The sequence below is a fragment of the Streptomyces sp. NPDC002574 genome (genome assembly GCF_042889545.1).
Taxonomy (GTDB): domain Bacteria; phylum Actinomycetota; class Actinomycetes; order Streptomycetales; family Streptomycetaceae; genus Actinacidiphila.
In genome coordinates this window covers 182,004-237,673 of sequence record NZ_JBIARB010000003.1, presented here as the reverse complement: position 1 = coordinate 237,673, position 55,670 = coordinate 182,004, and the positions used below count along the sequence as shown (strand labels likewise).

The 55,670-nt window shown below is 70.2% G+C and carries 54 protein-coding genes (2 of these 54 cut by a window edge); 31 read left to right on the top strand and 23 right to left on the bottom strand.

The genetic code is table 11. From position 1 onward, the window contains the following. Window positions 1-98: the 5' end (the start) of a hypothetical protein gene (locus tag ACFYXS_RS08035; protein ID WP_389245129.1), read on the bottom strand. The gene continues 232 nt to the left of window position 1, outside the view; the window shows 98 of its 330 coding nt (coding positions 1-98); it begins with the start codon at window positions 96-98; its stop codon lies beyond the left edge, outside the window. A gap of 183 nt (window positions 99-281) precedes the next feature. Between ACFYXS_RS08035 and ACFYXS_RS08030 the strand changes: the two genes are divergently transcribed. Further along, window positions 282-653: a GntR family transcriptional regulator gene (locus ACFYXS_RS08030; RefSeq protein WP_389245127.1), complete on the top strand. Its 372-nt coding sequence runs from the start codon at window positions 282-284 to the stop codon at window positions 651-653. Between the two features lie 151 nt (window positions 654-804). After that, window positions 805-2,037: an XRE family transcriptional regulator gene (locus ACFYXS_RS08025; RefSeq protein ID WP_389245125.1), complete on the top strand. Its 1,233-nt coding sequence runs from the start codon at window positions 805-807 to the stop codon at window positions 2,035-2,037. A 122-nt stretch (window positions 2,038-2,159) separates the two neighbouring features. On the opposite strand, the gene ACFYXS_RS08020 is transcribed toward ACFYXS_RS08025, so the two are convergent. From ACFYXS_RS08020 to ACFYXS_RS08010, 3 genes are all read right to left on the bottom strand, one after another. Then, window positions 2,160-2,588, bottom strand: coding sequence for an endonuclease domain-containing protein (locus tag ACFYXS_RS08020; RefSeq protein WP_389245807.1), 429 nt, complete (start codon window positions 2,586-2,588; stop codon window positions 2,160-2,162). 558 nt (window positions 2,589-3,146) lie between these two features. After that, window positions 3,147-4,058 carry an O-methyltransferase gene (locus ACFYXS_RS08015; RefSeq protein WP_389245123.1) on the bottom strand — a complete coding sequence of 304 codons (912 nt, stop codon included), beginning with the start codon at window positions 4,056-4,058 and terminating at the stop codon, window positions 3,147-3,149. Then, complete coding sequence (locus ACFYXS_RS08010; protein ID WP_389245121.1) at window positions 4,058-5,428, bottom strand: ATP-binding protein; 1,371 nt, start codon at window positions 5,426-5,428, stop codon at window positions 4,058-4,060. The genes ACFYXS_RS08015 and ACFYXS_RS08010 overlap by 1 nt, the downstream gene beginning before the upstream one ends. 174 nt (window positions 5,429-5,602) lie before the next feature. Here ACFYXS_RS08010 and ACFYXS_RS08005 point away from each other — a divergent pair, with 174 nt between their 5' ends. Next, complete coding sequence (locus tag ACFYXS_RS08005; protein ID WP_389245119.1) at window positions 5,603-6,898, top strand: DNA cytosine methyltransferase; 1,296 nt, start codon at window positions 5,603-5,605, stop codon at window positions 6,896-6,898. Between the two features lie 1,049 nt (window positions 6,899-7,947). Continuing rightward, window positions 7,948-9,261 (top strand): restriction endonuclease, encoded by a 1,314-nt coding sequence (locus ACFYXS_RS08000; protein WP_389245117.1) that lies wholly within the window; start codon window positions 7,948-7,950, stop codon window positions 9,259-9,261. 554 nt (window positions 9,262-9,815) lie between these two features. On the opposite strand, the gene ACFYXS_RS07995 is transcribed toward ACFYXS_RS08000, so the two are convergent. Together ACFYXS_RS07995 and ACFYXS_RS07990 are read right to left on the bottom strand one after the other, a co-directional pair. Beyond that, window positions 9,816-10,355 carry a hypothetical protein gene (locus ACFYXS_RS07995; RefSeq protein WP_389245115.1) on the bottom strand — a complete coding sequence of 180 codons (540 nt, stop codon included), beginning with the start codon at window positions 10,353-10,355 and terminating at the stop codon, window positions 9,816-9,818. A 171-nt stretch (window positions 10,356-10,526) separates the two neighbouring features. Then, window positions 10,527-11,318, bottom strand: coding sequence for a DUF4239 domain-containing protein (locus tag ACFYXS_RS07990; RefSeq protein WP_389245113.1), 792 nt, complete (start codon window positions 11,316-11,318; stop codon window positions 10,527-10,529). A gap of 207 nt (window positions 11,319-11,525) precedes the next feature. On the opposite strand from ACFYXS_RS07990, the gene ACFYXS_RS07985 reads away from it, so the two are divergent. From ACFYXS_RS07985 to ACFYXS_RS07965, 5 genes are all read left to right on the top strand, one after another. Further along, window positions 11,526-12,392 (top strand): LLM class flavin-dependent oxidoreductase, encoded by an 867-nt coding sequence (locus tag ACFYXS_RS07985; protein ID WP_389245111.1) that lies wholly within the window; start codon window positions 11,526-11,528, stop codon window positions 12,390-12,392. Window positions 12,393-12,458: 66 nt separating this feature from the next. Further along, window positions 12,459-12,689, top strand: coding sequence for a DUF397 domain-containing protein (locus ACFYXS_RS07980; protein WP_389245109.1), 231 nt, complete (start codon window positions 12,459-12,461; stop codon window positions 12,687-12,689). Window positions 12,690-12,753: 64 nt separating this feature from the next. Next, window positions 12,754-13,500, top strand: a complete 747-nt coding sequence (locus ACFYXS_RS07975) for a hypothetical protein (protein WP_389245107.1) — start codon at window positions 12,754-12,756, stop codon at window positions 13,498-13,500. 422 nt (window positions 13,501-13,922) lie between these two features. Next, window positions 13,923-15,302, top strand: a complete 1,380-nt coding sequence (locus ACFYXS_RS07970) for a S8 family serine peptidase (protein WP_389245105.1) — start codon at window positions 13,923-13,925, stop codon at window positions 15,300-15,302. A 379-nt stretch (window positions 15,303-15,681) separates the two neighbouring features. Next, entirely contained in the window at window positions 15,682-16,137 is a 456-nt protein-coding gene (locus ACFYXS_RS07965) for a hypothetical protein (RefSeq protein ID WP_389245103.1), read from the top strand. Window positions 16,138-16,157: 20 nt separating this feature from the next. On the opposite strand, the gene ACFYXS_RS07960 is transcribed toward ACFYXS_RS07965, so the two are convergent. The 3 genes from ACFYXS_RS07960 to ACFYXS_RS07950 are packed head-to-tail and all read right to left on the bottom strand — an operon-like array spanning window position 16,158 to window position 19,010. Further along, window positions 16,158-17,081 carry an NADP-dependent oxidoreductase gene (locus tag ACFYXS_RS07960; RefSeq protein WP_389245101.1) on the bottom strand — a complete coding sequence of 308 codons (924 nt, stop codon included), beginning with the start codon at window positions 17,079-17,081 and terminating at the stop codon, window positions 16,158-16,160. Further along, entirely contained in the window at window positions 17,027-18,349 is a 1,323-nt protein-coding gene (locus tag ACFYXS_RS07955) for an MFS transporter (protein ID WP_389245099.1), read from the bottom strand. Before ACFYXS_RS07955 ends, ACFYXS_RS07960 begins: the two co-directional genes overlap by 55 nt. Window positions 18,350-18,371: 22 nt before the next feature. Then, a complete protein-coding gene (locus ACFYXS_RS07950; protein ID WP_389245096.1) occupies window positions 18,372-19,010 on the bottom strand; it encodes an HD domain-containing protein in 639 nt (212 codons plus the stop codon). 142 nt (window positions 19,011-19,152) lie between these two features. Here ACFYXS_RS07950 and ACFYXS_RS07945 point away from each other — a divergent pair, with 142 nt between their 5' ends. Together ACFYXS_RS07945 and ACFYXS_RS07940 are read left to right on the top strand one after the other, a co-directional pair. Then, window positions 19,153-20,121, top strand: a complete 969-nt coding sequence (locus tag ACFYXS_RS07945) for a GlxA family transcriptional regulator (protein ID WP_389245094.1) — start codon at window positions 19,153-19,155, stop codon at window positions 20,119-20,121. 79 nt (window positions 20,122-20,200) lie between these two features. Then, window positions 20,201-21,478 (top strand): MFS transporter, encoded by a 1,278-nt coding sequence (locus ACFYXS_RS07940; RefSeq protein ID WP_389245092.1) that lies wholly within the window; start codon window positions 20,201-20,203, stop codon window positions 21,476-21,478. Here ACFYXS_RS07940 and ACFYXS_RS07935 read toward each other — a convergent pair. Continuing rightward, window positions 21,441-21,575 (bottom strand): hypothetical protein, encoded by a 135-nt coding sequence (locus ACFYXS_RS07935; protein WP_389245090.1) that lies wholly within the window; start codon window positions 21,573-21,575, stop codon window positions 21,441-21,443. The two genes, ACFYXS_RS07940 and ACFYXS_RS07935, sit on opposite strands and share 38 nt — an antisense overlap. Window positions 21,576-21,766: 191 nt before the next feature. Between ACFYXS_RS07935 and ACFYXS_RS07930 the strand changes: the two genes are divergently transcribed. The 4 genes from ACFYXS_RS07930 to ACFYXS_RS07915 all read left to right on the top strand — a co-directional run bounded on the left by ACFYXS_RS07930 (window position 21,767) and on the right by ACFYXS_RS07915 (window position 25,215). Beyond that, window positions 21,767-22,483: a DUF2470 domain-containing protein gene (locus tag ACFYXS_RS07930; RefSeq protein WP_389245088.1), complete on the top strand. Its 717-nt coding sequence runs from the start codon at window positions 21,767-21,769 to the stop codon at window positions 22,481-22,483. Window positions 22,484-22,583: 100 nt separating this feature from the next. After that, entirely contained in the window at window positions 22,584-23,486 is a 903-nt protein-coding gene (locus tag ACFYXS_RS07925) for a sigma-70 family RNA polymerase sigma factor (RefSeq protein ID WP_389245086.1), read from the top strand. A 37-nt stretch (window positions 23,487-23,523) separates the two neighbouring features. Then, complete coding sequence (locus ACFYXS_RS07920; protein ID WP_389245084.1) at window positions 23,524-24,153, top strand: alpha-ketoglutarate-dependent dioxygenase AlkB; 630 nt, start codon at window positions 23,524-23,526, stop codon at window positions 24,151-24,153. 204 nt (window positions 24,154-24,357) lie between these two features. Next, window positions 24,358-25,215 carry a serine hydrolase gene (locus ACFYXS_RS07915; RefSeq protein WP_389245082.1) on the top strand — a complete coding sequence of 286 codons (858 nt, stop codon included), beginning with the start codon at window positions 24,358-24,360 and terminating at the stop codon, window positions 25,213-25,215. 84 nt (window positions 25,216-25,299) lie between these two features. Here ACFYXS_RS07915 and ACFYXS_RS07910 read toward each other — a convergent pair whose 3' ends face one another. The 3 genes from ACFYXS_RS07910 to ACFYXS_RS07900 form a co-directional block, all read right to left on the bottom strand. Continuing rightward, window positions 25,300-29,019 carry a S8 family serine peptidase gene (locus tag ACFYXS_RS07910; protein WP_389245080.1) on the bottom strand — a complete coding sequence of 1,240 codons (3,720 nt, stop codon included), beginning with the start codon at window positions 29,017-29,019 and terminating at the stop codon, window positions 25,300-25,302. A gap of 282 nt (window positions 29,020-29,301) precedes the next feature. Beyond that, window positions 29,302-30,303 carry a LuxR family transcriptional regulator gene (locus tag ACFYXS_RS07905; RefSeq protein WP_389245078.1) on the bottom strand — a complete coding sequence of 334 codons (1,002 nt, stop codon included), beginning with the start codon at window positions 30,301-30,303 and terminating at the stop codon, window positions 29,302-29,304. A gap of 106 nt (window positions 30,304-30,409) precedes the next feature. Continuing rightward, window positions 30,410-31,420, bottom strand: coding sequence for a hypothetical protein (locus ACFYXS_RS07900; protein ID WP_389245076.1), 1,011 nt, complete (start codon window positions 31,418-31,420; stop codon window positions 30,410-30,412). A gap of 532 nt (window positions 31,421-31,952) precedes the next feature. On the opposite strand from ACFYXS_RS07900, the gene ACFYXS_RS07895 reads away from it, so the two are divergent. After that, on the top strand, window positions 31,953-33,053 hold the full coding sequence (locus ACFYXS_RS07895; RefSeq protein WP_389245074.1) for a S1 family peptidase: 1,101 nt from the start codon (window positions 31,953-31,955) through the stop codon (window positions 33,051-33,053). Window positions 33,054-33,173: 120 nt separating this feature from the next. Then, window positions 33,174-33,689: an FBP domain-containing protein gene (locus tag ACFYXS_RS07890; protein ID WP_389245072.1), complete on the top strand. Its 516-nt coding sequence runs from the start codon at window positions 33,174-33,176 to the stop codon at window positions 33,687-33,689. Window positions 33,690-33,917: 228 nt separating this feature from the next. Here the strand turns inward: ACFYXS_RS07890 and ACFYXS_RS07885 are convergent, their stop codons facing one another. Then, window positions 33,918-34,133, bottom strand: a complete 216-nt coding sequence (locus ACFYXS_RS07885; protein WP_319660010.1) for a DUF6296 family protein — start codon at window positions 34,131-34,133, stop codon at window positions 33,918-33,920. A 157-nt stretch (window positions 34,134-34,290) separates the two neighbouring features. On the opposite strand from ACFYXS_RS07885, the gene ACFYXS_RS07880 reads away from it, so the two are divergent. Both ACFYXS_RS07880 and ACFYXS_RS07875 read left to right on the top strand, forming a co-directional pair. Further along, window positions 34,291-34,722 carry a RidA family protein gene (locus ACFYXS_RS07880; protein WP_389245069.1) on the top strand — a complete coding sequence of 144 codons (432 nt, stop codon included), beginning with the start codon at window positions 34,291-34,293 and terminating at the stop codon, window positions 34,720-34,722. Continuing rightward, window positions 34,719-35,423, top strand: coding sequence for a 4'-phosphopantetheinyl transferase family protein (locus ACFYXS_RS07875; RefSeq protein ID WP_389245067.1), 705 nt, complete (start codon window positions 34,719-34,721; stop codon window positions 35,421-35,423). The genes ACFYXS_RS07880 and ACFYXS_RS07875 overlap by 4 nt, the downstream gene beginning before the upstream one ends. Before the next feature lie 54 nt (window positions 35,424-35,477). Here ACFYXS_RS07875 and ACFYXS_RS07870 read toward each other — a convergent pair whose 3' ends face one another. After that, on the bottom strand, window positions 35,478-36,488 hold the full coding sequence (locus ACFYXS_RS07870; RefSeq protein WP_389245065.1) for an alpha/beta fold hydrolase: 1,011 nt from the start codon (window positions 36,486-36,488) through the stop codon (window positions 35,478-35,480). A 286-nt stretch (window positions 36,489-36,774) separates the two neighbouring features. Here ACFYXS_RS07870 and ACFYXS_RS07865 point away from each other — a divergent pair, with 286 nt between their 5' ends. Together ACFYXS_RS07865 and ACFYXS_RS07860 are read left to right on the top strand one after the other, a co-directional pair. Then, the gene (locus ACFYXS_RS07865) at window positions 36,775-37,836 is read left to right on the top strand and encodes an ATP-grasp domain-containing protein (RefSeq protein ID WP_389245063.1); all 1,062 of its coding nucleotides are present in this window, start codon (window positions 36,775-36,777) and stop codon (window positions 37,834-37,836) included. 130 nt (window positions 37,837-37,966) lie between these two features. Next, window positions 37,967-38,413, top strand: a complete 447-nt coding sequence (locus tag ACFYXS_RS07860; protein ID WP_389245061.1) for an SRPBCC family protein — start codon at window positions 37,967-37,969, stop codon at window positions 38,411-38,413. A 52-nt stretch (window positions 38,414-38,465) separates the two neighbouring features. Here ACFYXS_RS07860 and ACFYXS_RS07855 read toward each other — a convergent pair whose 3' ends face one another. From ACFYXS_RS07855 to ACFYXS_RS07845, 3 genes are all read right to left on the bottom strand, one after another. Continuing rightward, entirely contained in the window at window positions 38,466-39,650 is a 1,185-nt protein-coding gene (locus ACFYXS_RS07855; protein ID WP_389245059.1) for a transglycosylase family protein, read from the bottom strand. A gap of 154 nt (window positions 39,651-39,804) precedes the next feature. Next, window positions 39,805-40,392 carry a pyridoxamine 5'-phosphate oxidase family protein gene (locus tag ACFYXS_RS07850; RefSeq protein WP_389245057.1) on the bottom strand — a complete coding sequence of 196 codons (588 nt, stop codon included), beginning with the start codon at window positions 40,390-40,392 and terminating at the stop codon, window positions 39,805-39,807. 86 nt (window positions 40,393-40,478) lie between these two features. Continuing rightward, window positions 40,479-41,159, bottom strand: a complete 681-nt coding sequence (locus tag ACFYXS_RS07845) for a pentapeptide repeat-containing protein (RefSeq protein ID WP_389245055.1) — start codon at window positions 41,157-41,159, stop codon at window positions 40,479-40,481. 74 nt (window positions 41,160-41,233) lie between these two features. Here ACFYXS_RS07845 and ACFYXS_RS07840 point away from each other — a divergent pair, with 74 nt between their 5' ends. Together ACFYXS_RS07840 and ACFYXS_RS07835 are read left to right on the top strand one after the other, a co-directional pair. Continuing rightward, a complete protein-coding gene (locus ACFYXS_RS07840) occupies window positions 41,234-42,634 on the top strand; it encodes an FtsW/RodA/SpoVE family cell cycle protein (RefSeq protein WP_389245053.1) in 1,401 nt (466 codons plus the stop codon). Beyond that, window positions 42,631-44,097, top strand: coding sequence for a penicillin-binding transpeptidase domain-containing protein (locus ACFYXS_RS07835; protein ID WP_389245051.1), 1,467 nt, complete (start codon window positions 42,631-42,633; stop codon window positions 44,095-44,097). The genes ACFYXS_RS07840 and ACFYXS_RS07835 overlap by 4 nt, the downstream gene beginning before the upstream one ends. Before the next feature lie 15 nt (window positions 44,098-44,112). Here ACFYXS_RS07835 and ACFYXS_RS07830 read toward each other — a convergent pair whose 3' ends face one another. Continuing rightward, entirely contained in the window at window positions 44,113-45,192 is a 1,080-nt protein-coding gene (locus ACFYXS_RS07830; RefSeq protein WP_389245049.1) for a ferritin-like domain-containing protein, read from the bottom strand. A gap of 52 nt (window positions 45,193-45,244) precedes the next feature. Here ACFYXS_RS07830 and ACFYXS_RS07825 point away from each other — a divergent pair, with 52 nt between their 5' ends. The 8 genes from ACFYXS_RS07825 (at window position 45,245) to ACFYXS_RS07790 (ending at window position 52,911) form a co-directional block, all read left to right on the top strand. After that, a complete protein-coding gene (locus ACFYXS_RS07825; RefSeq protein WP_389245047.1) occupies window positions 45,245-46,147 on the top strand; it encodes a diiron oxygenase in 903 nt (300 codons plus the stop codon). A 31-nt stretch (window positions 46,148-46,178) separates the two neighbouring features. Beyond that, on the top strand, window positions 46,179-46,931 hold the full coding sequence (locus ACFYXS_RS07820; protein ID WP_389245045.1) for a TetR/AcrR family transcriptional regulator: 753 nt from the start codon (window positions 46,179-46,181) through the stop codon (window positions 46,929-46,931). 34 nt (window positions 46,932-46,965) lie between these two features. Then, window positions 46,966-47,232: a hypothetical protein gene (locus tag ACFYXS_RS07815; RefSeq protein ID WP_319660024.1), complete on the top strand. Its 267-nt coding sequence runs from the start codon at window positions 46,966-46,968 to the stop codon at window positions 47,230-47,232. A gap of 131 nt (window positions 47,233-47,363) precedes the next feature. Then, on the top strand, window positions 47,364-48,947 hold the full coding sequence (locus tag ACFYXS_RS07810) for a chitinase (protein ID WP_389245042.1): 1,584 nt from the start codon (window positions 47,364-47,366) through the stop codon (window positions 48,945-48,947). A 128-nt stretch (window positions 48,948-49,075) separates the two neighbouring features. Then, entirely contained in the window at window positions 49,076-50,200 is a 1,125-nt protein-coding gene (locus ACFYXS_RS07805) for an NlpC/P60 family protein (RefSeq protein ID WP_389245040.1), read from the top strand. A 157-nt stretch (window positions 50,201-50,357) separates the two neighbouring features. Beyond that, window positions 50,358-50,942 (top strand): TetR/AcrR family transcriptional regulator, encoded by a 585-nt coding sequence (locus tag ACFYXS_RS07800; protein ID WP_389245038.1) that lies wholly within the window; start codon window positions 50,358-50,360, stop codon window positions 50,940-50,942. Window positions 50,943-51,027: 85 nt separating this feature from the next. Next, window positions 51,028-52,023, top strand: coding sequence for a zinc-dependent alcohol dehydrogenase family protein (locus ACFYXS_RS07795; protein ID WP_389245036.1), 996 nt, complete (start codon window positions 51,028-51,030; stop codon window positions 52,021-52,023). A gap of 102 nt (window positions 52,024-52,125) precedes the next feature. After that, window positions 52,126-52,911: an alpha/beta fold hydrolase gene (locus ACFYXS_RS07790; protein ID WP_389245034.1), complete on the top strand. Its 786-nt coding sequence runs from the start codon at window positions 52,126-52,128 to the stop codon at window positions 52,909-52,911. A gap of 159 nt (window positions 52,912-53,070) precedes the next feature. On the opposite strand, the gene ACFYXS_RS07785 is transcribed toward ACFYXS_RS07790, so the two are convergent. The 4 genes from ACFYXS_RS07785 to ACFYXS_RS07770 form a co-directional block, all read right to left on the bottom strand. Beyond that, the gene (locus ACFYXS_RS07785) at window positions 53,071-53,427 is read right to left on the bottom strand and encodes a helix-turn-helix domain-containing protein (RefSeq protein WP_389245032.1); all 357 of its coding nucleotides are present in this window, start codon (window positions 53,425-53,427) and stop codon (window positions 53,071-53,073) included. Window positions 53,428-53,620: 193 nt separating this feature from the next. Next, window positions 53,621-54,856: a styrene monooxygenase/indole monooxygenase family protein gene (locus ACFYXS_RS07780; RefSeq protein WP_389245030.1), complete on the bottom strand. Its 1,236-nt coding sequence runs from the start codon at window positions 54,854-54,856 to the stop codon at window positions 53,621-53,623. Window positions 54,857-54,945: 89 nt separating this feature from the next. Further along, window positions 54,946-55,548, bottom strand: coding sequence for an ATP/GTP-binding protein (locus ACFYXS_RS07775; RefSeq protein WP_389245028.1), 603 nt, complete (start codon window positions 55,546-55,548; stop codon window positions 54,946-54,948). Between the two features lies 1 nt (window position 55,549). Continuing rightward, a protein-coding gene (locus ACFYXS_RS07770; protein WP_319660034.1) for a DUF742 domain-containing protein crosses the window boundary here: on the bottom strand, window positions 55,550-55,670 show its end. 284 nt of this gene lie beyond the right edge of the window; only the last 121 of its 405 coding nucleotides appear in the window; its start codon lies beyond the right edge, outside the window; the stop codon is at window positions 55,550-55,552.

Here is a 55,670-nt window from a genome sequence, read left to right as displayed (position 1 = left end):
ACCGCAACCTCACCCGTCTGCTTGCTCACCAGCTTCGGGGTAGGCGCAGTCGCCACGAACACCACGGCCGTAGAAGTGTCGATCTTGAAGGACGGCATGATGGAAGTTCCTTTCGAGGACGAGGGAGGGTGGCGGAGCTGCTTGGCGGTAGATGCGCCGCCCTCCCAGGGGAATCGCAACGGCGGAGCCATCACGAATAGAGTGCACTATCACAGACTAGTGTGCAACACCTTCGAGCAAGAGAGGGCGTGATAGTCCGCGCCCCTCGGTACGATCGGCGCATGAGCGTCCCCCCAGACGATCCGAGGACGAAGGCGAGTCGCATCGCCGAGACCCTGCGGACAGAGATCGCGTCCGGACAGCCGGGCCCGGGAAGGAAGTTGCAGTCCCTTCGAGAGTTGGCCGACCGCTTCCAGGTCCACCCGGTCACGGTGACCAAGGGCCTCCAGGAGTTGATCGATGAGGGCCTGATCAGGTCGGTCCCCAACCGGGGGTACTTCGTCAAGGACGACACCGGCGATGACAGCGGCGCTGCACGGCCGGCTGCCTCCGACGTTCGGGACGAGATCAAGGCGCTCACCTCCGAGCTTCAGCGGCTTGCCGCCCGAGTGGCCAAACTGGAGGAGCGAGCCGATCACCCGGGCAGCGCTTAACGTGTGAGACACCATGCGCGGTGCGTGATCGGGTGGCCAGTGACATCGAAGGTGTCACGGGTGGACAGCAGTGGTGACAACCCCTTGTCACCCCCGTGTCAGGGGCTCATTGGGTGCCAGACTCGAAGCAGGCACCCCGATGGGAGGGCACATGAGCGACGAACGGCCTGCTTGGGCGCGACGTATTGCGGGAGAGCGGGAAGCGCGGCAGTGGTCGCAGGCGGAAGCCGTTGCCGCGTTGCGCGCCCACTCGCCCAAGCCTCTGCCTGAGGGCGCCAGCATGCTGCGGCAGTGGAAGCGCTGGGAGTCCGGCGAGGTCCTGCCCAGCGACTTCTACCAGCCGATCATCGCCCAGACTTTTGGCACCGTGACCCATGCGATCTTTCCGGTGGCCGGACGACGCGACGGCGGCGCTGAGATCGCAGCGGCCAGCGGCATGGAAACCTTGGACATACTGAGCCGGCTGCAAGCATCCGACGTCGACAACGCCACGCTTGACGCGCTCCGTATCACCACCGACCGCCTGTGCTCGGAGTACCCGCACCTTCCCAGTGGCCAGCTCGCCATCGAGGGTCGCCAATGGCTGCGACGCATTGCCAGCCTCCAGTCTCAGCGGCTCACGCTCGCCCAGCACCGAGAGGTACTGGCCCTTTCCGGCTGGCTTGCCCTCCTGGTGGGGTGCGTCGAGTACGACATGGGAGACCGTGCCGCCGCCGAAAGCACCCGTCGAGCAGCGTTGTCCCTCGCTCACGAAGCCGAGAACGCCGAGATCGCTGGATGGGCCCACGAGATGCGCGCCTGGTTCGCTCTCACAACCGGCGACTACCGCGGCATCCTGGCCGCATCTCAGGCAGGCAGCGAAGCCGCCCCAGGTAAGGGAGTCGCCGTTCAGCTGGCAGCACATGAGGCCAAGGGATGGGCGCGTCTCGGCGACCGCCGGCAGACCGAAGTCGCCCTGGATCGGGGCCGAAAGCTACTGGAAGGCATGGCCTACCCCGAGAACCTCGACCACCACTTCGTGGTTGACCCCGCCAAGTTCGACTTCTACGCCATGGATTGCTACCGCCTACTGGGCGAAGACCGATTCGCCGAGAACCTGGCCCACGAGGTCATCCGGGCCGGAACCGACTTCGACGGGGCGGAGCGAGCGCCCATGCGGATGGCTGAAGCCAGGGTCACCCTTGGCGTGGTCGCCGCACGACAAGGTGATCTTGAGCAAGCCGTCCAGTACGGCGAGTGGGCCCTCAAGGGTGAGCGCCAGTCCCTCCCATCGCTACTCATGGTCAGCCGTGAGCTCGCTGCCATCGTTCACCGTGACTTCGCCACTGCCGCAGCCGGTAGGGAGTACTTGGAGAATCTGACAGCACTCGGCCGCGTCAGCTGAGCCCCCGCCTCCAAGGGCGTCGTGCCACAGCAGGGGTGCAACCCTCGCGGTCCTCCTACACCTAGGGTACGAGGCGGAACTGGGCTAACCCAGGGCAGCACACGAGGCTGCCGAGTGGAGTGTCAAAGCGGTCGCGTCGAGCGCCAACTGGCGAACGCACCGTCCCGCGCCCTGATGCCGGACGTATCGCCCCAGGTGCTCACCGCCGCCTCGGGGCGCTGGGCTGGTGGATCAGACAAGTACGCGTTCATGCGCGGCCAGTCACGCCGCTCGCTCGGTAGACGCTCGTACCAGGACACGCCGCGAAGGTTGCATGTCTTGCAGAGCAAGCCTCGTACGCAGCGTCCGCACGACCCCGACCTGTCACAGCATGCGTGATCGTGGTCGACCTGCCAGTAGGAGATGCCCTCCATGCCGCCGTCTCCGGGATGCTCGCCGCATATCGCGCACTCGTCATCCTGCACACGGAGGATGGCGTTCATTCTCCAGATCGTCAGCCCGTACCGCCGGGCTTGCCGGTAGGCCCCGCTGCAAGTGGCGCAGTGCCCCATGACCCTGCCAGTCGCATCAAAGTCGATGGGGTCTTCACAAACCTTGCACCAGTATTCGTCGTCCATCCAGTCAACTTCGCGCCTGCGTGCCACGTGCAGAACGTAGCGCCAAGGTCGGACACCGGACTTCCGGAGGCCGAACCTCGCCCACATCTGCGGATCTTGTTACAGATTTCTCTACCTCATCAAGGCGCTCCCGCCGCGCACAGCGCGGCGGCGCGCGGCCCGGCGCCTCGGCCCGACGCTCCTGTCTTCGCCCCGCTCCGGCCCGGCCGCCGGCCGCCCGCCAAACGGCGGAGGGGTGCTGAGGAGAAGCCCGCTATGGGTGGGGACGGTCGGCTCCACGGCTTTAGCCACCTCCCCGGTCCGGGACCCGCGCCGAGCAAGACCAGGGGGCCACTCGGACACATTGCGGGCAGGGGCAAGCCTGCCCGAGTTGCCAACCAGCGTACGGCCCCCTGATCATGCCCGGCCCCAGCCCTGGCAGGCCACCGGCCAAACCCGCTCCGCCGCCCTCCGACTAGACGATCAGTGCTGACCCGGTCGCGACGGGCTGGACTACCCGTTCACATGCTCGGGACGCATGTATCGATAGAGCCGCAGGAAGTCCCGCGCATCCTGCTCTTTTAGCCAGGGCGCTTTCAATTCGTCGCCAGCCGGAAGGGGAAGTTGCTCTTCGAGGGCGCGCCGCTCCTTGGCTGTCAGGATTGGCACCCTGACCTCCAGCGGCTCGTCGCCCGCAAAGCGCACGAAGTCCAATTCTTGAAAACGACAACTATCGAAGGATACTCGATTGCTCAGACCGACAACTATCCCGCCGATCGTCTGCATTTTTGCATTATCAGCGTAATGGATGTCGATTACTTGCTTCCATTCAGCGCTAACCTGCCTATCCCTCAACGCCTTAACAATCACGTCATTCAGCACAGTTTTCTGGGCGACCGCGAGACCCCACAGAGCCAAGGACTCGTCCGTCACTTGGGGAGGTATTCGTTCTTCCCCAATGAGATCCACGAGCTGCTGCCGGCGGCCATCCATTTTCCGTTCCGGGTGCGCGTTGAGTGTGACGAAGAGAGCACTTCCCGGCTGCAGTCTCCCACATAGCAAAGAAACGTCGTGGATCGCTTCTTCGTTAAGTCGCCGGGTGTAGTCGAGCCACACAATGCTCAACTTATCCCAACCAATCTCTCCGAGCACCTCGCTCGCACGCCCCGGGACGATCTCAATAGTCTTGAAGGGGCGATTGAATTGATACCGATCCATAGATCCGGTATCCGCTTCGATCGATGTCATGACATTTATATTGAGCGCTCTGTGCATGAGGTGAAAATCAACGAACTCCAGGGCACCGAACCCCACGTACTGATACTCTTCAAGACTCGCCATGGCAGTTAGGCGACGGCACACATCGACGATCATGTGTCTCTGCACCGCTTTGGACGGCCGAAGCTGATAATCAATTCCAGCCACTAGTCATCCTCTCCCACTTGGCGCTCGTAGAAGAAGTCAAAAGTACGCCGTCCCACTTCCGCGACAGCCGAGGTATCCAACACTTCCGCTACCGCTTCGTAGCGCGATTTTTCCACGGAGTATTGAATCTTCCGCAGGTTAGGGCGATTGACGACGAGCCGAGGTGTCGGATAACTGAAGCGCGTCGACAACTGGATGTCCCGGAGTCGAACCTTCGGAGCTTCGGCAAGGGCCTGTGCGATCGGGCGATCCTCTGGCAGCTCGGCGTTCTGACGCTCAGATTTAACCTTATTAAGCATCTGCACTACTTCAGTGCCGGCCTGCTTGATTTCAGAGGCGATCCTGCGCCAAACCCGTGAGTCTTGATCCACCCCGGTCTTCGTTGTATTCCACGGCAGAAGCTCGTTGTACGCCGAGTCGATGAAAACGTACCCTCGGAACCGGCGATACTGCGGGTGATACACCGGAAGACCATCACCCCAGCCCGTGAGTGACGTTCGGTCTGCGGCAATCAGTAGTCGGTTGTTGCAGAATACGTACCAGCCTGCGTCGCGCTCGCGCTTGAACTCCTCCGCCTGATCGTCACTTTCAGGCCCCGCAAACTCAGAGACGCCAGCATAGATCTTGACGTTTACAACACCGGCTGGCTCATCGAGTACCAGAGTCCTGTAGAGCGGGCGAACCTCATTGCTTTGCTGCAACTCCGGAACAAACGGGATTACAGCTTCACCCTGAAGGATTATGCGCAGCCCGCGGTCCATCGCTTCCCGATGACGCAAGCGCAGTTGGTATCGAAGGTTCCCCAGAGTCTGCGTCGAAGCGAAATCCTCTGCCACCGTGTCATGAAGAGAGGTGACCACTATCCGAGTTCCGACACCTTCTCGGCTGGCGTCATAATTCTCGTCTACATGGCTCAGCGTAAAGGTCCAGTCGGAATCCTGCTGCTTCGCCCAGTCATCCACGTCGACTTCGAGCGTGAAATGACTATCGTCAGTTCGGGACTCTACGCTGAACCAGCGCCCCATCTTGAAGAGGGCACGCTTCATGCCGACACCGAACTGCCCCACAGACCCCGGGATGCCTACGACGGATTTGGGCCTGCCAAACCGGAAGGCGTAATCTCTAGCTATGGCGACAGAAATTCCGCCACAGTTATCAGAGATCTCAAATCGATCAGCACTGATCGTCAGCTCGACTTGGAGGCCGTCGTAGTTACCCTCCCCGCGCTGACGACGCGCACCATCAACACTGTTATCGACCAAATCCAAGATCGCTGGAAGCAGCTCGATGTCCTTGACCAGCATGTCGATGAAGAAGTGCTTCTCAGGACTGGCCTCAACACGCCTGGAGACCTCAGCAGAATCGGTCATATCGTCCCCCCAACCTCGACGTGGTCATCCCCGCATGATGGCAACACCACGCCGTCCCCCGCCACTTGCCACGGCGAAAGCGCATGGTAGTAGTACGTTCGGCTAGCGCACAAGGTCGCGATTGTGCGATCGTCAGGTGAGGTTGCGAGGCAACAACGGTTGGTCAGGGGGGACATGGTGCAGTCAACGAGCAAGCGCCGGCTCGTCGCGCTCGACCTGTTCGCAGGGGTCGGAGGGCTCTCTCTGGGCTTTGAGCAGGCAGGATTCGATGTCCTCGCGGCCGTGGAGTACGACCCCGTCCACGCAGCAGTGCATAAGTACAACTTCCCCATGACAGAGGTGATCTGTCGGGACGTCAAGAACCTCAGTGGGGCGGACGTTCGCCAGGCCGCCCACAGGGGGTGGCGGCTGCATCACCCTTCAGGGCCAGCCTGGGATGGCGCGGTTGACGTCGTCATCGGCGGCCCATCGTGTCAGGGGTTCTCGACGATGGGTCGACGCGATCAGGACGACGAACGAAATGACCTACTTCTCGAATTTGTTCGAATAGTTGTCGAGATCCGACCGCGTGCATTCTGCCTGGAGAATGTTCCTGGACTACTCCAAGAGCGATACACGCCAATTCGCGAGAAGGCTCTAGATAGCTTGCGGGATGCCGGCTACAAAATCACAGGTTTTGATCGACCGGTGAGCGCAGCAGACTTCGGCGTTCCACAGAACCGTAAGCGCGTGGTGATCCTCGGAGCCCTCGAAGCTGACGTGCCTCCCTTGAAGCCGAGTTCGATGCCAGTCACTGTTGCCGACTCGTTCGCAAGACTCCCGGATGCGTCGGACAGTCCGGAGCTCATGACGATGGACTCGGTCGGCAGGGACACTTTTCCGATTAGCCCCTGGAATCACGCCGATTCTCTTTATGCAAGACGAATGACAGGGGATGAAGTCGACCCGGAGGATCGCTCAAGGCGCCGCAACTGGGATTCATCACTGCTTACCAATTCACGTCTCTCGGCCCACACCTCAGAATCTATCCGGAGATTCGAACTTACCCCACAAGGTGCGGTTGAGCCGGTGAGCCGCTTTTACCGGTTGTCACTGAGTGGACAGTCTCGGACTCTACGTGCGGGCACGGGACGTGAACGGGGGGCCTTTACGTCTCCCCGGCCACTTCACCCAGTTAGGCACCGAGTCATAACTGTGCGAGAAGCCGCGAGGCTACATTCATTCCCGGACTGGTTCAGGTTTCACATCACAAGCTGGCACGGACACAGGCAGATCGGAAATTCCGTCCCTCCCCTTCTTGCCCGGGCAGCAGGGAAAAGTATCGCAAAGGCTCTACATGCTAGCCCTACGCGTGCACGGTCCGTCTTGAATTTCGGAGACGAATCTCTACTTTCGATGTCCATGGCCGAAGCTGCCCAGTTGTTCTCCGCTAATCCTTCTGAGATGCCTGCTCAAAGGACACGCAAGTAATCACACTAGCCGGTGATGCAGGGTCAATAAGAGGTAGAACCCAGGTTATTTGATATTTACGGTGTTTCTGCGCTGCCCTCAGTTCTCTCTCGTCGCTCTGCTTCCTCTGCTTCACGAGCATACTGTCTTTCCTCTTCCCGGTGCCGCAAGGACGACCGAGCCTCCCGCAACCAGAGATTAGGCTCCGGAAATGCGTCCTCTCGTTGCCAAGCACCCACGAAGGCGACTGCTTGATCTACCAAGCCGCCTAGAACCCATTCGCGAGGGCGCCGAAAATACGCATACTCCAGCTCGTAGTCCCAACCCTCAAGAAGATCAAAGATTTCACGCAAACGACTGCGTAGTTCCTCGTGGCGGATTGCCTCAATGGCGATGCGAACCGGCGCTAACAACTCGCCCAGGCCACGTTCCCACTCTTCCTCTGCAGCCGCCAACTGAGCGTGAGTGATGCCATCCGCTTCACGCCGACGGGGGTCCGGTACTGAACGGATGTGGCGGTGAAGTGCCGCAAAGGTGGCGGCGAGCACCGCGACTGCGGCGTCTTGCTTGGTTTCTAGGCGAGCCTGCTTAGCGTCCGCAATCGCTCGCACCTGCGCCTGGTGTGTGCCGGCGTAGGAAGCCGCAGCGCCAACGACTGCCCCGACCAGGCCAGTGAGGGGAGTAAGCCAATCCACGGGACCAGTGTCTCAACTGAGTCGCTGTGGGTCCCACGTTCGGCAGTTCCCAACTAAGACTTACCCAACGCGGTATGCAGCGCACCGTCTCCCTCGGATGCGAGTGGCACCGCGCCAGGACCTGCAGTGCTTCCTCAGCACCACTCCACCGAGCCAACGGTCCATGGCAACCCGGAGACCATCAATCCCGCCTGGGACGTCCCCGGGTGAGTGTCGAGGGTGACCGCAGCAGTTTGAAGCCGGGTGTCCTGCCCACTCCCCAAACCGCGGAATCATATGCGTGTTGGACTTTGAATCCTCTCCGAATCGAAACCCTCCCACATCGTGTCAGCGCCGGCCAGTACTGTCAGCAGAAGAACGCAAGACAGTGCTGTAGTGGGGGCAAGCGTGGGTGGCCAGTTGCGAGTTGGTCGGGTATATCGATATGCGTCCAGTAAGGACCCGGAACCAGCCGATCTGGATGGTTATCCGAATTTCTATCACGTGACGCACTCCCCCAACCTCAACCGAGCCCAGTTGGATGCTGGGGTCAACGGGATGGCCAAGGTCGAGGCGCCTGATGGCCCACGGCGTCCCGCGATCCTCATCAGGTCGAGTCCTTGGAAGGCGGGAAGTGAGCAGACGCCATGGCACGACGTGTTCAACATGGACAGCGGACACGTCCGTTACTTCGGTGATCACAAGGCCGGTATGTCCGTTGCCCCTGGTACCACCACGGGCAACGCGGCTCTACTGGAAGACTTCGCTGCCCATCAGGGACGTACACCGGAGCAGCGAGCGGCCTCCACGCCCCTGCTCCTGTTCCGCACCGTCTCGCGCAGTGGCAAGACCAAGGGACATGTCGAGTTCTGCGGGCTGGGCGTCATCGAACGTGCCGAACGGTTGGTCCAGTGGGGCGGTCCCGAGCACACGACGTTCATCAACTATGTCTACGACATTGCGCTTATTGACCTCACGAACGAAGACGACGAAGTCTGTTGGGAGTGGATTCACTCCCGCAGAGACGAGTCAGTTTCCGATGAGAGAGCGCTTGGCTTGGCTCCACGGGCCTGGCGTGAGTGGGTATTGCACGGCAATTCGGCCTTGCCCAGACTCCGCCGGCGCGTAGCTCGCGCCAAGGTCACCAAGGTGCCGGAGCAACGCCCCAAGGCTGCCACCACCGAGGCCAAGGATCTTGAGCTGATCTACAAGTATTTCGATGGGCGCAAGCACGACTTCGAGGCGGTAGCTTCAGCCGTAGCCGCACGTGTTCTTCGTGGCACAGGGAACAGCTATCTCGAGGGTTGGCTGACTCGCAGGTCCGGAGACGGCGGCGCAGACTTTGTAGGCCGGCTGGACCTGGGCAGCGGGCTGGCCGGCACCAGTCTGGTTGTGTTGGGGCAGGCCAAGTGCGTCAAGCCCGACAGTCTCATCACGGCAGAGCAGATCGCTCGCGTAGTGGCTCGCCTTCGCCGCGGCTGGATCGGCGTCTACGTGACCACCGGTGCCTACTCCGTCGCCGCCCAGACGGAGATGGTCGAGGACCAGTATCCGATCGTCCTGATCAACGGTTTGGACCTCGTCCAAGCGCTCCGGAGTATGGCCCGCGACGACCATGGCGGCGACCTAACCGCTTGCATAGAACACATACTGAGTGGGCGAGAAACCGCGGTTACTAACAGGCGTCCTGAAGAGATCCTGCTCGAGTAGCCAGTCTGCAGCTTGCGGCCCATTCGTGGACACAAGCTGTGCGCGAGGGGACTTGCAGCCCGCTGAACTGTGGAGCTAAGTGGGACGTACGGGGCCTCCGGAGCCGTGTGCGCAGGTTCGAATCCTGCCGGGGGCACCTCGCACGAGGTGCCAAAAGACCCCGCCACCAGCCAGAACGCTGAATGCAGGGTCTTTGCGTATGCGCAGGCGTGTGCCGCCGAAAGTGGGCATAGGACGGGTCTGCGGACTAGATCTTGGGACATCGACCCAGGTGAGCCCCGACATCGTCCGGGCTGGCACGCCAATCCTGGCTGCTCTGAAGGAGCGGATGCGACGCCGCAGACCGATGAAAGGCTCGGTATCTCCGCCGTGATCTTGGTTCAGAAAGGAGGCGTCCTGACGGGAGGTCAACTACGAGTTCCGGCGATGGCGCGCCGCGGCGTAGGCCGCTTCGATCCGCGCTGTGCTCATTCCAGGGGCGTGCTGAGGTCCAGATCTGCGCCAAGTTTGGCGATCAGGGCCGGCGCGAGCGGCGGGACGTACTGCCGCGCCCACTACTCGACGGCGGAGACAAAGCCACTCAACTCGCCCTGGACGGTACGGAGCAAGCCCAGGATGTCAGCCACCGCGATCTCGACGGGGTGATCCGGGGACGGTCCTTCAGCGTCACCCCCATCGGGCCACAGCCGAACGACCCGGCCCGCATGCTCAACGCGCGGTGTGGGGCTGTGGCCGAGCCAGGGAACCTCCCCATCGAGGAGGATGAACCATTCCCGCCAGTCCTCCAGTCCGGAACAGCAGCCTGGACTTATCTCCGTGCCGGCGTCGGAATCGCGAACGCGCAGGCCTCCCGGCGCGATGACGCGTTCGGCCTCGGTCAGACGGCGAACCGGTTCACTGGCGTCCAGCGCTGGGACGTCGTTGCCTGAAGCGGCTGAGTTGTAGTCGGTCAGGGTGGCCGTCGCCGTGCCGACCTCAAGCGACGACATGCGGCTGGAGAGGCGAACGAACTGGTAGGCGGGCACGTCGGCGATGGGCCACAACACGAAGTCGGCGGTGTCACCGACCTCAAGGACGGCATCCATGATCAGCACGGATTCAGTGTCCCTGTCTGCGCGAGCAGACGCCCCGAGTTTTTGAGCAGGTACGCCACGGAGACGCTGAGTCGAAGGCCGTGACGAACGGGGTCAACCGTCCGTGTACGCGGGCGTGGACAGGATCGTGAAGCGGCGGCCCAGGTCGGCGTTCTCGCGGACCTCGCCACGTCACCTCTCCCAGTATTTGCTCAGCTGACCTTCCATGAACGGATGCGGTCCCGCACTCACCTCGCCGGCGAAGGGGTGTTCCAGGACCAGGACGAGGGTGAGGCTCAGGCCTACCAGCAACGCGATCGACCCCACGAAAAGCAGCTGCACCTTGAGGTTCCTCACCCCGTAAAGCAGAGTGACCAGCATGACGATCAACGCTCCCCCGTAGGTCAGGACCTCCAGGAGGGGCGGCAAATGTTGCGTTGCCGCCAGGATGCGGGTTCGGCGCTGTGCGGTCACATCGTTCAGTCGCTCCACGGACTCGCTGTAGAAGGCCTGCTCGGAAGCGCTCTTGGGGTTGTATTCCTGGAGGGCTCCGTACAATGCCTCGAGCTTGCCCGATGTCGCGCTGAGGCTGTTCTTTCCGTGGCGCATCAGTGGCCACGCGTCGTCCACGACAGCGTGGACGTAGCCGCCGATCGCGCGGTCCAGTTTTACCTGCACGTCGTCCGGGAACGAGTGCGCGTTGCGGGAAATGACCGCGAGATCCGTGGCCTCCGAAGTCACCACCGCTTGAACTTGCTCGAGGTCGGTCCACAAGGTCACGATGACGAAAGCAAGGACGATTCCGTAAATGGCGCCGAACAGCTCGAGCACCGTGCGGGACACGTCATTGGTCACGCCATTGCTCAACTCAGGGAAAACGCGGCGCGCCACCAAGCAAGCAGCAAGCGACAATACGACGACGCCTCCGACAATGAGGAGCGCGAGGCTGGTCGTATTCAGGTTGTTGAGTAGCCAAAGTCCCACGCCGACGACCCTACCCAGCTCACGGTCGCGTTCAGGGTCGGCGCGACCGCCGCCCGCCGCTGGATCACCGTGGCAGTCGAATTACCGGGCAAGCCGTCGCCACCCTGAGATCCTGGCGGCTGCTCCCCGAGTTCCACACTGCGAGGACATGCATGCCTGGCCTCGAATCCGATTGCCGTTCCGAGGGCAACCGCGCATCCTGCTGGGGTGCGCTTCTCGATCAACATCCCCAACTTCGGTGACTTCGCCGACCCCCGTAACGTCGCCACTGTCGCGGTTGCCGCCGAACAGGCGGGCTGGGACGGGGTCTTCGTCTGGGACCACGTACTGCACCGGCGGCACCAGGGGCGTCCCTTCGGGGACCCCTGGATGCTGCTGACCGCGGCCGCACTGGCCACCTCCCGGATCCGGCTGGGCACGCTGCTCACGCCGGTTCCCCGTTACCGTCCGCAGCAACTCGCCCGCCAGGTGGCCACCCTGGACCACCTCAGTGGCGGCCGCGTGATCTTCGCCGCGGGCCTGGGCGGTCCGATCGAGGACGAGTACGGCAGCTTCGGTGACGCCGCCGAGCCGCGCCTCCTCGCCGAGCGACTGGACGAGGGGCTGGACCTGCTGCGGCGCTTCTGGTCCGGCGAGCCCGTGAACCACCACGGCCGGCACTACGAGGTCCGGGACGTGACGCTGCTGCCCCCCACCGTGCAGCGGCCGGGTCCGCCCGTGTGGATCGGTGGGTTCTGGCCGCGCCGGGCGCCCATGCGGAGGGCAGCGCGGTGGGACGGTGCGGTGCCGCTGTTCGAGACGGCCCGGCATGGCCAGGTGCCCGATGTGGCCGAGGTGCAGGAACTGGTCGGCTACGTGCGCAAACACCGTTCCGCCGGGTCCGAGCGCCCCTTCGAGTTCGTGCTCGGCGGCGCCACCCCCGCGGACGCCGCCAAGGCCAGGGACGTGATCGGTCCGCTGCACGACGCCGGCGCCACCTGGTGGGACGAGCGGCAGGTCCAGAGCGAACCGGACCTGGATCGCCTGCTCCCCGTGCTGCGCCGCATCGAGGCCGGACCGCCGGTGGTCCCATGATGCAGGTCAGGACCATCAGGGTGATGCTGAAAAGGGGATTTCCCTCCGATATCCACAGGAGATCCCATGACGGACGCAGCCAAGACCGAGCTGTACGCCGTAGACCTGACTGACGCGGACTGGGTCACGAGCAGCTACAGCAACAGGTGGGACAAGATGTGCGTGGAGGTCTCGGACCTCGGCGGCGGAGCGGTCGCGGTCCGCGATTCACGCAACAAGGACCTGCCGCCGCTGCGATTCACCGCGGAGGAGTGGACGGCATTCCGACTCGGCGTGCGTGACGGCGAGTTCGGCTAGAGACCCCACACCATGTCCGCGCTGTGCGCGGAGTCACACCGTTGCTGCTGCTTAGATCATCGCCATGACGGACTGGTCTCGGCTCCATCACGCCTACGGCACCGCGGAAGACATCCCGGACCTGCTCGCCACCGTGAGCCCGGACGTGCAGCACCCCGGATGGAATGAGCTCTGGTCCCGTCTGTGCCATCAGGGCACCGTCTACTCGGCGAGCTATGCGGCCCTGCCTGCTCTGACCCGGCTGGCGCGCCAGTGGTCGGCCACCGATCGGCGGATGGCCCTCGTCCTGGCCGGCGCCATCGTGGCCAGCACGGATCAGCCGTACGGCGATGAGGATCCCCGAGTGACCCATGCCTCGGAGATGGCCGAGCTCATGGAGCTGACCGACGAAGCCCTGCGGGACCCCGGACTCGTCGATGCCTCCACGGACTACGTCCACGTGCTGGCCGCGCTCCTCAGTTTCGAAGGCGTCGACGTTTGGGGCGAACTCCTCGACGGGTTGAACGACGAGGAGTACGAAGTCGTCTGCCCCGCCTGTGAATCCGAGAACTTCATCGTGTTCGGGGAGCACGGCTACTTCTCCACCACGGACACCATGTACATGCGGCAGACCGCGGGGAGGAGACTGCCGCTGCAGCCGCTGGCCCCCTCATCGCTGGACGGCGTGGCGCACAGGCTGCACTCCCGGGCCATTGCGGACGGCCATCCCGATGTCGCACACAAACTGACCTACGTCTTCGGCTCCGCGCGGTGCGCCCACTGTGATGCGGTCTTCAGTGTCGAGGAAGCCATCGTCGCCCTTTGGGGATGACGGCTGCGCTCGCACGCGCCGGTTCGCCCCCTCCTGCCGGCGGGCTGTCGACGCGACCGGTGGGCGACCGTCTCCGCGGCCGCGGACCGCGCCGCCTTATTCCGCTCCCACCCATCAGTGGCCAGACCGTGAGGTATTTCATAAAGCCGACAGAGCGGGCATCGGGCCGGTCGCGGCCCGCCCAGGGACAGCCCGCGCCCGGTTCCCCGAACCGCCTGGCGGGAGCCGCACGACATGGGCCGATACGCCGGCCCCGATGGGTTGCCCACGTCGTGCATGCCACGTTCCGCATGGACATAGAGCGATGAATCCGACTAAGCAGTGACACGTCACACACGGGCATTCGCTTGCCTCGCGGGCGCCCTCGGAGTGAGATCGCGGGCAACGGCCGAGTCTGGTCTAGTCCACTTCGAGGAGCATCTATGCGCAGGATTCATGCGCGGCGGCGCACTGCGGTCGCCGCAGCCTGGATCACCAGCCTCACCAGTATCGCGACCATAACAACGCTCATGTCCGGTTCCATCGCCGTCGCCGACCCCGTGCAGTCGCCACAGGGGCTCAAGGCCGTGCCGACGACCGGCCAGCAGTCGGGCAGCGCCGCCGGCCGCTTGATGACCACTGACCAGTGCCGCGCGAAGTGGCGGATCGGCTGCTACTCCGCGGCCCAGTTCCGCCAGGCGTACAACCTGAACCCGCTGTACCGGGCGGGAATCACCGGCAAGGGGCGCACGATCGTGATCGTGGACCCCTTCGGCTCGCCGACCATCCAGAAGGACCTGGACGTCTACAGCGCCCGGTTCGGCATGAAGAGCACCCACGTCGACGTGGTCAAGTGGGGCAAGGTCCCGCGCTTTGATCCCAACGACGCCGACCAGGTCGCCTGGGCCGGGGAGACCACCCTCGACGTGGAGATGGCGCACGCCGTCGCCCCGGACGCCCGCATCGTCCTGGCGGAGACCGCGGTGGGCGGGATCGGGGAGGGCACCACCGGACTGCGGGAGGTCATGGACGCCGAGAAGTCGCTCATCGACCGCGGCGTGGGCGATGTGATCAGCCAGAGCTGGGGCGTCGCGGAGAACAGCTTCCCCGGCTTCCGCAAGGGTGACTTCTCCAGCATCGAGAACCTGCGGTACGCCTTCAAGGACGCGCACAAGCACGGTGTGACCGTGGTCGCCGCCTCGGGCGACAGCGGAGCCACCGACACCACCCCGAACGGCAAGGACCACTACCCGTACCGGGTCAACGCCTGGCCGACCGCCGACCCGCTGGTGGTCTCGGTCGGCGGCACCCAGCTGCACCTGGACTCCCAGGGCGACCGCATGGCCCCGGACAGCGTCTACAACGACGCCGGCGCCGGTGGCGGCGGCCTCTCCCACGTCTTCACCCGTCCCTCGTACCAGAACGGGGTGGAGCAGGTCGGCGGCCACCGCGGCACCCCGGACCTGTCCATGTCCGCCTCGCTGAAGGGCGGCGCATGGGTGTACTCCAGCTACGACCCGAAGCGGGTCGGCTGGGACGTCTACGTCGGCACCAGCGAGGCCAGCCCCCTCTTCGCGGGCATCGTCGCCCTGGCCGACCAGGCCGCCGGGCACCGGCTGGGTGACATCCACCAGGCGCTGTACTCGCTGTACGCGCAGTCCTCGTGGAACCCGTACACCGGGATCGTGGACGTCGAGGACGGCACGAACAACAGCTACGCGGGAGTCCCCGGCTACACCGCGGCCAGGGGCTACGACCTGGCGACCGGCGTCGGCACGATCGACGCGGCCCGCTTCGTCCCGGCCCTCGCCCAGCAGCGCTGACCACACCCCGTCCCCGAGGCGCGGGGCCCGGCGCACCTCTGCCGGGCCCCGCGCCTCGCCGGTGGCTCGCATGCGCGAGCGCATTGCCGCGGGACCCCCTGGAGCGTGCCGCTGCTTGCAGGTCGAGAATCCGACACCCTTCCTTCACCTTGGATTTCCATTCTGGATGACCGCATTTCCGGGTGATTCACCCATCTGCCACCAACTCGAAGCCCGAGCAATGCCCCGTTGAGGCCAAGTCGCGGCGATTTCCTTCCGATAGTTCGTATCTGGACTATTGGCGAAATGAAACCACTCCGGAGGCGCGGCCGTTGACCCGCCGCGCGCGCCGGAGGAAAGATCGCGGCCGACCTTGATCGCTTTGATGGGGAGGCTTCACATGGGCACGATGAGGAAGCGGATGGGCACCCTGCTCGCGGCGACCGCTGTGGCGGTCGGTGTGTCCTTCGGGGCCGGGGCGGGTGCCGCCTCGGCGGCGCCGCGGCTCACGTACACGTTCAGCTCCTACGACGACGGCAAGTCGGTGATCCTCTACCTCTACGCCGACGGCGACTACGCCGGGTACGTGGGCTGGAACGCGGACCCCGACTCCTTCGGCACCCCCGGGGACGCACTGCGGGCGCACGACGACACGGCCGACGGGTGGGGGATCGAGGGGAGGGTGCTCAGTGCTCAGGTCTACCGCGTGGCTTCCACCCGGGGGCACTCCTCCCCCTATACGACCCCGTGGCAGACCGGTGACATCACCGAGGGGTACCGCATGTTGCTCAACGCGTGCCTGGTGAAGGGCTCCGAGGAGGTCTGCACCGGGTACGACACGTACGTGTACGCCTAGGTGTGAAGGACGCCCGGCCGTCAGTCCTCCGCGACCCGGATGATCGTCCTGCCCGCGACGCGTCGCCCCGGCGCGAAGGCGGCGACCGCCTCCGTCAGTGGATGGACCTCGCCCACCCGCACCGCGAGGCGGCCGTCGCGGAGGCGCTGGGCCAGGTCCGCGAGGCGGGTGCGGTCGGGTTCGACGACGAAGAACACGGCGCGGCCGTCGTCGGGTTGGACGGTGGGCGGCTGGGCGACCGTGACGAGCGTGCCGCCGGGGCGTACGAGGGCGGTGGAGCGGTCGAGGATGTCGCCGCCGATCACGTCGAACACCACGTCGACCGCGCCGGCGTCCTCGGGCCAGCCGGCCGCCCCCAGGTCCAGGAACGCGTCCGCGCCCAGGGCGAGGACGGCGTCCCGGTCGGCCGCCCGGCCCGTGCCGATCACGCGGGCGCCGGTCTCCACCGCGAGCTGCACCGCGATCGAACCGACGGCGCCCGCGGCGCCGTGGATCAGCACGGTCTGCCCGGTCACCAGCCGTGCGTGGTCGAACAGGCCCTGCCAGGCGGTCAGTCCGGAGATCGGCAGCGCCGCCGCCACCGTGTGGCCGATGTCCGCCGGGAGCGGGGCGAGGTTGCGGGCCTCCACCGCGACGTACTCGGCCAGTGAGCCGTCGCGGGCCCAGTCGGTGAGGCCGAAGACGCGCTGGCCGATCGTGAGACCGGTGGTGCCGAAGCCGAGCCCCTCGACCACACCCGAGACCTCGTGCCCGGGGACGCTCGGCGTCCGGTCGCGGCCGGCGCGGTCGGACCAGGTCGCGGGCCAGTCGAGCTCTCCGCGGGTGAATCCCGCGGCGTGCACCCGCACGATGACGTCGTTCTCCGCGGCATGCGGGTACGGCAGATGGGTCAGGGTGAGTCCGCTGACGCCGGCGTCGCGGTCCGAGACGGTGATGGCTTGCATGGTGGTTCCTCTGTCCGGTTGTTGACAAGCGTGCGTGTGTCGATCCCTGTCGGCGGCGAGCGACGACCGGCATGGACGAGGGCGAGCAGGGAGAGGGCCCCGACGAATCCGATGTACACAAAACTCGTGGTTCTCAATCCCCACGAAGGTGCCAGGAGGCCGGCCGCGAGGGACGGCAGGCTCAGCGCCGCGTAGCTGAGGACGTAGACGGCGGAGAAGGCCTGCGACCGCGAGTCCGCGGTGGTCACCTCCGCGATGGCGCGGAGGTGACCGTTGAAGGTCAGGCCGGATCCCAGTCCCGCCAGGACGGTCCCGCACCCGAAGGTGACCGGCGAGGCACCGGCGATGGCCACCGCCAGTCCCGCCGCCCCCAGGGCGAGGAGGGCCGCCCCCAGCAGTGTGGCCGACCGGGTCGTGCGCCGGACGGACCACAGGCCCCCCGCCGCCCCGGCCAGGAACAGCAGCGCGATGTCGAGGCCGCCCGCGGCGCCCCAGGTCATGTGCAGGACGCCGGTGACCAGGGAAGGGGTCAGCGCCAGGAACAGTCCCGTCACCGCCCAGCCCGCGACGAGGGCGGGTACGGCGGCCAGGAACCGGCGTCGTGCTCCCTCCGGAACCCGCACCCCCGAGCGCAGGGAGGCTCGCAGCGAGCCCGCCGTCGCGCCCGCTCGCGGCACGGCCGTCTCGGGGATCCGGAGGACCGGCACCGCGAGCGCCAGGAGGACGAGGGTGAGGGCGGAGAAGACGTACCGGTCGGGGTGTGGCACGAACTGCACCAGCAGTCCGGCCACCGCGGCGCCGGCGGCCAGGCCGGCGTTCGTGCCGGCCGCCGTCACCGTGCTGCCCGCGTGCGGGCGTCCGGCGGGCGAGAACTCGACCAGCCCCGCGGCCAGGCCGCTCGTGGCCGTCCCGGTGGCGACCCCCTGCACCACCCGCGCGACGACCAGCGACAGGACGCCGTTCGCCGTCCAGAGGACGGCCGTACCGACCGCCGCCAGCAGGAGTGCGGTGGCCACGACCGGACGGCGTCCGAGGCGGTCGCTCAGGGACCCCAGCGTCAGCAGGGCGCCGAGCAGCCCCACGACGTACACGGCGAAGACGACCGTCACCATGGTGAGCGGGAAGCCCCAGCGCTCCCGGTAGAGCGGGTACATCGGTGACGGTGCGCTCGCGGTCGCCATCATCACCACGGTGGTGACCGCCAGTACGGTGAAGCCGGCGGGCCGTCCGGTACGGCGACGGTCGCGGCCGGGAGCCGGTGGTGTCATCGGATTTCCTGGCATCCCGGCATCAATTCGGCCAGGGCGCGTCAAGGATGCGTTCGACCATGCTCTGGCGGCGGAAGTCGGGAACGAAGTGCTCCAGGACGTCCGCATTGATCGTCCCGTACGTGGTGTCCGGGCGGTCCTTGAGCCCGTCGACGAATGCCTGCAGGAATCCCTTCTTGAATTCTCCGCGCGGATGGGCGGCGACGATCTCGTCCACCTGGTCGCCGTCGAGGCGGTCCAGCCCCCAGCCGAGCACGTCGGTCAGGACGCCCTGGTACATGGCGGCCGTCACCGGCCCCATCCGGCTGGGAACCCCCGGTGTCGTGTGCAGCGCGATCGCCGTCCAGACGGTCTCGGCGGCGCTCGTGGGGAATCCGCGGTCGAGCAGGAACCTGCGCGCGTGGTCGGCGCCGTCGAGCTCGAAGCGCTGCTCCGTGTCGGAGAACGGGGTCGAGAGTCCGGTGTCGTGGAACATCGCGGAAATGCAGAGCAGCTCCGGATCCGGCTGGAGATCGAGCTCCCGCGCGTGAAGGGAGGCGAGGAGGAAAACGCGCCACGAGTGATGGAAGATGAGCGGGCCCGCGGTTTCGCGGAGAAACGCGCTCGCCCCCGCCACTGCCGCGGTATCGGGAATTTCCACTGCTGCGATGTTGTCGGTCATGATGTTCGCGCTTTCGATGAGACAGCCGAGGCGGTGAGACGTGGGAAGTGCCTCTGTTCTCCACGATGCCGACCGCGCGGCTCCGCCGCCGCCCCGGTCCGGCCAGGAACCACCCGGATCCGGACATCCGAGGGGCGGGACCGTGGACTCCCGGACGCATCGGGTCGCGATCCTCGTCTACGACGGGGTCGCGCTGCTGGACGTCGCCGGCCCCGCGGAGGTGTTCGGCGAGGCGAACCGGCTCGGCGCCGACTACCGGGTCGCCCTGCTGTCGACGACCGGTGCCGACGTCGCCTCGTCGATCGGCATCCGGATCGCCGTCGACGGCAGCCCCGCGGGCGAGCCGGACCCCGGCACGTTCATGATGCCGGGCGGGGCCGTCTATCCCAGGACCCCCGTCACGCGGGATCTCATCGAGGCCGCGAAGGAGCTGGCGGGCCGGTCCGGCCGGGTCGCGTCGGTCTGTTCCGGGGCGTTCGTCCTCGGCGCCGGCGGCCTCCTGGACGGCAAGCGCGCGACCACCCACTGGAAGGTCGCGGGCGAACTCGCCGCCCGGCACCCGGACATCCGCGTCGAACCCGACGCCATCTACGTCCGCGACGGCACGACGTACACCTCGGCGGGCGTCAGTGCCGGCATCGATCTGGCGCTGGCTCTGGTCGAGGAGGACCACGGTCCCGACGTGAGCCGGGACGTCGCCCGCGCCCTGGTGGTCTACCTGCAGCGCGCCGGCGGGCAGTCGCAGTTCTCCGCGCCCCTGCAGGGCCCGCCGCCCCGGTCCCCGGCACTGCGCTCCGTCGTGGACCTGGTGACGGCCGACCCCGGCGGGAACCACTCCCTCGGTGAACTCGCCGGGCACCTCAACCTCAGTCCCCGCCATCTCACCCGGCTGTTCCGCACGGAGTTGTCCACCACCCCGGCCCGCTACGTCGAGTCGATCCGGTTCGACATCGCCAAGGCCCTCCTCGACCAGGGGCACACCGCGACCCAGGCGGCGTCCCTGGCCGGGTTCCCGAGCTACGAGAGTCTCCGGCGGGTCTTCGTACGGGAGTTGTCCATCAGTCCCGCCGCGTACCAGCGCCGCTTCAGCACCGCCCGCCGCGGCGGGTAGAGCGGGCGCCTCCGCCGTACCGGGCCGTCGCAGGAAGCCGGAGGACGGGCCGTGGGGCGGGGCCGTAGGCTCACCCGCCGTGGCTTCGCCGGATGAGCAATCGACCGATGCACGACGGGACTTCGGCCGCCTGTGGGGTGCCTACGCCGTGAGCGCGGCGGGGAGCTCGATCGGCTCCGGGGCGCTGCCGCTGGTGGCCGTGGTGGCTCTGGACGTCTCCGCGTCCCGGGTCTCCCTGCTCGCGGCGCTGTCGGCGATCGTGGGGGCAGCCGTCACCCTGCCGCTGGGGGTCCGGATCGAGCACCGGCGGAAACGGCCGGTCATGATCGCGGCGGATCTGCTCCGGTTCGCCGCCCTGATCAGCGTTCCGGTCGCGGCGGCCCTCGGCGTCCTCACCTTCGTCCAGTTGTGCCTGGTCGGCATCGTGCAAGCGGCGGCGGCGATCGCCTTCGGGGCGGCGAGCACCGCGCACCTCAAGGGTCTCGTCGCGCCCGGGGACCGGCTCCGGGCGGTCGCGCGCTTCGAGTCCACGGACTGGATCGGCATGAGCGCGGGGCCGCCGGTCGGGGGGCTGCTCGTCGGCCTCTTCGGGACGACGTTCTCGCTGGCCGTCGACGCGGTCTCCTTCCTGCTCTCCGCCCTGGGCGTCCGCCGGATCCGGCACCGGGAGCCGGAACCCCCACCGCGCGCTGCGGCCACGGGGCGGGTTCGCGAACTCCTGGCCGGCTGGCGTTACATCGTCCGGCATCCGGGCCTGCGCCCGCTCTTCTGGAACGCCATGCTCTTCGGCGGGGGCGTCATGATGAGCAGCCCCCTGCTGGCCGTCCTGATGCTCCGCGAACTGCACTTCACGCCGTGGCAGTACGGTCTGTCGCTCGGATTGCCCTGCCTCGGCGGCGTCCTCGGATCCCGGCTCACCGCCCCGGTGACACGGCGGCTCGGCGCGCACCGCGTCCTGCTGCTGTTCGGCGTCCTGCGGACGCCCTGGCTCGTGCTGCTCGCCTGGGTGCCGTCAGGGCCCGCCGGCCTGGCGGTCCTCGTCGCGGCCGACACCTGTCTGCTGACGGCCGCCGGGGTCTTCAACCCCTCGTTCGCGGCCTACCGCATGTCCGCGACGGACGACCGCCTCATGGTCCGCGTGGTCACGGCCTGGTCGGTGGGCGCCAAGACCGCACAACCGCTGGGGATGGCGATCGGCGGAGTCGTCGCCGCCCTCGCCGGAGTACGCACGGCCGTCCTCCTCGCCGGCGTGCTCTGCCTGGCCAGCGCCCCGCTCCTGCCCTGGCGCGCCTTCCGGTCCCGGGCGCCCGAGCCGGGCCTCAAGGGGCGCCGTTCCGCATCCGGCCGTCCGTGGTGAGCGGGGGCGCGGGCAGGCGGGGGAGGCAGCAGCGCTGGTAGAGGAAGCCGATCCTGCCGTGCGGCGACGACACGCCCTTGGCGTACGGGATGGCCACGGGCACGACTCCGCAGGGCACCGTCCCCGCCGGCCCGGCCCCACTGACCCTCAGCGGCACGACGATCGGGGGCACTCGGCGTTTCGGCGTCGCATGGGGGTGAACGCGTGGCGGTGGTCGTGCGCGGGCCGGCCTGCCGGGTATAGGTTAGGTTAGGCAACCCTAACCAAGCCCCGTGAGTGGAGATCCGGATGCGCAGCATGTTCCACACCGCCCTCGCCGCGCCCGTACGGCCGTCCAGCGCCGAGCGCATCCGGTCGGTCCTGGCATCGGCGCACTCGATGACCGTGGTCACCGCCCACGGCCGCGCCGAGGTCTCCCGGCTCACCGCCGCCGATCTGGCCGGGCACCTGCACCTGCACCCCCTGGACACGGCACTCCCCCGCCCCGAATCCGTGCCCGGCGCCCTGGAGTTCACCGATGTCGCCCCGACCCCGGTCCGCGAACGGGTGCGCGCCCGCGTCACGGTGACCGGCCGGCTGGCCGCCCCCTACTGCGCCGATTCGGCCGACAGCCAGTGCATGGAGTTCGCCCAGGCGGTGCTGGAGACCGAGGACGGCCGGAGCACGGTCGCGCTGGAGGAGCTGGTCGCGGCGGCGGCCGACCCGCTGGCCACCTGCGAGGCGGGCATGCTCACGCATCTGGTCGACGACCACCAGGAGCTCGTACCGCTGCTGATGCGCCTGGTGCGGCCGGTGCCCGCGCCCGGCGCGCAGCGCGTGCTGCCCCTGGCCGTCGACCGGTACGGGATCACCCTGCGCATCGAGTACCCCCGCGTCCACCGCGACGTCCGGCTGCCGTTCGCGTCCCCGCTGGACACCGCCGACCAGGCCGGGGGCCGGATCCAGGCGCTGCTCGGCGTTGCGCGCCGCTCCTCCCACCTCGGTCATCTGATGTCAGGGTGGTGAGCGACGCGCGCCGGTCGGCCACCTCGCCCCACCGCCCTGTCACATCGGCCCGGGCCGCTTCGTCATCGCACCGGCGGAACGCGACAAAGGAAAGGGACCGATGGACGACGACGAGTTCCTGGCCCGGCGCTTCGAGGAGAACCGTCCGCATCTGCGGGCGGTGGCCTACCGCATGCTGGGCTCGCTCAGCGAGGCCGACGACGCGGTGCAGGAGGCGTGGCTGCGGCTCAGCCGCGCGGGCGGCGACGGCATCGGCAACCTGGGCGGCTGGCTGACCACGGTGGTCGGGCGGGTGTGTCTGGACATGCTGCGCTCACGGACCTCACGGGGCGAGCAGCCGCTGGAGGTGCGCGTGCCCGATCCGGTGGTGACGCCGCAGGACGGTCCGGGGGATCCGGAGCACGAGGCGCTGCTCGCGGACTCGGTGGGGCTGGCGTTGCTGGTGGTGCTGGAGACACTGGCACCGGCGGAGCGGCTGGCCTTCGTGCTGCACGACATGTTCGCCGTGCCCTTCGAGGAGATCGCGCCGATGGTGGGGCGCACGCCGGCCGCCGCCCGCCAGCTGGCGAGCCGGGCGCGGCGCCGGGTGCGTGGCTCGGCGCCGGTGCCGGACGCGGACCTGATGCTGCAGCGCGAGGTGGTCGGGGCCTTCATGGCGGCGTCCCGCGCGGGCGACTTCGAGGCGCTGGTGGGCCTGCTCGACCCGGACGTGGTGCTGCGGGCGGACACCGGGGCGGGTCCGCTCGGGCTGTCGCGGGAGGTGCGCGGGGCCCGTACGGTGGCGGGCCGGGCGCTGCTGTTCCGGCGCTTCGCCCCGTACACGCGGCTCGCGCTGGTCAACGGGACCTTCGGCATCGTCACGGCGCCGGAGGGGCGGCTGACGGCGGTCATGAGCCTGACGATCACCGGCGGACGGATCGTGGAGATCGACATCCTGGCCGATCCGGCACGGCTGGAGGGACTGGAAGGGCAGGAGTGGCTGCGTCCCGCCGCATTGGATTAATAGCTCACTTGTTCGGATGAGCGGTTACGCTGGATCCATGACCGCACCACTGCAGGGCTCGCTCTTCGACCAGACGGACGACATCCGTCTCGGCCCGCTGGACGGCGTGCGGCGGACGGTCCTCGGCGCCGGGGCGTGGATCGACCTGCTGCCCGGCTGGCTCCGGGGGGCCGACGCGCTCTTCGAGGAGCTGGCCGGCTCCGTGCCGTGGAAGGCCGAGCGGCGGCAGATGTACGAGCGGGAGGTCGACGTCCCGCGGCTGCTGTCGTACTACGGCGAGGGCGCGCCGCTGCCCCACCCCGTCCTCGACGAGGCCCGGGACGCCCTCGACGCGCACTACGCCCGCGAGCTCGGCGAGTCCTTCGTCACAGCCGGACTCTGCTACTACCGCGACGGACGCGACAGCGTCGCCTGGCACGGCGACCGCACGGGGCGGTCCGCCACGCACGACACGATGGTCGCGATCCTGTCCGTCGGCGACCCCCGCGATCTCGCGCTCCGTCCGCGCGGTGGCGGCGCCGCCGCGATGCGGCTGCCGCTCGGGCACGGCGATCTGATCGTCATGGGCGGTTCGTGTCAGCGCACTTGGGAGCACGCGGTGCCCAAGAGCACGCGTGCGGTGGGTCCGCGGATCAGCGTCCAGTTCCGGCCGCGCGGCGTGCGCTAGCCCGCGCGCCCGGAGATCCTCCCCGGCCCCGGCGAGCCCGTACGGGCCCCCGCCGGGGCCCTGTCGCGGCCGTTCCCGACGGCCCGCCGGACCCGTCGCACGGCGGCTCCGGCGTAGCCGACATCACATCCCGCCCCGTACACCCGTTCGCCCACACTGGGCAGTCGACCCAGCCGAGAGCAACCGGAGAACGGGCGGAGACACATGGGGCAGATACGAACATCCCGGCGCGTCACGGCCGCCTCGATCGTCGCCGGCATGGCGGTCCCCCTGGCCGTGGCGGCCGGGGCGGGGAACGCCGTCGCGGCGACGCCGCAGGTGAGCTGCACCTCGGGGAGGGCCGGACTGGCGGCGAAGCTGCAGCGGGACATCACGGCCTCCCTCAAGGGCAGGACCGCCCTCACCGCGCTGTCCCTGCACGACCGCACGACGAACACCGTGTGCACGCTGCGCGCGGACCAGCACTTCGACTCCGCCAGCACCGTGAAGGTCACCGTCCTGGCGACCCTGCTGTGGGACGCGACGCAGCACGCCCGCTACCTGACCGCGCGCGAGACCGGCCTCGCGAACAAGATGATCACACAGTCGGACAACGACGCCACGACCGCGCTGTGGAAGCAGCTCGGTCCGACGAAGATCAAGGGCTTCCTGTCCGCGGCCGGGATGAACCGCACGGTGCCGGGCGCGGGCGGCTACTGGGGCCTGACCCGGATCACGGCAGGCGACGAGCAGAAGCTGCTGGACCTCGTCACGGCGCACAACCACGTGCTCAACGACAACGCGCGCGCCTACACGCTCAAGCTGATGAACCGGGTCATCGCCTCGCAGCGCTGGGGCACCCCCGCGGGCGCTCCGGCCACCGCGGTGGTCCACGTCAAGAACGGCTGGCTGTCCCGCGCCACGCACGGCTGGCGGGTGCACAGCCTGGGCGCCTTCACCGGCGGCGGGCACGACTACAACGTCACCGTGCTCAGCCACGACAACACGACGATGGCCTCCGGCGTCTCCACGATCGAGGCGGTGGCCCGCGCGGTCCACAAGGACCTCAGCCCCGCGGGGTGACAGCAGCGCGCACCGGCGCCCGCCGCCGACGGGGCCCCCGCCCGCGCGGTGGCGGACAGGGGCCCACAGGTCGTGCCGCCGGCGCTACTTGAGGCCGAAGGCGCGGATCACGGTCTGGCTCACGGTGTTGCCCTTGGCGTCCTTCGCCGTCGTGCGCAGGCTCGCGAAGCGGGCCTTGGACGGCGCGTCCAGCGACGCCGTCCAGACCGCGCCCTTCTGGCGCGACGTCGCCCGGCGCCAGGTGGCGCCGTCGTCGTAGGAGACGTCCACAGTCACCGTGCGGATCGTGCCCGCGCCGGTCGCGCCCGCCAGGTGCGAGGGCGTCACGGACACCGCGGCCCGTCGTCCCGCCCGGCCGGAGAGGTCGGTGCTCACCGCGTAGTCCAGCTGGATGAGCGGCAGGGGCGACAGGACGGTGTAGTCCGTGGTGCCGGAGGTGAATCCCCAGTCGGTGCGGGTGCGGGTCGAGTACGGCCGGCCCGGCAGGTCGCGCTTCCCCTCCACCACCAGGCGGTAGGGCAGCGGTTCCGTGGGCAGGCCCTCGACGGAGAAGATCCCGTCGTTGACCGTCTCGCCCAGCAGTTGGGCACCCTGGTAGAGCGAGACCTTCGAGGTCTCCCCGTCGGCCCACAGGACGCCTGCGTGGCCGCCGGAGTCGCCCCAGGCGCTCACCGACGACGAGCTGATGATGTCGCCGACCCTGAAGGGGGCCGTGCGGGTGGAGTCGTTGAGGAGCCTCGGGTGCACGACGGGGGCGAACCAGGTCTCCCGGGAGGTGCTGCGCGCCTTGTACGAGCGCGGCGTGCCGCCCAGACCGAGATCCCTCGTCGCCGCACTGGAGACCCAGGTGACACCGGGACCCGCGGTGACCCATGAGGTGAGCGCGGACTGCGCCGCGACCGGGACCCCCAGGCTGCCCAGGGGCCGGTCGGTGTCGACCGTCAGGTCGTCACGGAGTGCGAGGGCCTCGCCCTGCTTGTTGTCGCGGAACGACTCGTCGATCCTGGCGAGTTCGCCCGCACCGGGCCGGTACGTCAGCGTCCCCGGGATCGCGCCGCTGTAGTGCCGGACCAGGTCGTACAGGTAGCGCGGGTGGGGGTGCGAGACGACCTTCAGCGTCCCGTGTCCGGCGTGCCCGATGCGGCTGCGCAGGCGGATGCTGTCGTCGGTGCCGAGCGAGGCCACCGGCAGCGGGGCCGCGTCGGGCAGGTCGGCCCACGGATCCAGCTTCCCGTAGCCGTCGTTCAGGATCAGCAGCAGCTTCGCGCCGGCCTTCGCCGCGGCCGCGGCCTGGTCGGGGGCGGACACGGTGTCGCTGCGGCGGACGACCGCCACCTGACCGCGCACCTTGACCTTCGCGAACTCCGCGGCCGAGCCGTTCCCGGCCCAGACGGCCCGGTACGTGCCGCTGCCCTCGGGCAGTACGGGCGACAGGCTCTGTACCACGGCGCTGCGGTAGGTCTGGGAGCCGGACGAGAACGTCAGCGGCGGCTGGATCTGCCGCCAGCGTGTGGCGAAGGTGTACGAGCCGTGCGTCACCTTGGGCGTCGGGGTCGCCCAGAGGCTGTCGTACCGCCAGTACTCCGGCTGGTAGCTGTCCATGAACGGGAACAGGTCGCCGTACGACCGGTACTGGTCGACCCGCATGAAGCTGTTGGCGGTCTGCTGCGGGGTGAACGCCGCGGCCCTGCGGAGGTTCGCGGCGTCGAAGCGGAGCGACCGGTTCTCGCTCAGGTCGACCTGCGGTGCGGAGAACAGGCCGAGGCCGAGCGTGTGCGTGCCGTCGATGCCGGGGACGTCGGCGTACATCCAGGCCGCGTAGTCGCTCGGGACCAGGCTGAGGTCCAGGGAGCCGGAGGAGTCGACGGCGTAGACCTTGGGAATGGTGTTCCGGTCGACGTCCTTCAGCACCAGCATGCCGGGCAGGCCGGCGCCCCTGCGGTCCTTCGAGGTGACCGACAGCGTGACGCGCCGGCCCTCCTTGTTCACGCCGATCGGCGTGCGGGCGCGGACCGCGCCGTCCGGACCGGCGGCGGTGAGCTGGCTGGTGTACGCGGCGTTGTCCGCGGCCAGGTCGAGGTGGGTGATGACACCGACGGTGGCGGTGCCGTGCGCGGGCACGGTCAGCCGGCTGTCGGTGAGCGTGAACAGTCCGTCGGGGATGTTGTCCGCGATCAGGCCCAGGTCCAGGGTGACCGGATCGGCGCTGATGTTGGTGTACGTGACGTCCCTGCGGACCGTCTGCCCGGGCGTGTACGGGTAGTGGACCTGGGCGAACGCGGCGCCGGAGGCGACCACCGTGGCCTTCACGGCCGCGGCGATGTCGAGCCGGCCGCTGCCGGCCTGGTAGGGGCTGAACCGGCGGGTGCTCGCCGTAGTGCTGACCAGCGCTTCCTTGAGCTGCTGCCCGTTCCAGTCGGGGTGCTCGGCCGCCAGCAGGGCGGCGGCGCCCGCGACATGGGGCGTCGCCATGGAGGTGCCGCTCATCGTCTGGTAGGCGCCTTCGCCCTCGGGCGCGTACTGCGAGCGGGCCGCGAGGATGTCGACACCGGGGGCCGTCAGGTCGGGCTTGACGGCGTTGTCCCCGACGCGCGGGCCGCGGCTGGAGAACTCCGCCAGCTGGTCCACGCCCTTGCCCGGGCCGTTCACCGCGCCCACCGTCAGGGCGGCGTCGGCCGCGCCCGGCGCGGACACGCTGTAGGCCTCCGGGCCGGAGTTGCCCGCGGCGATGACGAACAGCGCCCCGGTCTCGGCGCTGAGCCGGTTCACCGCCTGGCTGAGCGGGTCGGTGCCGTCGGTGGGGGCACCGCCCAGGCTCATGCTGATCACCTTGGCGTGCTGGTCGCGGGCCGCCCACTCCATGCCGGCCAGGATCCAGGAGTCCTGGCCGCTGCCGTCGTTGTCCAGGACCTTGCCGATGTGCAGCGAGGCGCCCGGGGCGACACCCTTCTCCTTGCCGTCGGACGCGGCGCCGGTGCCGGCGACCGTGGAGGCGACGTGGGTGCCGTGGCCGTGCCGGTCGGTGACGTCCTGGCCCGGTACGAAGCTCTGCGAGGCGGCGATCCGGCCCGCGAAGTCCGGGTGCGCGGCGTCGATCCCGGTGTCCAGGACGGCGACGTCAACGCCCTGTCCGGTGTCCCCGCTCTGCCAGACCTCGGGCGCGCCGATCTGCGCGGTGGTGTCCGCCAGCGTCGCCTTGGCCTTGCCGTCCAGCCACACCTTGGCGATGCCGCCGGTCAGCCGCCCGGAGGGCTGAGCCCCCGCCGCGCTCTTGGCGGTGCCGCCGGTCAGGGAGGACCAGAAGTCCGTCGCCCGCGCGTGCTCGGCGGATATCGCGGCACCCTGGATGCTGCTGAGCGTCAGGGTCCTCCGCGCGCCGTCCGGGGTCTTCGCGCCGCGGGCGCGGGCGGCGGCGTCGGTGTACGTGACGATCAGCGGCAGCCCGTCGCTGTGGCTGTCGTCGTAGCCGTCCCTGAGCAGTTCGCTGACGTTGAACAGCCCCTCGTCGAGCGCGCCCGACGCGATCCAGGGCAGCGCCTCGTCGGGGTACACGTAGGTGTCGGGGCCGACGGACAGGACATGGGCGCCGCCCGGCCTGCCCTGCGGGTCGGAAACGGTCGCGCTGGTGCGGCCGTTGCTGATGGTCACGGCGACCTTGTCACCGGTGATCAGCGTGACGGTACCCGCGGCATCGGGGTGTGCCGCGGTGGACGCGGCGAGCCCGGCGGACACGGTGGGCGGGGTGGGAGAGGTGCGGGTCTCGGCCGACGCGGCCGGCCCGATGGCCGTCAGCGTCGCGAGCACGGCGACCGCGACTGTCAGCCCGCGTCTGGGGGACGGAGGTGTACGCAAGGGAACCTCAAGAGGCTAGGCGTGCGAAAGATGTCCGTAGTCAGCCATCCTTTTGCCTCGCTGTAAAGAAGTGGTCATGTCCCTTGAGTGCCAATGTCCTCAACTGGACAGGCGGCAGTTCCCCCGCGGCAATTCCCTCGCATTGTTACGAGCATATGAATCCGCAATTGATGGACCGTCATATTCATTTATTTGCAGGTCAGTTGGGCGAGCCGGAAGAAATCGCCGCCGCGTTCAGACCCAGTTGCGGCGCGCCGCGGCGACCCCGGCGCCGAAACGGCTGGTCGTACCCAATTCCGCGTAAAGGTCCTGAATACGCCGGCGCAGCGTCCGTGACGAGATCCCGAACTGCCGGGCTATCGCCTCGTCCTTGACACCGGCCGCGAACAGCGCGAGGAGATTGCGTTCCTCGTCCGTGGGCCTGCGGTCCTCCCCCTCCGGGGCACCGGCAGGGGAGGGCGGCGGCTCACCGGGGCCGGGAGTGCCGGCCAGTGGGGAGGCGGCCGCCCAGTACCGCTCGAAGAGTTCGGCGAGTGCCTCCAGCAGCGGGGGCGCCTCGGTGTAGAGGCACTCGGTGTTCCCGGCGTCCAGGCTCAGCGACACCATGGCGGCCGACCGGTCGGCCATGGCGAGCTTGATCGGCAGCGTCGGGATGATCCTGGCCTCCTCGCCCCGCGACACCAGGCTGCCGAGTTCCTGCCAGTCGTCGTCCGCGACGAAGCTGGCGGCCGCGTAGACGGCACGGACCCGGACACCGCGGCCCACGGCCGCCTCGTCGATCGGCCCGTTGGGGACCAGCACGAACGGGGGGCGGTCCAGGCAGCAGATCTCGGCGCGCGCGGCCTGCTTCAGCCGGTAGTAGCGGTCGCCGACCGTCTCCGGCCCACTGATCACAAGGGTCCCGTGGCCGCCGTTCCTGGCCCGCTTGGCGGTGTCGAAGATCGCGCCGAGCGAGCCCGCCGCGTCGCGCACCGAGGCCAGTTGCCGTTCGCGCGACTCGACCAGCGCGCGCAGCGCGTGCCGGGGGTCGACGGTGAGGAACTCCCCCGAGGTACGGCGGCTGACCAGCCCGAAGCGGTGCAGTCGCTCCAGCAGCGCCAGGCCCTCCGGGTACGTCACCCCGAACGCGGCCGCCACCTCGTCGACGGTCCCCCCGCCGCGCGCCAGCAGGTGGCGGTAGGCCTTCTCCGCCTCGGAGTCCACCCCGACCAGATCGAGCGGCGCAGCATCCTCCATCAGAACCCTCCCAGTCACCGACCGCCGCCCCCGAAAGCCGGTCACGAACCTAACAAGCCGGTGCGGCGGCCGGAAACCGATTCTCGCCCCTCGGACCTGCGCAGCTCTATGTGGCCGCGTACCGGGCGGAGTCGCGGGAGAAGTCGAGGAAGCCGCGGGCCCAGGCGTGGATGCCGTCGGTGTAGCGGCGGACCGCGGCGCGCCGCGAGGCCGTGGTGGGCTCGGCGCGCAGGGCGCGGCCGGCGGCGGTGAGTTCGGCGACGCGGAGGCCGTGCAGGCGCCGGGCCTCGGCGACGGCTTCCCGCAGCGGCAGCCGCCGGTGGTGGCGCAGGACGAGCACGAGGTTGGCGGTCTCGCCGCTCGCCAGTTCCTTGTCGAGCGAGAAGAGGTCGTTGGTCCAGCCGATGACGTCGGCGGCGGCCTCGCGCAGTTGGCGGCAGGCGGGCGCGGACCACTCGGCCGGGGTGAGCTCAGCGTCCTCGGCGTACTCGATGAGGTCGAAGAACCAGCCCGTCGCGCCGGAGACCCGACGCCAGGCGGCGTAGGCCTCCGGGGTCAGCACGGCCTGGTCGGCGCGCTGCCGGAGCATGTCCTGGTTGGTGCGGAGCCAGGCGATCAGGTGGTCGCCGAACCGGTCGCGCCAGGCCGGCCCCATGCCCGCGCCGATCCGCGGCACGATGTCGGCCAGGGCGCGGACGGCCGGCGAGGCCGACGCCGCGACGGCCGGTGCCGCGAAGGTGACGGTGCGGACCATGGCGTCCAGTTCGGCGTGGACCGCCGCGGGGTCCCGCGCGTAGGCGTCGCTGCGGTCGTCGACGGCGAACATCCACAGGGTGAGCCCGGCCAGTTCGGTGAGCCGTCGGGCCGGTGCCCAGGGCCACACGTGGGCGGCCATGGCCGCGTGGCGTTCGCGGCGGGCCTGCTCCGCGGTGCGTTCCGACAGCAGTCCGGTCCGCCGCGCCCAGGCCGCGACCTGCGGTTCCACCGTCCACAGGGCCGGGTTGAACGCCGAGGGCCCCGGGATGCCGAGCCCCGCCGCGGCCGGCACCGGCACGGTGCCCGCGCGGGCCTCCGGTGCCGGTGTGTGCGTGCATGCGTACGCCGTCGCCTTGTCCATCACGTGCCCCCCTCCCGGCCCGGACAGCGGGCCAGGAATGCTTTTCGGCCATCCCCACCGACCGGCTCATACCCGTGCCTTGACGGCGGAACGCCGGAATCACGCAGGAAAAGCACGAGCTTTGGCCATGAATCCTGCGCAGCGGGCCAGGGCCTCGCGAACCGCGCCGGGAGCGCTTCGACGGCCCCGAACACGCCCCGCCGAGGCGGCCGCTGACGGACTCCGGCCTGCGTCGACGCCCACGGCCCCGGGACGGCCGGGACGGGCGCGGGCGCGGCGGGGGGCTCCGGGAAAAGCGGATGGCCGGGTTCCGATGGTCGGGGAAAGGTTCCTCCAAGGGAATCGGGATGTCCTGTGTGACGGCTGTGCAGACCCGCGTCCGGCCTTGCCGGTCACGGAAACGCCTCGGAATACTCAACGGCGTTGCTTGGCGTGGACATGCATTCTTTGCGGAATGCGGCGCCGGCGACCGGAAGATCTCCCGGGTGCGCCGCAGTCGAGCGGGCCCGTCCCCCCACTGGAGGTACAGGACGTGAAGCACCGACGCATATCGAGGCGGAACGCCGTTCTCGCCGGCAGCGGCGCAACCGCCGTGCTGGCGGCGGCGATCCTGCTGCCGCAGGCCAACGCGGCGACCTCGCCGACCCCCACCTCCGAGGCCGCCCGGAAAACGCTCAGCGCGACGTCGGCCGTGACACTGGCCGACCGCCTCGTCTCGCAGCTCGGCGCCGCCGACACCGCGGGCTCGTACTACGACGCCGGCACCCGCCGTCTGGTGGTCAACGTGCTGGACGGCAAGGCCGCCGACACGGTCCGCGCCGCCGGCGCCGTGGCGAGGACCGTCGGCAACAGCACGGCCGAACTGCGCACCGCCACCCGCACCCTGGGCGCGAAGGCCCGCGTCCCGGGCACGGCCTGGGCGATCGACCCGCGCACCAACCAGGTGGTGGTGACCGCCGACGCGACCGTCTCGGCCGCGGAGATGGCCCGTCTGGACAAGGCGGTGGACGCCCTCGGCGCCGGCACGGCCCGGGTGCACCGCTCCAAGGGCGCGTTCAAGCCCTTCATCGCCGGTGGCGACGCGATCTACGGCTCGGGCGCCCGGTGCTCGCTCGGCTTCAACGTCGTCAAGGACGGACAGCCGTACTTCCTCACCGCGGGCCACTGCGGCGTCGCCTTCGACAGCTGGTCGGACTCCTCCGGCGGCTCCGAGATCGGCTCGGTGGAGGCGGCCACCTTCCCCGGCCACGACTACGCGCTGGTGAAGTACACCGACACCGGCGTCGCCCACCCGAGCGCGGTCGACCTCTACAACGGCTCGACACGGGCCATCACGGGCGCCGCCCTGCCCAGCGTCGGCCAGGCGGTGCAGCGCAGCGGCAGCACCACCCAGGTGCACAGCGGCACGGTCACCGGGCTCGACGCGACCGTCAACTACCAGGAGGGCTCGGTCTCCGGCCTCATCCAGACCGACGTCTGCGCCGAACCGGGCGACAGCGGCGGCGCGCTCTTCTCCGGCAGCACCGCCCTCGGCCTGACCTCGGGCGGCAGCGGTGACTGCGGCAGCGGCGGGGAGACCTTCTTCCAGCCGGTCACGGACGCGCTCCAGGTGTACGGGGCCGACATCGGCTGACACACGGAAGCGGCGACGGTGCCGGGCGATCCCGCGGGGGGACGCCCGGCACCGTCGCGTGCGCGTACCGCCCGAAATTCCCGCGACAGCCGGAGCGCGCCGGTGTTAGCTTCCGGCACCATGGACCCGCTCACCGAGACCGAGATCCGCGACGCCTTCGTCAACTGCTCCAAGGGCGAGGCGCGCCGGGTCAACCTGCCGCGCGACCTGGCCGAGCTGCCGTGGGCGGACCTGGACTTCCTCGGGTGGCGCGACCCGGGGGCGCCGGACCGCGGGTACCTGGTCGCCGAGCGGCACGGCCGCATGGTGGGCCTGTCGATGCGCGCGCCGTCCGCCGCGCGCAGGAGCCTGCTCAGGACGAGCCTGTGCTCCATCTGCCTCACGTCGCACGCGAGCTCCGGCGTCGACCTGCTCACCGCGCCGAAGGTCGGCCCTTCGGGCCGCCAGGGCAACACCGTCGGCACCTACATCTGCGCCGACCTCGCCTGCTCGCTGTACGTGCGCGGCAAGAAGACCTCGGCCCTGGTGCGGCGCATGGAGGAGACCCTGACGCCCGAGGAGCGCGTGGAGCGCGCGCGGGTCAATCTGGCGGCCTTCCTGGACAAGGTCTTCGACGGCGCGCAGGCGCCCGCCTGACCGGCGCCCGACCGGGCGGCCGACGTCAGCGGTGAGATGGGACGTGTCCTGACGCACGGCAGTGGAGCCGCAGCCGCGGAGCGCGCCCGGCGGGCGGCCGTCACCGGAGGGCGCCGCGGGAGTGGTGCAGCGGGCGCGACCCCGGCCGTCCCGGGTATCGCCGCCCGTCGGGCGGCGATACCCGGGACGGCCACCATGCTCGATGTTCGTGGCGACCGCCGCCGCCGATCAGTGCGGCCTGGCGCGCGAGGGCATGTCGGGGCGTTGGTGCCCCCCGGTGGCGAGCATGCGGACCTCTCCGCGATCGCTGATCTCGGCCTGCACGATGCCGGTGTCGTCGCTGTAGACGGGGTGCCCGCCGGCACCCTTGCGTTCGGTGCGCCGGACGACCACGGTGTCACCGGAAACGGGGAACGTGAGTTCGTACGTTTCGGAGTGGGACATGTGGGGAACCTCCTGTCTCCGCACCTTATGACCATTTATGCCCAGAGAATCACTCCCCAATGACACCTGCTGTGACGTAGGCCGATGCGCCCCGGCGTCCCCGTGCGGGATCATGGTGCCCGTCATCACAGGTCGGACGTCCCAGGGGGGAACCCGTATGTCGCACCTCACCCACATCGCCGCGCCGGACGGGGTCGCCCCGGGCAACGGCTACAGCCACGTCGTCCTGGGAGAGGGGCGCTTCGTGGCGATCTCCGGGCAGATCGCGCTGGACGCCGACGGCGAGGTGGTCGGCCCCGGCGATCCGGCGGCGCAGGCGCGCCAGGTCTTCGCGAACCTCGGGCGCTGCCTTGCGGCGGCCGGGGCTGACTGGGCCGACGTCGCCAAACTGACCTTCTTCGTCACGGACGTCGCCGCCGTGCGCGAGGCGCGGGACGCCCACATCGACACCGCCCGTCCCCCGGCCAGCACCGCGGTGCAGGTGGCCGCACTGTTCCGGCCCGAGCTGCTGCTGGAGGTCGAGGCGCTGGCGATCGTCCGGGACACGCGGGACGCACGCGAGACCGGCGAGGCGGCGGACCGGCCGTGACGCTCGTTCCCCAGTGGTTCGACCCGGGGACGCCGCCCTCGGACCCGGCACCTCCCGGGCCCGGCGGGCCGCCCCGGCTCTGGCTGGTGGACACCGCCGCGACCGCGGCGGCCGCCGCCCGGCTGGCTCCGGACGTGCTCGACGCCGAGGAACGCCGGCGCGCCGCCGCGTTCCGTTTCGACCACGACCGGGACGCCTATGTGTCCGCGCACGTGGCCCTGCGCATGCTGCTCGGCGCCTTTCTCGGCACGGGCCCCGGCGCGGTGGTCTTCGTCCGCGAGACCTGCCCGACCTGCGGCGGCCCGCACGGGCGGCCCGCGGTGCCGGAGGGCCGCCCGCACTTCTCGCTCTCGCACACCCGGGGGCTGTCGCTGCTGGCCTTCGCCGCCGGCACGGTCGGGGCCGACGTCGAGGAGGTGCCGCGCGAGGCGGCCGCGGACGGTGTGTGGCAGTCGCTCCACCCCGGCGAGGTCGCGGAACTCGAGGCCCTCGCGGAGCCCGACCGCGCCCTCGCCTTCGCCCGCGTCTGGGTCCGCAAGGAGGCGTATCTCAAGGCGCTGGGCACCGGTCTGTCCCGCGAGCTCTCCGCGGACTACCTCGGCACCGGCCCGACGCCCTCGCCCGGCCCCGCCGGCTGGCGCGTCCACGACGTCGCGGCGGGAGCGGACCACATGGCCGCGATCGCCGTCCGCGAGGACTGACGCCCTGCGGCGGCCGGGTGGCGTCGTACGACGGCACCCGGCCGCCGCGGCCGGTCAGCCGCGGGACTTGCGGGCCAGGGCGAGGAAGACGCCGCCCATGATCAGGGCGGCGCCCGCGATGCCCCCGATGGCGGTCAGGATCGTCTCGCGCCAGCCGGTGTCGGCGAGCGCCGGGGCGCCGGAGACCGCCGCGGCGGGCTCGGCGGCGGAGGCGGCGGCCTCGCGGATGAGGCGGGTCACCACGTCGGGGTGGGAGATCATCGCGACGTGCGAGGAGTCGATCTCGACGGTGTGGGAGCCGGCGCGCTCGGCCTCGTAGCGTTCCAGGGCGGGGTTGATGGCGTGGTCCTCGGTGGCGACCAGGGCCCAGGACGGAATGGTCCGCCAGGCGGCACCGGTCGCCCGCTGGGTGAAGGCCGTGGTGGCGATGGGCCGTTGCTCGACTGCCATCAGCCGGGCCTGTGCCGCGGGGAGGTCGGCGGCGAAGACGCTGTGGAAGCTCGCGTCCCGGATGTAGATGTCGACACCGCTTCCCGTCGCGTCACGGTAGGGCACCATGCGCTGGACGTTGTTCAGCTGCGCGGCAGGAAACCTCGCGCCCAGCGCGGCGAGCGTCTCCCCCCTGTCCGGCATGAGCGCGGAGACGAAGACCAGGGCCTTGACATGGGGGTTGCCGGCGGCCGCTTCGCTGATCACGGCGCCGCCGTAGGAGTGGCCCGCCAGCACGATCGGGCCCTTGACGCTCTTGAGCACACTGGCGATGTACGTGGAGTCGCCGGTCAGGCCGCGCAGCGGGTTGGCGGGGGCGATCACGTCGTACCCCTCGCCCTCCAGGCGGCGGACGACCTCGTTCCAGCCGGACGCGTCGGCGAAGGCGCCGTGCACGAGCACCACGGTCGGCTTGCCGCCGCCCGTGCGGCCGTCGCCGCGGGCCGCGGGGACGGACGCGGCGGCGGGCCCGGCGGCCAGCGCCGCCGCCGCGAGCACGGCGGTCAGGGATGCGGCCGCGCGTATGAGCCGGGGGCGGGGCGGGGTACGGGGGATCGGGTGGGTGTCGATGTCCATGGCGGCGGCGTCCCTGCTTTCGTGGAAGGGATGGAGGTCGCTTCCAGCGTTCGCCCGCCGTACCCGCACCGCTCGCCCCGCGGTGCGGTCGGGTGACGGCGCGCCGCGTGCTCTTTCCGTACGCTCCGCGGACCGGAAACACCGGCGTCATCGAACGGCAGTATGATCCGCCTCACACATGATCCTGAACGGCGGAAGGCCGTGCCGCAGCATGCCCACGGCCGGCCGTCCCTGCACCGAGGGGAGCGTTCCGATAGCCCTCCGAATATGGCTCAGCAGCGCGGGGGTGGCCACCACACAGGTGATGGCCATGCTGCGCGGGAACCCCGACGCCGTGGATGTCCGCATCTACGGCACCAATGTCGATCCGAACGCAGCGGCACTCGGCGCGTGCGACGTGGCCGAGGTCGAACCCCGCCATGTCGCCGATCCGGTCTACGCCGAATTCGCCCTCGATTTCTGCCGCCGGCACGCGATCGACGTGCTCATCCCGCCCCGGCGGCTGAGCGCGCTGGCCGGCCTGACGGAGGAGTTCGCGGCCGTGGGCACACGGCTGATGTGCTCCTCGCCGCGCTCGGTCACGGTGCTGACCAGCAAGAGCCGTACATATGAGGAGGCGCTCGCCGCCGGCATCCCGGTGCCGCCGTGGCGGGTGGTGGGGGACGCCGACGGGCTGCGGACGGCCGTGGAGGAGCTGTCGGCGACCGGCGAGACGCTCTGCTTCAAGCCCGCGGGCGAGTTCTCCGCCTTCGGCTTCCGCATCCTGGAGGACCGGCCGATGGTCCTCCGCGACCTGCTGGAGCCGGCCCGCCCCATGGCCTCGGTCGACGCGGTCGCCCAGGCGATGAAGCAGGCCGCCGACGAGGGCGAGTACGTGCCCCCGCTGATCGTCATGCCCTACCTGGAGGGGCCCGAGGTCAGCGTCGACTGCCTGTCCACCCGCGGCGGCGAACTGCTCGCCGCGATCCCGCGCGCCAAGGAGGGCCGCTACCGGCTGCTGCTGGACGATCCGGACATGACGGACATCGCACGCCGGCTGGTCGGCCACTTCGGGCTGGCGTACCTGTCCAATGTGCAACTGCGGCACCGCTTCGGGGAGCCGGTCCTGCTGGAGGCCAACCCCCGGCCGTCGGCCGGGATCTTCCAGACGGCCTTCACCGGGGTGAACCTGCCCTGGGCCGCCGTGCGCCTGCTGCTCCACGGCGACGCGGGCCTGGTCGCCGCGCCGCGTCTCGGCGGCAGGGTCGCGGTGACCGAGGCGGTCACCGAGGTCCCGGACATCGTGCCCGCCGTGATGCCGACGACGGCCGCGACCGTCACGCCGGAGTCCATCGGCAGCGTGGCCTGACCCACCCCTCGACCCACTCCCCCTGCCCCGGGCGGCCCGCCGCCCGGGGCAGGGGCGGGGGCGGGGCGGACAGCCTGGCGGGGGCGACGCCACGGGCGCAGGCTGGAGGGAGGAAGGCAGGTGGCAGCCCATGAGCAGACTCGAGGAACAGATCGACCTCGGCGTTCCGTCCGAGGTGGCATGGAAGCACTTGCACGACGTGGGTGAGTATCCGCAGTTCGTCGGCGGCGTCCTGGACGCCACGGCCGAGGGAGAGAGCAGGGCCCGTCTGGAGGTGGCCCGCGGCGGCGGTGACGACGCCTCCATCGGCACGGAGATCTCCGACCGGCCGCAGGCGCGGGGGGCGACCCGTGAGATGACCTGGCGCACCAGCGGCACCCCGGAGATCAGCGGGACGTGCTCGGTCCTGCCGATCGACGAGCAGCACAGCCGGGTGCAGGTCCGCATGGAGTACGACGCCGGCGAGGTGCGCGAGGCGTTCGGCGGTCCCAAGGGCTTCGCCCAGGTCAGCGCGATCGAACGCACGGTCCGCGACGACCTGCGGCGCTTCAAGGACCTGGTCGAGCGCGAACGCTGACGCGACGCCGGGCCGTGCCCCCGGGGCGGTCCTGACGGGCCGCCCCGTCCCGCTACATCCGCACCCCGTGCCGGCGCATCCAGGCCACCGGGTCCACGTCCGTCCCGTAGCCCTCGCCGGTGCGCACCTCGAAGTGCAGGTGCGGCCCGGTCGTGTTGCCCGTCGACCCGGAGCGGCCCACCTGGCGGCCCGCGGACACCGACTGGCCCGCCCGTACGGTCAGTGACGAGAGGTGGCCGTACTGGGTGTACATCCCGTCCGCGTGCCGGATCACCACCTGGTAGCCGTACGCACCGCCCCAGCCCGCCTCGACGACGGTGCCGGCGGCCACGGCCTTGACCGAGGTGCCGGTGGGCACGAGGAAGTCCTGCCCGGTGTGGTATCCGCTGGCCCAGTGCGCGCCGGCGCGGTGGTAGGGGGTGCCCAGTGATCCGCTGACCGGTGCCACGAAGGTGGTGGCGGCGGCCGCGGGCTTGGCCTTCGCCGCGGGCTTCTGCTTGGGGACGGCCTTCGTAGCGGGCTTTGTGCCGGACTTCGCACCGGACGTGGCCGGCGGCTTGGTGTGCGGTGCGGCCTTGGTCCCCGCGCCGGGCAGCGCCAGTTCCTGGCCGGGGAAGATGAGGTCGGGGTCGGCGCCGACGACCGGGCGGTTCGCCTCGTAGAGCCGCGACCAGCCGCCGCGTACCTCCTGCTCCTCGGCGATGCCGGAGAGGGTGTCGCCGCTGACGACCCGGTACCACGCGTCGTGGCTGTCCGGCTGATGCTCCGTCACCCGCTCGTGTGCGGCGGGCCGTTCCGTGCGCGTCTTCTTCTGCGCCGGGATCTCCGTCCGGGGCTCCGGGCCGCCGCGCGTCAGCCCCGCGCGCTGCGAGCACACCGGCCACGCACCGGGCCCCTGCCCGTCCAGCACGCGTTCCGCGACATGTATCTGCTGGCCCTTGGTGGCCAGGTCGGCGCGTGAGGCGAACTTCGTCCCCCCGTACGCCTTCCACGTCGACGGCGTGAACTGCAGCCCGCCGTAGTAGCCGTTGCCCGTGTTGATGCTCCAGTTGCCGCTGCTCTCGCACTGCGCGACCTTGTCCCAGGTCCCGGCCGTCGCCGCCCCCGCGCCGGTCGCGGCGATCAGCGGCAGCGCCAGCCCCGCACCGGACGCGGCCGTCACGGCCACGGACATCTGCGAGAGGCGGCCGGGCGGCTGGGGTCTGCGGTGGCGACCTCGTACGGGCCGTACGGGCATGGGGGGACCACCTCTCCGGTTCCGGACATACGGCCGTACAAGTACGACAGAGGGATCCTGTCGCCGCAAGAGCGCGTTCGGGAATCGCCCATGCGCCCCAATCACCACCGTCCCGAGCCGACTTGAGCCCCGCGCCCCGCGCCGGCTCAGGCGGTCACGAGGTCCGCGGAGGCAGCGGGAGCGGGAGGCCGGGGAGCCCGTCGAGGCTGACCCCGACGTAGGGCTTGGCGGCGCAGTAGTCGTTGAAGGACTCGTCGGTCTCGCGCGAGAAGCGCTGGGTGTGCAGGTCCCGCTCCTCGCGGAAGTCCATGTACGGCACGGCGAACCCGCAGCTGTCGCTGATGCGTTCGGCGGTGACGACGATGATCGCGCGCACGTCGGTCCGCTTGCGGACGTCGTCGGAGAAGGACGGGATGAGCTCGTCCCAGCGGGCGTCGTCGCGGAGCACCGCCTCGCCGTGCCCGTGGACGCGCACGATGGTCGGCGGCCCGGTGAAGGCGCACCACATCAAGGTGATGCGGCCGTTCTCCCGGAGGTGGGCGATGGTCTCCGCCCCGCTGCCGCCGAGGTCGGCGTAGGCGAAGGTGTGGTCGTCGAGGAGCGCGAAGGACCCGTCGAGGGCCTTGGGCGAGAGGTTGACCCGGCCGTCGCCCGCGAGGGGGGCGGTGGCGGTGAAGAAGATCTTCTGCTCTTCGATGAAGGCGCGCAGGCGGCCGTCGATGCGTGCATAGGTCTTTCCCATGCACGCGATTCTCCGGCGGAGGCGCGGATTCCGCCGCTGTCCTCCCACCGTGTCGGCGCGAACGCGTCCTCCCCGCCGAGCCCCGGTCAGCGGCGGGCGCCCTTGTCGTCGTCGCGGACCTCGATGCCGAGGGCGGCCGCCAGGGCCGGGGCGAGGTCCAGCAGCTGGGCGCTGCCGATGACGGCACCGCGCAGGTACTCGTGGCCGTCGGCGATGTCGAGCACGGTGGTGCCGCGCAGGTCGGTGGCCCGGAGTTCCGCGTGGCCGATGCGCAGCCGTTCGAGCTGGGTGCCGGGGAAGGAGACCTCCTTGAGCCGCGCGCCGCCGAGGTCGACGTCGCGCAGCACGCAGTCCTCGAAGACGACCTCGTGGAGCGAGCCGCTGCGCAGGTTGACCGAGTCGAACTTGCAGCGGCGGAAGACCACGCGCCGCAGCACCGCCCCGAAGGCCTCGACCCCGGCGAACACGCACGAGTCCGCGGTGACGTCCGTCCAGTTGGTCTCGGCGAACGAGGTGCCGACGAAGCGGTCGCCCTGGAGCCACACCTCGTTGAGCCGCCCGCGGCGCAGGCTGCCGCCGTTCAGGACGGAGTCGGTGACGGCGCACTCGAGGAACTGGGCGCCGCCCGCGTCCTGGTCGTCGAGGGTGAGCCCGGCGAAGTGCAGCGTGTCGTACCGCTCCTCGACGAAGAGGCGGGGCTCGGTGAAGGGCTCGAGCACCTGCGCGTACGGGAGCTCGGACAAGGAGGTCGGCGCCTTGTGGGTCATGCCGTCACGGTAGCGGCCCCCACCGACAGTGCCGGGAGGACCTGAAAGAAATGTCCCTTTGATACCTTTCGCCCATGAGTGCACCCTCCCCCAGCGCTTCGCCCGAGTGGGAGTCCCCCCGGCGGAGCCTGGAGGAGCCCGGGCCCGTCGCGCCGCCGCACCGCCGCCGCGGTGTGGAGCTGGGGCTGCTGTGCGGGGCGGTCCTGATCTCGGTGTACGGCTACTGCGACGTAGGCCTGGCCAGGGACGGCACCCTGCCGCCCGGCGCCGCGGGCTACGGGGCCGCCCTCGGGGCGCTGTCGCTGCTGGCACATCTGACCGTCCGTCTGCGGGCGCCGTACGCCGACCCGCTGCTGCTGCCGATCGCGGTGCTGCTCAACGGCCTGGGCCTGGTGCTGATCCACCGCCTGGACCTGTCCACCCCGGACTCCGCCGCGCCCGCCCAGCTGGTCTGGTCCGGGGCCGGCGTGGCGCTGTTCCTCCTGGTCGTCCTCGGTCTGCGGGACTACCGGTCGCTGGCCGTGTACGCGTACGTGTGCGTGGTGGCCGCGCTCGCGCTGATGATCGCGCCGATCCTCTTCCCGGCCGTGAACGGCGCGAAGCTCTGGGTCCGCTTCGGGGGACTGTCCTTCCAGCCGGGCGAGTTCGCCAAGGTGCTGCTCGCCGTGTTCTTCGCCGCGTACCTGGCGGACAACCGCAGCGCGCTGGCGTACACCGGCCGGCACATCTGGCGCTTCCGGCGGCTGCAGCTGCCGACCGGCCGGGTGCTCGGGCCGGTGCTGGCGGTCTGGGCGATCAGCGTGGGCGTGCTGGTGGTGGAGCGCGACCTGGGCACGTCCCTGCTGTTCTTCGGGCTGTTCGTGATCCTGCTGTACGTCGCGACCGGGCGGACCGGGTGGATCGCGATCGGGCTGCTGCTGTCGGGCGCGGGGGCGTTCCTGGTCGGCTCCCTCGAACCGCACGTGCACTCCCGGGTGCAGGACTGGCTCCACCCGTTCGCGAGCATCGAGGCCGGTCAGGGGCCGGGGCAGCTGGCGCAGTCGCTGTTCGCGTTCGCCGCCGGCGGCCTGCTGGGGACGGGCCTGGGCGAGGGGCACTCGGTCTTCATCGGCTTCGCCGCCAAGTCCGACTTCGTACTGGCCACCGCGGGCGAGGAGCTGGGGCTGACCGGGCTGACCGCGCTCTTCCTGCTCTACGGGCTGCTCGTGGCGCGCGGCTACCGCGCGGGGCTCGCCGTCCGCGACCCGTTCGGGCGGCTGCTGGTGATCGGGCTGGCCTCGATCTGGGCGCTCCAGGTCTTCGTGATCGCGGGCGGGGTCACCGACTTGATCCCGCTCACCGGCATGCCGATGCCCTTCCTGGCGCAGGGCGGTTCCTCCGTCGTCACCAACTGGGTGATGGTCGCGCTGCTGGTGCTGCTCAGCGACACCGCCCGGCGGCCGGTCCCCGGCCCGGTCCCGGTGGTGCCGGGGTGATCCCGCACGCCCGCCGGGCGGCCGCCTTCTGCATGCTGCTCTTCGTCGCGCTCCTGGTGAACGCGACCCGGCTGCAGGTCTTCAGCGCCCCGTCCTACAACGAGAACCCGGCCAACCGCCGGGTGGCCGTCACCCGCTACGAGCGGCCCCGCGGCGACATCTTCGCCGGCAAGCACGCGGTGACCGGCTCCCGCCCCACCGACGGCCCGCTCGGGTACGAGCGCTCCTACACCGACGGCCCCCTGTACGCGCCCGTCACCGGCTTCGCGTCCCAGACGTACGGCACGACGCTGCTGGAGGCCGCCGAGGACGCCATCCTGTCCGGCACGTCCCCGCAGCTGGCCACCCTGCCGGTGTGGAACGCCGTCACCCGGCAGCCGCAGCCCGGCGGCGACGTCCGCACCACCATCGACCCGGCCGCCCAGCGGGCCGCGTACGAGGCGCTGGGCGGCAAGAAGGGCGCGGTCGCGGCCCTGGACCCGCTGACGGGCCGGATCCTGGCGCTGGTGAGCGCCCCCTCGTACGACCCGGCCCGGATCGCCGGGACCGGACCGCGGGCAGCCGCGGCGTGGGTGTCCCTCACCTCCGACCGCGACCAGCCGATGCTCAACCGGGCGCTGCGGCAGACGTACCCGCCGGGCTCGACGTTCAAGACCGTGACCGCCGTGGCGGCGCTGAACAGCGGCACGATCACCGACATCGAGGAACCGACCGACTCGCCCAACCCGTACCGCCTGCCGGGCTCGACCACCTCGCTGCGCAACGAGTCGGACGCCGAGGACTGCGAGGACGCGCCGCTGCTGTACGCGTACGCCATCTCCTGCAACACCGTCTTCGGCAAGCTGGGCGACGACGTCGGCCTGACCGCGATGCGGGAGACCGCGGAGGCTTTCGGCTTCAACGACGACTCCCTCGGCATCCCCTCGCACGCCGCGGTCAGCGTCTTCGACCGCCGCATGGACGACGCGCAGTTGGCGCTGTCCTCCGTCGGCCAGTACGACACCCGCGCCACCCCGCTGCAGATGGCGATGGTCGCCGCGGCCGTCGCCAACGACGGGACGCTGATGTACCCGCACCTGGTGGACCGCACCACCGACAGCTCCGGGCTGCCGGTCGCGCTCACCGGCGACCGGGCCTACGGGCAGGTCATGGACGCGGTGGTGGCCCGGGACATGCAGACCATGATGACCGAGGTGGTCCGCTCCGGCACGGGTGGCAACGCCGCCATCCCGCACGCCGTGGTCGGCGGCAAGACCGGCACCGCGCAGAACGGCGAGAACAACCGCGGCACCCCCTTCGCCTGGTTCATCGCCTGGGCCAAGGACTCCGCCGGCGGCCCCGCGCGGGTCGCCGTCGCCGTCGTCGTGGAGGACGCCGCGGCGGACCGCGCGGACATCAGCGGCGGCGGCAACGCGGCGCCGGTCGCCCGCGCGGTGATGGAGGCGGTCCTGGGGCGGGGGTGAGAGGGCCGCCCCCTGTCACTCCCCGCCCAGCGCGATGGCGTCGGCGACCTCGGCGACCCGCGCGTCCTCCTCCTTGGCGAAGCGCTCGGCGTCCAGCTTCTCGGCGATCTCCTCGTCCTGGGCCATGAGCAGGTCGAGGTTGGAGTCGCCCATCTCGAAGACGCCCATGTCGACATAGGCGCGCTGCAGCCGCTCGCCCCACAGCCCGATGTCCTTCACGCACGGCACGATGCGGCTGAACAGCAGCTTCCGGAAGAGCGTCAGATACGGTGACTGCTCGCTCAGTTCCTCGGCCTCCTGGCGCGGGATGCCGAAGTCCTCCAGCACCTCGGCGCCGCGCAGCCGGTCGCGCATGAGGTAGCAGCCCTCGATGACGAACTCCTCGCGCTCGCGCAGTTCGGCGTCGGACAGCTGCCGGTAGTGGTCGCGCAGCGCCATCCGCCCGAAGGCCACGTGCCGGGCCTCGTCCTGCATGACGTAGGCGAGGATCTGCTGGGGCAGCGGCTTGTCGGTGGTGTCGCGGAGCATGCCGAAGGCGGCCAGCGCCAGGCCCTCGATGAGCACCTGCATGCCGAGGTAGGGCATGTCCCAGCGGGAGTCGCGCAGGGTGTCGCCGAGCAGCGCCTGGAGCGAGTCGTTGATCGGGTAGACCATGCCGACCTTCTCGCGCAGGAAGCGCGAGTAGATCTCGGCGTGCCGGGCCTCGTCCATGGTCTGGGTCGCGGAGTAGAACTTCGCGTCGAGATCGGGGGCGGACTCCACGATGCGGGCGGCGCAGACCATGGCGCCCTGCTCGCCGTGCAGGAACTGGCTGAACTGCCAGGAGGCGTAGGCGCGGCGCAGGTCGCGCTTGTTCTGCTCGGACATCTTGTCCCAGTGGGACGTGCCGTGGACGGTCAGGTTCTGGTCCGGGACGCCGAGCGGGTCGTACGGGTCGACCTCGATGTCCCAGTCGATGCGGGTGACCGCGTCCCACTGCTTGTCCTTGCCCTTCTGGTAGAGGGCGAGCAGCCGGTCGCGCCCGTCGTCGTACTCCCAGGAGAAGCGGGCGGCTCCGGAGGCCGGGATCTCCCACAGGTGGTCCTGCGCCGTCATTGGCGCCTCCTCGACTCTTGACGAGCTTGCTGACACACAGTCTCATAAGAGCATGACCGCTGGCACCCCTCTTGCAACGCGAGAAAAAGTGGCGGAGCGGCTGCTCGACGCCTCCGCGAAGCACTCCTTCGACCCGGACACCGAGCTCGACTGGGACGCCCCCTTCGAGGACGGCGCGTGGTTCTGGCCGCCCGAGCTGTGCTCCCTGTACGACACCCCGCTGTGGAAGCACATGTCGCAGGAGCAGCGGATCGAGCTGAGCAGGCACGAAGCGGCCTCGCTGGCCTCGATCGGCATCTGGTTCGAGATCATCCTCATGCAGTTGCTGCTGCGGCACTCCTTCGACCTGGACCCCACCAGCAAGCACGTGCGCTACGCGCTCACCGAGATCGCGGACGAGTGCCGCCACTCGAAGATGTTCGCCCGGCTGGTGACCCGGCTCGGCACGCCCGTCTACCGGCCCACCCGGCTGGACCACAACCTCGGCCGGGTGCTGAAGACCGTCTCCACCACGCCCGGCGCCTTCACCGGCACCCTGCTGGCCGAGGAGATCCTCGACTGGATGCAGCGCCTGACCTTCCCGGACGAGCGCGTGCAGCCGCTGACCCGCGGCGTGACCCGCATCCACGTGGTCGAGGAGGCCCGGCACATCCGCTACGCCCGCGAGGAACTGCGCCGGCAGATGGCCACGGCGCCGCGCTGGGAGCTGGCCTTCACCCGGGTCTCCTCCGCCGAGGCCGCCCGGGTCATCGCCCGGTCGCTGATCAGCCCGCAGGTGTACGCGTCGGTGGGGCTGGACCCGCGGTACGCCGCCGAGCTGGCCCGCACCAGCCCGCACCGCCGCGACGTGATGCGGCAGGCGGCGAAGAAGCTGATGGACTTCCTGGAGGACGTCGGCATGTTCGAGGGCCCCGGGGTACGCCGGATGTGGCGCAGCTCGGGTCTTCTCGGGTAGGACGGCGGGCGGGCCGGATACGCTGGCCGTCATGAACGGCAGTTCGACGCCGGCGCCCGCCGCCCCCGCCTACCGCCGGCTGAGCGTCGAGCAGCGCCGTACCCAGCTGCTCGCCGCCGCCGTGGACCTCTTCGGGCACCACCGCCCCGAGGACGTCTCGGTCGACGACGTGGCCGCCGCCGCCGGCGTCTCCCGCCCCCTGGTCTACCGCTACTTCCCGGGTGGGAAGCAGCAGCTCTACGAGGCCGCCATGCGCAATGCCGCCGACGAGCTGCGGGACTGCTTCGTGGAGCCCGCGGCGGGCGAGATGACCCAGCGCCTGTCGAACGCGCTGGACCGCTACCTGTCGTACGTGGACGAGCACGACGCCGCGTACTCCGCGCTGCTGCGCGGCGGCAGCGTCGCCGAGACCAGCCGCACCGGCGCCATCGTGGACGAGGTGCGGCGCAGCGCCGCCGAGCAGATCCTCCTGCACCTGGGCGCCCCGGCACCGGGTCCGCGGCTGGCGATGATGGTGCGTTCGTGGATCGCGAGCGTGGAGGCGGTGTCGCTGACCTGGCTCGACGAGGGCAAGCAGCCGCCGGCCCACGAGCTGCGGCGGTGGCTGGTCGACCACTTCACGGCGCTGCTGCTGGTCAGCTCCACCACCGACCAGGAGACCGCCGACGTCGCGCTGGCCGCCCTGGGCCGGGAGAGCCCGGGCAGCCCCGCCGGCGATCTCGCCCGCCGGGTCGCGCCGCTCGCACAGGCCGTCGCACATCTGCTCCCACCTGCCATTCCCTGAACACGGGCCCCGTCCGAGGGCCTACTCTGACCCCGTGAGGCATGAGGACACGGAATTCGTCGGGGGGCCGCTGGACGGCCGCGTGCTGGGGGTGCTGACCGGCATCACCGGGCAGCCTCCGAAGGTGTACGAGGTGCCGGTGCCGCAACCGGACGGCGCGGCCCCGGTCGTGCACGTCTACCACCGCGAGCCCAGTCCCGGGACGCGCGAGCAGCGCCGTACGCGGTGGGTCTTCGTCTACGACCCCGAGGGCAACCGGCCGGAGAAGCCGCGCTGGCCCTGGTCGAAGCCGGGCGCCTGACCGCCGCGGCCCGGCCCCTCCCGGGGGCACCCGTTCCGCATTCTGGTCCGGACCATTGACAGGATTGGTCCAGACCTGTTTGCTGCGGGTTGTCATGCGCACATCTCCTCGCCCCCGAAGGAGCGGTCCCCATGAGATCCCTCGTCGCCGCGACGGCGACCCTCGCCCTCACCGCCGCCATCGGCGGGCTGGTCGCCCTCGCGCCCTCCGCGCACGCGGGTGAGTTCCTGGTCAACGGCGGTTTCGAGAACGGCAACCTGACCGGCTGGAGCTGCGACGCCGGCACCACCCAGGCGGTCACCGGCCAGGCGAAGACCGGCAGTTGGGCCCTCGCCGGCAGCCCGGGCTCGTCCGGCACCGCACAGTGCAAGCAGACGGTCAGCGTGGCGCCCGGCACGACGTACACCTACTCCGCCCAGGTCAAGGGCAGTTACGTCTACATCGGCGTGGACGGCGGGACCAGCACCTGGACCCCGGGCACCGGCGGGGCGTACCAGCAGCTCAGCGTGAGCTTCACGACCGGGGCGAGCCAGACGAGCGCGACCGTCTACGTCCACGGCTGGTACGCCCAGCCCACGTTCTGGGCCGACGACGTCTCGCTCAGCGGCCCGGGCGGCCCGACGCCCCCCACGCCGACACCGACGCCGACCGACACCCCGACGCCCACCCCGACACCCACACCGACCGACACCCCGACGGGCCCCTCCTCGCACGCGCTGGTCGGCTACCTGCACTCCAGCTTCGCCAACGGCTCCGGCTATGTGCGCATGGCCGACGTCCCCGCGAGCTGGGACTACATCGACCTCGCCTTCGGCGAGCCGACAACGACCACCTCGGGCGACATCCGCTTCACCCGCTGCCCCGCCTCCGAATGCCCCAACGTGGAGTCCGACGCGGACTTCAAGGCCGCGATCAAGGCCAAGCAGGCGCAGGGCAAGAAGGTGCTGATCTCCATCGGCGGACAGAACGGCCAGGTGCAGCTGACCACGACCGCCGCCCGCGACGCCTTCGTCTCCTCCGTCGCCGGGATCATCGACACCTGGGGACTGGACGGTCTCGACATCGACTTCGAGGGCCACTCGCTCTCCCTCAACGCCGGTGACACCAACTTCAAGAGCCCGACCACACCGGTCGTGGTCAACCTGATCTCCGCACTGAAGACCCTCAAGGCCAGGTACGGCAGCGGGTTCGTGCTCACGATGGCGCCCGAGACCTTCTTCGTGCAGCTCGGCTACCAGTTCTACGGCCCGGGCCCCAACGGCGCGCAGGACCCCAGGGCGGGTGCCTACCTTCCCGTCATCCACGCGCTGCGCAACGACCTGACCCTGCTCCACGTCCAGGACTACAACTCCGGGCCGATCATGGGCCTGGACAACCAGTACCACCAGATGGGCGGGGCCGACTTCCACATCGCGATGACCGACATGCTGCTCACCGGCTTCCCGGTGGCGGGCAACACGGCCAACGTCTTCCCCGCGCTCGCACCTTCCCAGGTGGCCGTCGGGCTGCCCGCGACCTCCAACGCGGGCAACGGATGGACAACTCCGGCAGATGTCGACAAAGCGCTCGACTGCCTGACCAAGCGGACCAACTGCGGCTCGTACACCCCGCACGGAACATGGCCGGGCCTGCGCGGTCTGATGACGTGGTCGATCAACTGGGACAAGTTCGGCAACTGGGAATTCCAGAAGAACTTCGATTCGTACTTCGGCTGACACGGAGGAAACGGGTGGCTCCAATGACCACGGAGCCACCCATTCCGGCCCGGTCACCCTGTCGCAGCCGACCCGATCATGTAAGGATCTACCGGCAAGCATCCGGTAATACAGTCGGAGGTGAAGGGATGTCAGCAGCAAGCAGGCCCAAGGAGTGGGTGCGCAGGGCACTCGTCTGCGGGACGCTGCTGGCCGCCGCGGCCCTCGGACTGCCCGCGCAGAACGCGCACGCGATGCCCGACGACCCCTATCCCAGCGGCCCGACCCTGGTCGTCCTGCTGGAGCGGCTGCAGGACCTCTACCTCAAGGCCGAAGAGGCCACCGAGACCTACGACCAGGCGGAGTCCGAACTCGACGAGAACCGCGGCAAGGCCGACCGCCTGGACCGCCAGCTCGCCGAGGAGCGCACCGCGCTGGCCGACGCCCGCGCCCTGGCCGGGCAACTCGCCCGCGAGCAGTACAAGGAGGGCGGGGTCTCCCCCTACCTCAGCCTGTTGCTCAGCGGCGACCCGCAGGACGCCTTCATCCAGGGGCACATGCTCGACCGCGCCGCCGGCAGCCAGGCCGAACTGGTCGCCCAGCTGGAGAACGGCGAGAAGCGGATCGCCGCGCTCAGCCGCGCCCAGCAGCACGCGCTGGACGGCTCGCTGCAGCTCGCGGACCAGCAGCGCGACGCCAAGGAAGAGATCGAGAAGCAGCTCGCGACAGTCGAGCGGATCCTCGCCGGCCTGACCGGCACCCAGCTCGCCGACCTGCAGCGCCTCGAGGAGCAGGGCATCGACCGGGCCCAGGAGGCGTTCCTGAGATCGGGGCAGCTCGGCAGCCTCTCGCTCGCACCGTCCAAGGTCGGCAACAGCGCGCTGAGCTTCGCCTACGCGCAGATCGGCAAGCCCTACGTCTGGGGCGCCGAGGGCCCGAAGGCGTACGACTGCTCCGGGCTCACCTCGCAGGCCTGGCTGCACGCGGGCACTCCCATCCCGCGCACCAGCCAGGAGCAGTGGAAGCAGCTGCCGCACATTCCGCTCAACCTGCTGCGCCCCGGCGACCTGGTGATCTACTTCCCCGGCGCCACCCACGTGGCGATGTACATCGGCGACGGCCTGGTCATCCAGGCACCCCGCCCCGGCACCTTCGTCAAGATCTCCCCCATCGCCGCCAACCCGATCCTCGGGGCCGTCCGCCCGGACTCCGACGAGCCGTCGATGAAGCACTACGTCCCGCCGACCGCTCAGGATTCGGCGAAGGACTCCTGACGGGGCGCGCGACCGCCTGTCGCCCGCCACGTGACCGTCCGCCACGTGACCGCCTGCCGCCCGCCGCGTGACCGGCGTCACCGCGCATCGGACAGACCTGTCTGTTAGTTTTGCCGCGACGGGCCCGCCGGGCCCCCGGCAGAACCAGGTGATCGGCATGCCCGCCACGGTCAAGCGCCCCCCGGCGCGCGAGCGCATCCTGACCACGGCCGAGGAGTTGTTCTCGGCCCACGGGCTGCGCGGCGTGGGCGTCGACCGCATCATCGCGGAGTCGGGCGTGGCCAAGTCGACGCTGTACGTGCACTTCCCCTCCAAGGACGAGCTGGCCGCCGCCTACCTGCGCCGGGTCGACGACTCCTGGCGGGGCAGGCTGCGCGCCGCCGCGCTGGCGGCCGGCGACGACCCCCGCGAGCAACTGGTGGGCCTGTTCGACGCGGTCGACGCGTCGTACCGGCGGCACGGTTTCCACGGCTGCCCGTTCATCAACGCCGCCGCCGAGAGCGAGCCGGGCAGCCTGCCGCACGAGGTGACCGCCGAGCACAAACGGACCGTCCGCGCGTGGGTGCGCGACCTGGCCGAGGCGGCCGGGGCCGGTGACCCCGACGCGCTGGCCCTGCAGCTGACGCTGCTGATCGACGGCACGCTGGCGGCGGGCAGGCTGGAGCAGGACCCCGCCATGCCGGCCGCCGCCAAGGCCGCGGCCCGCGCCGTCGTCGAGCGGGCCTGCCCGCCGGCCGTCTGACCCCCTCCGCCCTCGTCCACACCCGTGGACGCGGGCTCCCTTCCCGGGACAACAAAACAGACCTGTCTGTTCGATTGGAGAGACCATGTCCACCATGCGCGCGGTGGTGCTGGAGCAGTTCGGCAGCCCCCTGACCCTGGGCGAGCTCCCGGTTCCGGTGGCCGGCCCCGGCCAGGTGCTGGTCCGGGTCGAGGCCGGCGGGGTGAACCCGCTGGACGCCAAGATCCGGGCCGGGAAGGCCGCCCACGCCCGCAGCCGGCTGCCCGCCGTACTGGGCCTGGACCTGGCCGGCGTGGTCGAGGCGGTCGGCCCGGACGCCACCGGCTTCGCCCCGGGCGACGAGGTCTACGGGCTCACCGGCGGCGTCGGGGACGTGCAGGGATCCCTCGCGGAGTACGCGGCCGTCGACGCCCGGCTGCTGGCCCGCAAGCCCGCCGCCCTGAGCATGCGCGAGGCCGCCGCCCTGCCGCTGGTCTTCGTCACCGCCTGGGAGGGCCTGGTGGACCGGGCGGGCGTGCGCGAGGGCCACACGGTGCTCGTGCACGGCGGCGCCGGCGGCATCGGCCATGTCGCGGTGCAGCTCGCGCACGCCCGCGGCGCCCGGGTCTTCGCCACCGGGGCGCCGCACAGCCTGCGGACGATCGCGGAACTCGGCGCCACCCCGATCGACCGCACGACGACCCCGGTCGAGGACTACGTCGCCGAGCACACCGGCGGCGAGGGCTTCGACATCGTCTACGACACGGTGGGCGGCGAGACGCTCGACGCGTCCTTCACCGCCGTGCGCACCTGGACGGGCCATGTGGTGACCGCGCTGGGCTGGGGCACCCACAACCTCGCGCCGCTGTCCTTCCGCGGCGCGAGCTACTCCGGGGTGTTCACGCTGCTGCCCCTGCTCACCGGCCGCGGGCGCGAGCACCACGGCGAGATCCTGCGCGAGGCAACCGCCCTGGTCGAGGCCGGGGCCCTGCGGCCGCGGGTCGACCCCCGGCGGTTCACCCTCGCCACGGCAGCCGAGGCGCACGCCGCCGTCGAACACGGCGCCACCGCGGGCAAGATCGTGGTCGACGTCACCGGCTGACCACCCGCGTCCGGATGCGGGGCGGGGCCGCTCCACGCGAACGGTCCTGCCCCCGACGGCAATTCGGTGGCCCGCGCGGCGCGGACCTGCGAGCATGCGCGGATGCCCATACTCAGTGATCATCTCGGCCATCTCTCCTACACCGTCACCGGCGAAGGCTCGCCCGTGGTCCTCGTGCACGCCGGCGTCGCCGACCACCACATGTGGGACGCGGTCGCGCCCGCCCTCGCGGAGCGGCACACGGTCATCCAGTACGACCTGCGCGGCTTCGGCCAGTCCCCGCCGCCGGCGGGCCCGTTCAGCGAGACCGACGACCTGCTCCGCCTCCTGGACCACCTCGGTCACGACCGGGTCCGGGTCGTCGGCGCGTCCTGGGGCGGCCGCGTGGCCGCGGACTTCACGCTCACCCACCCGGACCGCGTCCACTCGCTGACCATGCTCGCCGCGCCGTGGCGGGGATACGACTGGTCGGCGGACATGGTCGCGTACGACGAGGCCGAGACAGCGGCCCTGGCCGCGGGCGACCTGGACACCGCCGTCCAGGTCAACCTGGACATGTGGCTGCGCGGTCCGAGCCGCGGCTGGGAGGACGTCGCCCCGGGACTCGCCGAGCAGGTCCGGGAGCCGATGCGGATCTCACTGATGCATCAGGAGACCGTCGGGCAGCACTCCCAGGGCGGTACGGACCGCGAGGTCGCCACGATCACCGTCCCCACGCTGGTCGGCTTCGGGCGCCTCGACGTCGCCGACTTCCAGGACATCGCCCGCCGCTACGCCGCCGAGATCCCCGGCGCCGCCCTGGTCGAATTCCCCACGGCGGCCCACCTCATCGCGCTGGACGCGCCCACCGAACTCCTCGCGGCACTCGTCCCGTTCCTCGCCCGCTGACCCACCCCCGCCGGCGGCCGGGGGCACTGGCAGCCCGCGGACCTCAGCGACCGGGACGCTCACGCGCTCGCGAACAGGCCGCTCACTCCATGCCATCGAGTACCCGCCGTCGCTGTGCCGCTCCGGGCGGGCTCGAACGTGCCGAAGGCCGCGCGCCTGTCAATGAGCGCTTTCCGACAGGTAGCTGCGGGCGATCTCGACCAGGTCCTCTACCTGCTCCCGGGTGAGTCGGCTGGCAGCTGAGACAAGCCCGCCGATCTCCGCTGCAGCCCGATAGGGGGCACGGTGGTCCGTTGCCGGCCCATCGGGAAGTCCGGCGATGACGCGCAGGTCAGCTGCCGACATACCCAGCACGGGACCGATATCCTGAATGATTTCAACGGTCGGCAATACCTTGCCGGACATCAGCTGATTGATGGTCGATTGAGCCCGGCCCGAGGCTATGCTGACGGCCCGCGGTGTCAGGCGGCGATTGTTCATCAAGCCCCGCAAGATCTCGCCGAACTCTCGTGTCATTCGGGCAGGTTACCGGCGTCACCCCGGCTCGCGGACCGTCCCGCGACACCGGGGACGTGCGATGGCCCGACCCGTCCTTCCGGTCCGGTGGCGCACCCGCGGTACGCAGCCGAGGGTCGGCCCCGGCGGGACGTCGACGGCCCCGGTGGAAGCACCGGGGCCGTCGACGGCCTGGCGGCCGGTCAGGGAAGTGTCACGCGCCGGCGACCGAGGCCAGGTAGGCGGCGGTCTTCTCGGGGTCGTAGAAGTACGACTCGTAGTCGGACGGGTCGTCGAAGCCGTTGGCGAAGCGGTCGGCCACGGCGGGGAACTGGCCGGCCGCGCCGATCAGGCCGAGGATGTGCTCCGGCGGGGGGCCGAGGAGGGCGTTGGTCCACTTGGTGACCGGCTCCGCGGTGGACCAGAAGCGGGCGAAGGCGGACTCCATCCACGCACGGTCGAAGGGCTGGTCGCCGTGCTCGACGATCGCCGCGAGGTAGGCGGCGGCGCACTTGGACGCGCTGTTGGAACCCTGGCCCGTGATGGGGTCGTTGGCGACCACGACGTCCGCGACGCCGAGGACGAGGCCGCCCGAGGGCAGTTCGGCGACGGCGTGGCGGACGATCGGGGCGAAGCGGCCGGCCAGGGTGCCGCCGGCGTCGGTCAGTTCGACGTCGCGGGCCCGGTCGTACTCCCAGGGGAGGTGACGTTTCATCAGGTCGAGCGTGATGCGCAGGTGCTCCGCGGGGTCCTTCACGTCGCCGAAGACGTCGAGCGGGCCGCCGGGCAGCCCCTCCCAGAACAGGATGTCGCAGGGGCCCGAGGTGGTGAGCGCCGGGATGACGATCAGCTCACCGGCTCCCGGGACCATGTTGAGCCGCACCGCGTGGAAGTCGGGGTGCTCCGGGCGGGGGCCGAGGCCGTGCACATAGGCGACGGCCAGCGCGCGCTGGGGGCTGTCGTACGGCGAGCGGGCGGCGTCCCGGCCGAACAGCGAGACGAGTTCGCCCTTGCCGGCCGCGACCAGCACCAGGTCGTAGGCGCGGGAGAAGTAGTCCAGGTCGCCGACGGTGACACCGTGGACGACCAGCTTGCCGCCGCGCTGCCCGAAGGTCTCCAGCCAGCCGGCCATCTTCACGCGCTGGTCGACGGACTGGGCGTACCCGTCGAGCCGGCCGACCCAGTCGATCGGACGGGAACCGTCGGGGGCGGCGACCGAGACGCCCAGGCCATCGATCCGCGGGGCCTGGTCCTCCCAGAAGTTGACGCCGAGGTCCCGCTCGTGGCCGAGCGCGGTGTCGAACATGCACTGGGTGGACATGACACGCCCCTCGCGTATCTCGTCCGCCGTGCGGTTGGACATGACGGTGACCTCGTAGCCGTGGGACTGCAGCCCCAGGGCCAGCTGGAGGCCGGACTGCCCGGCTCCCACGATCAGTATTCTGCGCAAGACGGCACGCTCTCTCGTACGGTGCTGCTGAATGGGGGTGAGGTGGGTCGGGGTTCCGGCGGCCCCCGCGGGGCGCCACCGGAGGACTGCTACTCCGGGTGGGCGACCAGGGCCTGCTTGACCAGGGCCAGCAGCACCTGGATCACCGACGGGCGGTCGCGCGCGTCGCAGATCAGTACGGGGACCTCGTCCGGTACGGCCAGCGCCTCACGGACGTCGATCTCGTCGTACGCGGTCGTGCCCTCGAACTGGTTCACCGCCACCGCGTAGGGCAGCCCGCTGGTCTCGAAGTAGTCCAGCGCCGGGAAGGCGTCCGCCAGCCGCCGGGTGTCGGCCAGCACGACCGCGCCGATGGCGCCGCGCACCAGGTCGTCCCACATGAACCAGAACCGCTGCTGGCCGGGCGTGCCGAACAGGTAGAGCACCAGCTCCCGGTCGAGCGTGATGCGGCCGAAGTCCATCGCCACCGTGGTCGTGGTCTTGTCCGGGGTCGACCCGAGGTCGTCGATGTCCTCACTGGCCCGGGTCATCACCGCCTCGGTGGTGAGCGGGGTGATCTCGGAGACCGCGCCGACGAACGTGGTCTTGCCCACGCCGAAGCCGCCCGCCACGACGATCTTGGTCGAGGTGGGCGCGCGACTCACGTCCAGTTGCCACTCCTGCAGGCCCTCTTCCTCCGCCACCGACGTCATCTCAGAGCCTGCGAAGTCCACCGAGCACCCTCTCCAGCAGCGCGCGATCGGGGGTGCCGGGCCCGTGCCCGGTCCCGTACACACGGATCCTTCCCTGATCGGCCAAATCGCTGAGCAGCACG

Excerpts from the sequence above, each read along its gene's own strand:
- ACFYXS_RS08030 (WP_389245127.1), top strand. The coding sequence starts at position 282 with ATGAGCGTCCCCCCAGACGATCCGAGGACGAAGGCGAGTCGCATCGCC.
- ACFYXS_RS08025 (WP_389245125.1), top strand. The coding sequence starts at position 805 with ATGAGCGACGAACGGCCTGCTTGGGCGCGACGTATTGCGGGAGAGCGG.
- ACFYXS_RS08020 (WP_389245807.1), bottom strand. The coding sequence starts at position 2,588 with ATGGGGCACTGCGCCACTTGCAGCGGGGCCTACCGGCAAGCCCGGCGG.
- ACFYXS_RS08010 (WP_389245121.1), bottom strand. The coding sequence starts at position 5,428 with ATGACCGATTCTGCTGAGGTCTCCAGGCGTGTTGAGGCCAGTCCTGAG.
- ACFYXS_RS08005 (WP_389245119.1), top strand. The coding sequence starts at position 5,603 with ATGGTGCAGTCAACGAGCAAGCGCCGGCTCGTCGCGCTCGACCTGTTC.
- ACFYXS_RS07980 (WP_389245109.1), top strand. The coding sequence starts at position 12,459 with ATGACGGACGCAGCCAAGACCGAGCTGTACGCCGTAGACCTGACTGAC.
- ACFYXS_RS07975 (WP_389245107.1), top strand. The coding sequence starts at position 12,754 with ATGACGGACTGGTCTCGGCTCCATCACGCCTACGGCACCGCGGAAGAC.
- ACFYXS_RS07970 (WP_389245105.1), top strand. The coding sequence starts at position 13,923 with ATGCGCAGGATTCATGCGCGGCGGCGCACTGCGGTCGCCGCAGCCTGG.
- ACFYXS_RS07965 (WP_389245103.1), top strand. The coding sequence starts at position 15,682 with ATGGGCACGATGAGGAAGCGGATGGGCACCCTGCTCGCGGCGACCGCT.
- ACFYXS_RS07960 (WP_389245101.1), bottom strand. The coding sequence starts at position 17,081 with ATGCAAGCCATCACCGTCTCGGACCGCGACGCCGGCGTCAGCGGACTC.
- ACFYXS_RS07955 (WP_389245099.1), bottom strand. The coding sequence starts at position 18,349 with ATGACACCACCGGCTCCCGGCCGCGACCGTCGCCGTACCGGACGGCCC.
- ACFYXS_RS07950 (WP_389245096.1), bottom strand. The coding sequence starts at position 19,010 with ATGACCGACAACATCGCAGCAGTGGAAATTCCCGATACCGCGGCAGTG.
- ACFYXS_RS07930 (WP_389245088.1), top strand. The coding sequence starts at position 21,767 with ATGCGCAGCATGTTCCACACCGCCCTCGCCGCGCCCGTACGGCCGTCC.
- ACFYXS_RS07925 (WP_389245086.1), top strand. The coding sequence starts at position 22,584 with ATGGACGACGACGAGTTCCTGGCCCGGCGCTTCGAGGAGAACCGTCCG.
- ACFYXS_RS07920 (WP_389245084.1), top strand. The coding sequence starts at position 23,524 with ATGACCGCACCACTGCAGGGCTCGCTCTTCGACCAGACGGACGACATC.
- ACFYXS_RS07915 (WP_389245082.1), top strand. The coding sequence starts at position 24,358 with ATGGGGCAGATACGAACATCCCGGCGCGTCACGGCCGCCTCGATCGTC.
- ACFYXS_RS07905 (WP_389245078.1), bottom strand. The coding sequence starts at position 30,303 with ATGGAGGATGCTGCGCCGCTCGATCTGGTCGGGGTGGACTCCGAGGCG.
- ACFYXS_RS07900 (WP_389245076.1), bottom strand. The coding sequence starts at position 31,420 with ATGGACAAGGCGACGGCGTACGCATGCACGCACACACCGGCACCGGAG.
- ACFYXS_RS07890 (WP_389245072.1), top strand. The coding sequence starts at position 33,174 with ATGGACCCGCTCACCGAGACCGAGATCCGCGACGCCTTCGTCAACTGC.
- ACFYXS_RS07885 (WP_319660010.1), bottom strand. The coding sequence starts at position 34,133 with ATGTCCCACTCCGAAACGTACGAACTCACGTTCCCCGTTTCCGGTGAC.
- ACFYXS_RS07880 (WP_389245069.1), top strand. The coding sequence starts at position 34,291 with ATGTCGCACCTCACCCACATCGCCGCGCCGGACGGGGTCGCCCCGGGC.
- ACFYXS_RS07870 (WP_389245065.1), bottom strand. The coding sequence starts at position 36,488 with ATGGACATCGACACCCACCCGATCCCCCGTACCCCGCCCCGCCCCCGG.
- ACFYXS_RS07860 (WP_389245061.1), top strand. The coding sequence starts at position 37,967 with ATGAGCAGACTCGAGGAACAGATCGACCTCGGCGTTCCGTCCGAGGTG.
- ACFYXS_RS07855 (WP_389245059.1), bottom strand. The coding sequence starts at position 39,650 with ATGCCCGTACGGCCCGTACGAGGTCGCCACCGCAGACCCCAGCCGCCC.
- ACFYXS_RS07850 (WP_389245057.1), bottom strand. The coding sequence starts at position 40,392 with ATGGGAAAGACCTATGCACGCATCGACGGCCGCCTGCGCGCCTTCATC.
- ACFYXS_RS07845 (WP_389245055.1), bottom strand. The coding sequence starts at position 41,159 with ATGACCCACAAGGCGCCGACCTCCTTGTCCGAGCTCCCGTACGCGCAG.
- ACFYXS_RS07840 (WP_389245053.1), top strand. The coding sequence starts at position 41,234 with ATGAGTGCACCCTCCCCCAGCGCTTCGCCCGAGTGGGAGTCCCCCCGG.
- ACFYXS_RS07830 (WP_389245049.1), bottom strand. The coding sequence starts at position 45,192 with ATGACGGCGCAGGACCACCTGTGGGAGATCCCGGCCTCCGGAGCCGCC.
- ACFYXS_RS07825 (WP_389245047.1), top strand. The coding sequence starts at position 45,245 with ATGACCGCTGGCACCCCTCTTGCAACGCGAGAAAAAGTGGCGGAGCGG.
- ACFYXS_RS07820 (WP_389245045.1), top strand. The coding sequence starts at position 46,179 with ATGAACGGCAGTTCGACGCCGGCGCCCGCCGCCCCCGCCTACCGCCGG.
- ACFYXS_RS07810 (WP_389245042.1), top strand. The coding sequence starts at position 47,364 with ATGAGATCCCTCGTCGCCGCGACGGCGACCCTCGCCCTCACCGCCGCC.
- ACFYXS_RS07805 (WP_389245040.1), top strand. The coding sequence starts at position 49,076 with ATGTCAGCAGCAAGCAGGCCCAAGGAGTGGGTGCGCAGGGCACTCGTC.
- ACFYXS_RS07800 (WP_389245038.1), top strand. The coding sequence starts at position 50,358 with ATGCCCGCCACGGTCAAGCGCCCCCCGGCGCGCGAGCGCATCCTGACC.
- ACFYXS_RS07795 (WP_389245036.1), top strand. The coding sequence starts at position 51,028 with ATGTCCACCATGCGCGCGGTGGTGCTGGAGCAGTTCGGCAGCCCCCTG.
- ACFYXS_RS07790 (WP_389245034.1), top strand. The coding sequence starts at position 52,126 with ATGCCCATACTCAGTGATCATCTCGGCCATCTCTCCTACACCGTCACC.
- ACFYXS_RS07785 (WP_389245032.1), bottom strand. The coding sequence starts at position 53,427 with ATGACACGAGAGTTCGGCGAGATCTTGCGGGGCTTGATGAACAATCGC.
- ACFYXS_RS07775 (WP_389245028.1), bottom strand. The coding sequence starts at position 55,548 with ATGACGTCGGTGGCGGAGGAAGAGGGCCTGCAGGAGTGGCAACTGGAC.